At 64.6% G+C, this 55,167-nt stretch carries 61 protein-coding genes (2 of these 61 running past the window's edge); 41 read left to right on the top strand and 20 right to left on the bottom strand.

Annotated features, from left to right (window positions below; genetic code table 11):
- From A1351_RS10470 to A1351_RS10450, 5 genes are all read left to right on the top strand, one after another.
- On the top strand, positions 1 to 159 hold the 3' portion of the coding sequence (locus A1351_RS10470; RefSeq protein ID WP_018264521.1) for a DUF1150 domain-containing protein. Its footprint begins 111 nt before the window's first position; only the last 159 of its 270 coding nucleotides appear in the window; the start codon falls outside the window, past its left edge; its stop codon occupies positions 157 to 159.
- A gap of 86 nt (positions 160 to 245) precedes the next feature.
- Positions 246 to 515, top strand: coding sequence for a hypothetical protein (locus A1351_RS10465; protein WP_134188029.1), 270 nt, complete (start codon positions 246 to 248; stop codon positions 513 to 515).
- A gap of 39 nt (positions 516 to 554) precedes the next feature.
- Positions 555 to 905 carry a hypothetical protein gene (locus A1351_RS10460; protein ID WP_024879054.1) on the top strand — a complete coding sequence of 117 codons (351 nt, stop codon included), beginning with the start codon at positions 555 to 557 and terminating at the stop codon, positions 903 to 905.
- A gap of 58 nt (positions 906 to 963) precedes the next feature.
- Positions 964 to 1,404, top strand: coding sequence for a Rieske (2Fe-2S) protein (locus A1351_RS10455; RefSeq protein ID WP_024879055.1), 441 nt, complete (start codon positions 964 to 966; stop codon positions 1,402 to 1,404).
- 91 nt (positions 1,405 to 1,495) lie between these two features.
- Positions 1,496 to 2,200 carry a glutamine amidotransferase gene (locus A1351_RS10450; protein WP_064032928.1) on the top strand — a complete coding sequence of 235 codons (705 nt, stop codon included), beginning with the start codon at positions 1,496 to 1,498 and terminating at the stop codon, positions 2,198 to 2,200.
- 102 nt (positions 2,201 to 2,302) lie between these two features.
- Here A1351_RS10450 and A1351_RS10445 read toward each other — a convergent pair whose 3' ends face one another.
- Complete coding sequence (locus A1351_RS10445) at positions 2,303 to 2,779, bottom strand: hypothetical protein (protein WP_024879057.1); 477 nt, start codon at positions 2,777 to 2,779, stop codon at positions 2,303 to 2,305.
- Between the two features lie 126 nt (positions 2,780 to 2,905).
- A complete protein-coding gene (locus tag A1351_RS10440) occupies positions 2,906 to 5,158 on the bottom strand; it encodes a transglycosylase domain-containing protein (protein ID WP_064032927.1) in 2,253 nt (750 codons plus the stop codon).
- A gap of 242 nt (positions 5,159 to 5,400) precedes the next feature.
- Between A1351_RS10440 and dnaN the strand changes: the two genes are divergently transcribed.
- A complete protein-coding gene (gene dnaN, locus A1351_RS10435) occupies positions 5,401 to 6,519 on the top strand; it encodes a DNA polymerase III subunit beta (RefSeq protein ID WP_064032926.1) in 1,119 nt (372 codons plus the stop codon).
- A 46-nt stretch (positions 6,520 to 6,565) separates the two neighbouring features.
- Here dnaN and A1351_RS10430 read toward each other — a convergent pair whose 3' ends face one another.
- Both A1351_RS10430 and A1351_RS10425 read right to left on the bottom strand, forming a co-directional pair.
- Complete coding sequence (locus tag A1351_RS10430) at positions 6,566 to 6,928, bottom strand: MmcQ/YjbR family DNA-binding protein (protein ID WP_024879060.1); 363 nt, start codon at positions 6,926 to 6,928, stop codon at positions 6,566 to 6,568.
- A gap of 25 nt (positions 6,929 to 6,953) precedes the next feature.
- Positions 6,954 to 7,751 carry a hypothetical protein gene (locus A1351_RS10425; protein WP_024879061.1) on the bottom strand — a complete coding sequence of 266 codons (798 nt, stop codon included), beginning with the start codon at positions 7,749 to 7,751 and terminating at the stop codon, positions 6,954 to 6,956.
- On the opposite strand from A1351_RS10425, the gene A1351_RS10420 reads away from it, so the two are divergent.
- The 9 genes from A1351_RS10420 (at position 7,750) to A1351_RS10380 (ending at position 16,360) form a co-directional block, all read left to right on the top strand.
- On the top strand, positions 7,750 to 9,204 hold the full coding sequence (locus A1351_RS10420; RefSeq protein WP_024879062.1) for a hypothetical protein: 1,455 nt from the start codon (positions 7,750 to 7,752) through the stop codon (positions 9,202 to 9,204). The two genes, A1351_RS10425 and A1351_RS10420, sit on opposite strands and share 2 nt — an antisense overlap.
- Positions 9,205 to 9,442: 238 nt before the next feature.
- Positions 9,443 to 10,870: a murein hydrolase activator EnvC gene (locus A1351_RS10415; RefSeq protein WP_245291629.1), complete on the top strand. Its 1,428-nt coding sequence runs from the start codon at positions 9,443 to 9,445 to the stop codon at positions 10,868 to 10,870.
- On the top strand, positions 10,867 to 12,219 hold the full coding sequence (locus tag A1351_RS10410; protein ID WP_024879064.1) for a S41 family peptidase: 1,353 nt from the start codon (positions 10,867 to 10,869) through the stop codon (positions 12,217 to 12,219). Before A1351_RS10415 ends, A1351_RS10410 begins: the two co-directional genes overlap by 4 nt.
- A 75-nt stretch (positions 12,220 to 12,294) precedes the next feature.
- Positions 12,295 to 13,068 (top strand): heme ABC transporter permease, encoded by a 774-nt coding sequence (locus A1351_RS10405; protein WP_064032925.1) that lies wholly within the window; start codon positions 12,295 to 12,297, stop codon positions 13,066 to 13,068.
- Positions 13,065 to 13,226 carry a heme exporter protein CcmD gene (gene ccmD / locus A1351_RS10400; RefSeq protein WP_026597999.1) on the top strand — a complete coding sequence of 54 codons (162 nt, stop codon included), beginning with the start codon at positions 13,065 to 13,067 and terminating at the stop codon, positions 13,224 to 13,226. Before A1351_RS10405 ends, ccmD begins: the two co-directional genes overlap by 4 nt.
- Entirely contained in the window at positions 13,223 to 13,840 is a 618-nt protein-coding gene (locus A1351_RS10395; RefSeq protein WP_024879067.1) for a DsbE family thiol:disulfide interchange protein, read from the top strand. Before ccmD ends, A1351_RS10395 begins: the two co-directional genes overlap by 4 nt.
- Positions 13,841 to 14,052: 212 nt before the next feature.
- Positions 14,053 to 15,474: a methyl-accepting chemotaxis protein gene (locus tag A1351_RS10390; RefSeq protein WP_064032924.1), complete on the top strand. Its 1,422-nt coding sequence runs from the start codon at positions 14,053 to 14,055 to the stop codon at positions 15,472 to 15,474.
- Between the two features lie 12 nt (positions 15,475 to 15,486).
- A complete protein-coding gene (locus A1351_RS10385) occupies positions 15,487 to 15,861 on the top strand; it encodes a hypothetical protein (RefSeq protein WP_245275709.1) in 375 nt (124 codons plus the stop codon).
- A 121-nt stretch (positions 15,862 to 15,982) separates the two neighbouring features.
- Positions 15,983 to 16,360: a hypothetical protein gene (locus A1351_RS10380; RefSeq protein ID WP_157096238.1), complete on the top strand. Its 378-nt coding sequence runs from the start codon at positions 15,983 to 15,985 to the stop codon at positions 16,358 to 16,360.
- Between the two features lie 15 nt (positions 16,361 to 16,375).
- Here A1351_RS10380 and A1351_RS10375 read toward each other — a convergent pair whose 3' ends face one another.
- From A1351_RS10375 to A1351_RS10320, 12 genes are all read right to left on the bottom strand, one after another.
- Positions 16,376 to 16,765 carry a hypothetical protein gene (locus A1351_RS10375; RefSeq protein WP_024879071.1) on the bottom strand — a complete coding sequence of 130 codons (390 nt, stop codon included), beginning with the start codon at positions 16,763 to 16,765 and terminating at the stop codon, positions 16,376 to 16,378.
- Positions 16,765 to 17,289 carry a chemotaxis protein CheD gene (locus A1351_RS10370; protein WP_371441474.1) on the bottom strand — a complete coding sequence of 175 codons (525 nt, stop codon included), beginning with the start codon at positions 17,287 to 17,289 and terminating at the stop codon, positions 16,765 to 16,767. The genes A1351_RS10375 and A1351_RS10370 overlap by 1 nt, the downstream gene beginning before the upstream one ends.
- Before the next feature lie 17 nt (positions 17,290 to 17,306).
- On the bottom strand, positions 17,307 to 17,696 hold the full coding sequence (locus tag A1351_RS10365; protein ID WP_018264542.1) for a response regulator: 390 nt from the start codon (positions 17,694 to 17,696) through the stop codon (positions 17,307 to 17,309).
- 17 nt (positions 17,697 to 17,713) lie between these two features.
- Entirely contained in the window at positions 17,714 to 18,772 is a 1,059-nt protein-coding gene (locus tag A1351_RS10360; protein ID WP_026598001.1) for a chemotaxis response regulator protein-glutamate methylesterase, read from the bottom strand.
- A gap of 1 nt (position 18,773) precedes the next feature.
- Positions 18,774 to 19,652, bottom strand: coding sequence for a protein-glutamate O-methyltransferase CheR (locus A1351_RS10355; RefSeq protein ID WP_024879074.1), 879 nt, complete (start codon positions 19,650 to 19,652; stop codon positions 18,774 to 18,776).
- Between the two features lie 71 nt (positions 19,653 to 19,723).
- A complete protein-coding gene (locus A1351_RS10350; RefSeq protein WP_036290258.1) occupies positions 19,724 to 21,880 on the bottom strand; it encodes a chemotaxis protein CheA in 2,157 nt (718 codons plus the stop codon).
- Between the two features lie 36 nt (positions 21,881 to 21,916).
- Positions 21,917 to 22,282, bottom strand: a complete 366-nt coding sequence (locus A1351_RS10345; protein ID WP_024879076.1) for a response regulator — start codon at positions 22,280 to 22,282, stop codon at positions 21,917 to 21,919.
- Positions 22,279 to 22,557: an STAS domain-containing protein gene (locus A1351_RS10340; RefSeq protein ID WP_024879077.1), complete on the bottom strand. Its 279-nt coding sequence runs from the start codon at positions 22,555 to 22,557 to the stop codon at positions 22,279 to 22,281. Before A1351_RS10340 ends, A1351_RS10345 begins: the two co-directional genes overlap by 4 nt.
- 43 nt (positions 22,558 to 22,600) lie before the next feature.
- Entirely contained in the window at positions 22,601 to 23,071 is a 471-nt protein-coding gene (locus A1351_RS10335; protein WP_024879078.1) for a chemotaxis protein CheW, read from the bottom strand.
- 2 nt (positions 23,072 to 23,073) lie between these two features.
- Positions 23,074 to 24,552: a methyl-accepting chemotaxis protein gene (locus A1351_RS10330; RefSeq protein ID WP_024879079.1), complete on the bottom strand. Its 1,479-nt coding sequence runs from the start codon at positions 24,550 to 24,552 to the stop codon at positions 23,074 to 23,076.
- A gap of 380 nt (positions 24,553 to 24,932) precedes the next feature.
- Positions 24,933 to 25,193, bottom strand: a complete 261-nt coding sequence (locus A1351_RS10325) for a hypothetical protein (protein WP_024879080.1) — start codon at positions 25,191 to 25,193, stop codon at positions 24,933 to 24,935.
- Between the two features lie 81 nt (positions 25,194 to 25,274).
- Positions 25,275 to 25,736 (bottom strand): hypothetical protein, encoded by a 462-nt coding sequence (locus A1351_RS10320; protein ID WP_064032922.1) that lies wholly within the window; start codon positions 25,734 to 25,736, stop codon positions 25,275 to 25,277.
- Between the two features lie 195 nt (positions 25,737 to 25,931).
- Between A1351_RS10320 and A1351_RS10315 the strand changes: the two genes are divergently transcribed.
- From A1351_RS10315 to A1351_RS10255, 13 genes are all read left to right on the top strand, one after another.
- Entirely contained in the window at positions 25,932 to 27,170 is a 1,239-nt protein-coding gene (locus A1351_RS10315) for a flagellar hook protein FlgE (protein ID WP_024879082.1), read from the top strand.
- 24 nt (positions 27,171 to 27,194) lie between these two features.
- On the top strand, positions 27,195 to 28,682 hold the full coding sequence (flgK, locus tag A1351_RS10310) for a flagellar hook-associated protein FlgK (RefSeq protein WP_024879083.1): 1,488 nt from the start codon (positions 27,195 to 27,197) through the stop codon (positions 28,680 to 28,682).
- Between the two features lie 15 nt (positions 28,683 to 28,697).
- Positions 28,698 to 29,747: a flagellar hook-associated family protein gene (locus A1351_RS10305; RefSeq protein ID WP_024879084.1), complete on the top strand. Its 1,050-nt coding sequence runs from the start codon at positions 28,698 to 28,700 to the stop codon at positions 29,745 to 29,747.
- Between the two features lie 27 nt (positions 29,748 to 29,774).
- A complete protein-coding gene (flaF, locus tag A1351_RS10300; protein WP_024879085.1) occupies positions 29,775 to 30,122 on the top strand; it encodes a flagellar biosynthesis regulator FlaF in 348 nt (115 codons plus the stop codon).
- A 7-nt stretch (positions 30,123 to 30,129) separates the two neighbouring features.
- Positions 30,130 to 30,540: a flagellar biosynthesis repressor FlbT gene (flbT, locus tag A1351_RS10295; RefSeq protein WP_024879086.1), complete on the top strand. Its 411-nt coding sequence runs from the start codon at positions 30,130 to 30,132 to the stop codon at positions 30,538 to 30,540.
- 12 nt (positions 30,541 to 30,552) lie between these two features.
- Positions 30,553 to 30,966 carry a flagellar hook assembly protein FlgD gene (gene flgD, locus A1351_RS10290; protein ID WP_064032921.1) on the top strand — a complete coding sequence of 138 codons (414 nt, stop codon included), beginning with the start codon at positions 30,553 to 30,555 and terminating at the stop codon, positions 30,964 to 30,966.
- The gene (gene fliQ, locus A1351_RS10285) at positions 30,963 to 31,229 is read left to right on the top strand and encodes a flagellar biosynthesis protein FliQ (RefSeq protein ID WP_024879088.1); all 267 of its coding nucleotides are present in this window, start codon (positions 30,963 to 30,965) and stop codon (positions 31,227 to 31,229) included. The genes flgD and fliQ overlap by 4 nt, the downstream gene beginning before the upstream one ends.
- A 53-nt stretch (positions 31,230 to 31,282) precedes the next feature.
- Complete coding sequence (gene flhA / locus A1351_RS10280) at positions 31,283 to 33,367, top strand: flagellar biosynthesis protein FlhA (protein WP_026598004.1); 2,085 nt, start codon at positions 31,283 to 31,285, stop codon at positions 33,365 to 33,367.
- The gene (locus A1351_RS10275; RefSeq protein WP_024879090.1) at positions 33,364 to 34,119 is read left to right on the top strand and encodes a flagellar biosynthetic protein FliR; all 756 of its coding nucleotides are present in this window, start codon (positions 33,364 to 33,366) and stop codon (positions 34,117 to 34,119) included. Before flhA ends, A1351_RS10275 begins: the two co-directional genes overlap by 4 nt.
- A 5-nt stretch (positions 34,120 to 34,124) precedes the next feature.
- Positions 34,125 to 34,517, top strand: a complete 393-nt coding sequence (locus A1351_RS10270) for a hypothetical protein (protein ID WP_245267235.1) — start codon at positions 34,125 to 34,127, stop codon at positions 34,515 to 34,517.
- 43 nt (positions 34,518 to 34,560) lie between these two features.
- Complete coding sequence (locus A1351_RS10265; protein ID WP_024879092.1) at positions 34,561 to 35,028, top strand: rod-binding protein; 468 nt, start codon at positions 34,561 to 34,563, stop codon at positions 35,026 to 35,028.
- Positions 35,029 to 35,113: 85 nt separating this feature from the next.
- Positions 35,114 to 35,497, top strand: a complete 384-nt coding sequence (locus tag A1351_RS10260) for a hypothetical protein (protein ID WP_064032920.1) — start codon at positions 35,114 to 35,116, stop codon at positions 35,495 to 35,497.
- Between the two features lie 16 nt (positions 35,498 to 35,513).
- Positions 35,514 to 35,981, top strand: a complete 468-nt coding sequence (locus A1351_RS10255) for a flagellar basal body-associated protein FliL (protein ID WP_245267236.1) — start codon at positions 35,514 to 35,516, stop codon at positions 35,979 to 35,981.
- 66 nt (positions 35,982 to 36,047) lie between these two features.
- Here the strand turns inward: A1351_RS10255 and A1351_RS10250 are convergent, their stop codons facing one another.
- Entirely contained in the window at positions 36,048 to 36,716 is a 669-nt protein-coding gene (locus A1351_RS10250; protein ID WP_024879095.1) for a response regulator transcription factor, read from the bottom strand.
- Between the two features lie 242 nt (positions 36,717 to 36,958).
- Here A1351_RS10250 and A1351_RS10245 point away from each other — a divergent pair, with 242 nt between their 5' ends.
- The 12 genes from A1351_RS10245 (at position 36,959) to A1351_RS10190 (ending at position 51,554) form a co-directional block, all read left to right on the top strand.
- Positions 36,959 to 37,510, top strand: a complete 552-nt coding sequence (locus tag A1351_RS10245; RefSeq protein WP_024879096.1) for a MotE family protein — start codon at positions 36,959 to 36,961, stop codon at positions 37,508 to 37,510.
- Positions 37,507 to 38,232: a flagellar basal body L-ring protein FlgH gene (gene flgH / locus A1351_RS10240; protein WP_024879097.1), complete on the top strand. Its 726-nt coding sequence runs from the start codon at positions 37,507 to 37,509 to the stop codon at positions 38,230 to 38,232. The genes A1351_RS10245 and flgH overlap by 4 nt, the downstream gene beginning before the upstream one ends.
- A gap of 19 nt (positions 38,233 to 38,251) precedes the next feature.
- Positions 38,252 to 38,854: a flagellar basal body-associated FliL family protein gene (locus tag A1351_RS10235; protein WP_024879098.1), complete on the top strand. Its 603-nt coding sequence runs from the start codon at positions 38,252 to 38,254 to the stop codon at positions 38,852 to 38,854.
- Complete coding sequence (gene fliP / locus A1351_RS10230) at positions 38,851 to 39,585, top strand: flagellar type III secretion system pore protein FliP (RefSeq protein ID WP_024879099.1); 735 nt, start codon at positions 38,851 to 38,853, stop codon at positions 39,583 to 39,585. Before A1351_RS10235 ends, fliP begins: the two co-directional genes overlap by 4 nt.
- A 261-nt stretch (positions 39,586 to 39,846) precedes the next feature.
- The gene (locus tag A1351_RS10225; protein ID WP_024879100.1) at positions 39,847 to 40,758 is read left to right on the top strand and encodes a flagellin; all 912 of its coding nucleotides are present in this window, start codon (positions 39,847 to 39,849) and stop codon (positions 40,756 to 40,758) included.
- 328 nt (positions 40,759 to 41,086) lie between these two features.
- Positions 41,087 to 41,998 (top strand): flagellin, encoded by a 912-nt coding sequence (locus A1351_RS10220; protein WP_024879101.1) that lies wholly within the window; start codon positions 41,087 to 41,089, stop codon positions 41,996 to 41,998.
- A 142-nt stretch (positions 41,999 to 42,140) separates the two neighbouring features.
- The gene (gene fliF / locus A1351_RS10215; protein ID WP_024879102.1) at positions 42,141 to 43,790 is read left to right on the top strand and encodes a flagellar basal-body MS-ring/collar protein FliF; all 1,650 of its coding nucleotides are present in this window, start codon (positions 42,141 to 42,143) and stop codon (positions 43,788 to 43,790) included.
- The gene (locus A1351_RS10210) at positions 43,790 to 44,440 is read left to right on the top strand and encodes a hypothetical protein (protein WP_064032919.1); all 651 of its coding nucleotides are present in this window, start codon (positions 43,790 to 43,792) and stop codon (positions 44,438 to 44,440) included. The genes fliF and A1351_RS10210 overlap by 1 nt, the downstream gene beginning before the upstream one ends.
- Positions 44,437 to 45,534: a flagellar motor protein MotB gene (locus A1351_RS10205; protein WP_064032918.1), complete on the top strand. Its 1,098-nt coding sequence runs from the start codon at positions 44,437 to 44,439 to the stop codon at positions 45,532 to 45,534. Before A1351_RS10210 ends, A1351_RS10205 begins: the two co-directional genes overlap by 4 nt.
- Positions 45,531 to 46,691, top strand: a complete 1,161-nt coding sequence (locus A1351_RS10200) for a hypothetical protein (RefSeq protein ID WP_064032917.1) — start codon at positions 45,531 to 45,533, stop codon at positions 46,689 to 46,691. Before A1351_RS10205 ends, A1351_RS10200 begins: the two co-directional genes overlap by 4 nt.
- 2,558 nt (positions 46,692 to 49,249) lie before the next feature.
- A complete protein-coding gene (locus tag A1351_RS25315; protein WP_198162327.1) occupies positions 49,250 to 51,013 on the top strand; it encodes a flagellar hook-length control protein FliK in 1,764 nt (587 codons plus the stop codon).
- Complete coding sequence (locus A1351_RS10190; protein ID WP_024879107.1) at positions 50,961 to 51,554, top strand: transglycosylase SLT domain-containing protein; 594 nt, start codon at positions 50,961 to 50,963, stop codon at positions 51,552 to 51,554. Before A1351_RS25315 ends, A1351_RS10190 begins: the two co-directional genes overlap by 53 nt.
- Before the next feature lie 13 nt (positions 51,555 to 51,567).
- Here A1351_RS10190 and A1351_RS10185 read toward each other — a convergent pair whose 3' ends face one another.
- On the bottom strand, positions 51,568 to 52,752 hold the full coding sequence (locus tag A1351_RS10185) for a hypothetical protein (RefSeq protein ID WP_024879108.1): 1,185 nt from the start codon (positions 52,750 to 52,752) through the stop codon (positions 51,568 to 51,570).
- Between the two features lie 218 nt (positions 52,753 to 52,970).
- Between A1351_RS10185 and A1351_RS10180 the strand changes: the two genes are divergently transcribed.
- Complete coding sequence (locus A1351_RS10180) at positions 52,971 to 53,519, top strand: hypothetical protein (RefSeq protein ID WP_024879109.1); 549 nt, start codon at positions 52,971 to 52,973, stop codon at positions 53,517 to 53,519.
- Here the strand turns inward: A1351_RS10180 and A1351_RS10175 are convergent, their stop codons facing one another.
- Both A1351_RS10175 and fliI read right to left on the bottom strand, forming a co-directional pair.
- On the bottom strand, positions 53,520 to 53,963 hold the full coding sequence (locus tag A1351_RS10175) for a hypothetical protein (RefSeq protein ID WP_064032915.1): 444 nt from the start codon (positions 53,961 to 53,963) through the stop codon (positions 53,520 to 53,522). It lies immediately after the preceding gene.
- 81 nt (positions 53,964 to 54,044) lie between these two features.
- Positions 54,045 to 55,167, bottom strand: the 3' portion of a protein-coding gene (gene fliI, locus A1351_RS10170; RefSeq protein ID WP_024879111.1) for a flagellar protein export ATPase FliI. The gene runs 212 nt beyond the window's last position; only the last 1,123 of its 1,335 coding nucleotides appear in the window; its start codon lies off the right edge, out of view; its stop codon occupies positions 54,045 to 54,047.

Below are 55,167 nucleotides of genomic sequence, written 5' to 3'. Positions count from 1 at the left end.
GTCAAGCGGCTCTATCCTCAGGCCCCGGCCATAGAGCCCGGCCTGACGCTTTTCGCGCTGCTCGGCGCGGACGGCACGCCGATCGTCCTCGCCGACACGGAAGAGGGCGCCCTCGCCAACGCCTGGCAGCAGCAGCTGCAGACCGTCAGCCTCCATTGAGGCTGACGGGTGGACGAAAATCCGCTAAGCTCTGCTCGTGACGCGCTGCGGCGCGGCTCCTATGGTCGAGGCCAATGGAGGTTTTCATGAGCGATTCGCTGTTGGATCGAAACAAGATCATGATCGAGCCACAGACAGACGAAAGCGCGAAAGCGGGCGCGGCCGGCGACGGGCTGGAGCGGCTTTTTCGGCCGATCGTCGATTTCATCCGCTCGATGGCCGATGGAGTCGAGTCGATAAGACCGCTCGAGGACGATATTCGGACGATGTCGGCCCAGGCGCAAAGACTGTCGAAATCGATGCAGGATTATGGCTCGGAGCTGCGCGGTTACGGAGCCTGGGCGAAAAAGTTCTAACGTTTTTTTCAGTCGGTTTATTTTACGGAGCGGGCCGCTTTGTTCGGAGGCACGAAGGATACTCTGGCGCAGCTCGCGGCGCGGCTGGCGGAACTCTATAAGGAAATCGTGACGACGACGGTGCAGTTCGACGAGTTGCGTCGATACACCAAGGAATCGCTCGACGAATTCAAGCGCCTGCTCGAGCGGCAGAGCGACAAGATCGACCGCATAGAACGTGAGCGGATCACGGCCGAGGCCGAGCTGACGGCGAGAATCAGATTTCTGGAGGGGCGGTTGGATGTGTTGAGCGAAAAAGCGCTCCATATCGCCGTGGCGGACATAGCCGCGGGCTATGTGAAGCGCGGAGGCGACGGAGAAGCCGTCAAGCGGCTCACCGACGGGAGCTGACGGCGCCGAGATTGCTTCGCTCTTCCGGACTTTGTAGCGATTCCGAGGAGGGAACGGTATGGAAGAGCCGACACGCGAAATCTTCGCCGTTTGCCATGTGAATGATGTCGCAAAACGCCGGGCCGTCGGCTATGTGCTGGCCCGCGTCAATGACGAGGGCAAGACTGTGCCTTTCCCGGTCGTCATCGTGCGGCACGTCGGCAAATATTATGGCTATGTCAACCGCTGCCCGCACCAGGGCAGCCGGCTGGATTTCGAGCCGAAATCCTTCCTGGACCCGACGCAGCGCTTCCTGCTCTGCGGCAAGCATGGCGCGCAATTCGACATTCCGACCGGCGTCTGCAACGACGGTCCCTGCGTCGGCGCGCAGCTCGAGAAGGTCGAGGTGGTCATAGATGATAGCGAGGTCTGCCTCGCCGGCGTCACCATCGCCGAGGAGGACGGCCTCGATCGCGAGGAGAACGACGTCTATCCGGAGGTGGTCATCACCGCGGACTAACGGTCCCGTCATCGTCTCCATTCTGGACCTTTCTGCTCGATCGGCGCCGGCCTAGACTGCGCCGATCCGCATTTCGTCCCGCGAGGAAACGATGAAGACCGCGCTCGCCATTCGCCATGTCGCATTCGAGGATCTCGGCAGTTTCGCCGAGCCGATCGCCGCGGCGGGCTATTCGATCCGCTATGTCGAGGCGGGGATGCAGCCGATCCCCGCCGAGGCGGCCGACGCCGATCTCGTCATCGTGCTCGGCGGGCCGATCGGCGTCTATCAAACCGAGGAATATCCGTTTCTGGCGGATGAGGCCGCTCTGCTACGCGCCCGGCTCGGGCGTGACGCGCCGACGCTCGGCATTTGTCTCGGCAGCCAGCTGATGGCGGCGGCGCTCGGCGCCCGCGTTTATCCGGGCGGCGCCGGCAAGGAGATCGGCTTCGCGCCGATAAGCCTGACGCAGGCTGGGCGCGACAGCGCGCTCGCCGCTCTGGTCGAGCCCGAGGCCGAAGTGCTGCATTGGCACGGCGACACTTTCGACCTGCCGGATGGCGCGGTTCTTCTGGCTTCTTCGGCGCTCTATGCGCATCAGGCCTTCGCCGTGGGGCGACGCGGCCTCGCTTTGCAGTTTCATCCAGAGGCGGAGAGGGACAGCCTCGAGCGCTGGTTCATCGGCCATACGGCCGAGCTTTCCGCCGCCGGCGTCTCCATCGCCGGCCTGCGCGCCGCCGCGGCAGCCAAAGCGCTGGGCCTTTCCGAGCGCAGCCGGCGCTTCATCGCGCATTGGCTCGCCGATATCGTCGAATAGCCGACAAAAAGGCGCGGTCCGCGGACGCCGGGAATGCGTCGGTGGACCGCGCGAGAGCGACGCCGTCGGGCCGAGACGACGTCGCTGCCTTTCAAGCAGAAATCAGCCGCGAACCGAGACCTTGCGGAACGGATTCTCGTGGTTCGTCAAGAAGGCGTGACCGAACTCGGTCTTGTTCCACTCGACGGACTCGGCCGGCAGGAATTTCAGCGCGGTGATGGTGATGGGGAAATCCTTGGTGGCGGAAACGCTCGCCAGCTTGATCTCCGTATTGCCGGGGCCGACCGAGAGATCGACGACGGCCGCGCCATCGGCCTTGGAAAGGCGCGCCCAGCCGGGCGTGCCGATGCCAGAGGCGACGACCGTGGCTTCGGCGAACAGCGGCGCGGCGGCGCCATCGGCGGCGTCCGGGCCGAAAGCGGGAGACTGGAACGTGAAGGTCGCCATCACCTCGCTGCGGGTGATCTTATGGTCCGGTCCGATCGGACGTCCCGTCGAATACAGAACCAATTTACCGCCATCGAGCGCCGCCTTGATATCGTCGAGCGTCGCCGAAGCGAAAGCCTCCGCCAGTCTCATATCGCTTTCTCCACTTTGCGAAATGCACGCCGCTTTTGCGACAAAAGCGACATGCGGGACAGGTTCTCATCCCGAGCGTCGCAATTGTCGTGCCGCGCGTCTCACAATTTCAGGAGATCATAAGTCTCAGCCGCCGAATAATTTCTCGAAAATGTTCTTCTCCTCCCGTGAAGGGCCGCGCCGGCGCGCCGGGGTCTGGTTCGGAATGTCGGCCGGCGGCAGCAGCGCCTCGACCCCATGGACCGAGCCGGTGACGCTGTCGTCCTCCTCATCGCGGGCCTGGCGGCGACGCGAGGGCTTTGGCGGCTCGGGCTCTGGATCGGAGGAGAAGAAATCGAGCAAGGGCGCGATCGGCGAGGCGCTCTCCGCCGTGGCGGGCGAGCGCCAGGAGCCGGAGGGCAGCGCCGCGACCGGCACGCCCTGGTGCGCGGCCTTCATGAAGCGGCTCCAGACCTCGACCGGCAGATTGCCGCCCGAGACCTTCTTCGTCGGCGAATTGTCGTCATTGCCGAGCCAGACGCCGGCGACCAGATGTGGCGTGTAACCGACAAACCAGGCGTCGCGGAAATCCTGGCTGGTGCCGGTCTTGCCGGCGGCGCGCCAGCCCGGCAGCTCCGCCTTGCGCGCCGTGCCGGTGGAGAGCGTCTCCTCCATCATCGTGTTCATCATCGCCACATATTGCGGCTCGATCACGCGGCCATTGCTGGAGCCCTTGCGGAAATAGAGCTGCTTGCCGCCGGCGGTGCGCACTTTGACGATGATATGCGGCTGCACGCCGACGCCGCCATTGGCGAAGGGCGCATAGGCCGTGACCAGCTCGAGCGGCGTCACCTCCGACGTGCCGAGCGATATGGAGGCGTTGGGCTGCAGCTCGGAAGCGACGCCGAGCCGATGCGCGGTCTTCACCACCGTTTTCGGCCCCACCTCGAGGCCGACGCGCACCGCCACTGTATTGAGCGACAGCGCCAGCGCCTTGGTGAGCGTGACCGGGCCGAAATATTCGTGGCTGTAATTCTCCGGCTGCCAGCCTTTCACATTGATCGGCCCGTCCTCGCGCACCGTGTCCGGCGTGAGGCCATGCTCGAGCCCGGCGAGATAGACGAAAGGCTTGAAGGCCGAACCCGGCTGCCGCTTGGCGGAAACGGCGCGGTCGAACTGGCTCTCGGCGTAATTGCGGCCGCCGACCAACGCGCGAATGGCGCCATTGGGATCGAGCGCCACCAGCGCGCCCTGGCTGACGCCGAATTTGTCGCCCTTCTTGTCCAGCTCCTCGGCGATCGATTTCTCGCCGACCTCCTGGAGCTTACGATCCAGCGTCGTCGTCACGACAATGTCCTGGTCGATGGCGCCGATCGTGTCGTCGAGCATGTCCATCACATAATCGGCCGCGTAATTTATGGAGCCCGCGCCGCGCTCCCGATGCGCGACGGCCGGGCGGCCGAGGGCGAGCTTGGCCATCGCCTCGGTGATATGGCCTTCCTGCGCCATCGCCGTCACCACCTGCGCCGCGCGCTCGGTCGCCCCTTCCGGATTGCGATCCGGCGCCAGCTTGCTCGGCGCCTTCATCAGGCCGGCGAGAACGGCCGCCTCGGCCAGCGTCACCTGGTTCGCGCCATGGCCGAAATAGCGCTGCGCCGCCGCCTCCACGCCATAGGCGCCGGAGCCGAAATAGACGCGGTTGAGGTAGAGCTCGAGAATCTGGTCCTTGGAATATTTATGCTCGAGCCAGAGGGCGAGGATCGCCTCCTGGATCTTGCGCGTGATGGTGCGCTCCTGGGTGAGGAACAAATTCTTGGCGAGCTGCTGGGTGAGCGTCGAGCCGCCCTGCATGCCGCCGCGGCCGGTGACATTGCGCGTCAGAGCGCGGGCGATGCCGATCGGATCGACGCCCCAATGCGAGTAGAAGCGCCGATCCTCTATGGCGACGAAGGCCTTGGGCAGATAGGGCGGCAGATCGCCGAGCCGCACCGCCGCCCCGCCCGTGTCGCCGCGATTGGCCAGCAATTCGCCGTTCGCCGCCAGAATGGCGATATTGGGCGGGCGCTTGGGCACCGCCAGAGTGTCGATCGGCGGCAGCTGCGCCGCATGATAGACAAAGACGCCGCCGACGCCGATCACGCCCCAGATGGAGAGCACGGCGCCCCAATAGACCAGCCCGCCGAGGCCGAAGCCACCGCCCCGCTTGGACTTTTTCGGCTTGGCGGCGCGCGGCGGCGGAGCGTCGCCCGGATCGTCCTCCGGCGGCTGCGCGCTTTTGCCCGATGCGCTCGTGCCTTTGCGTTTGGGTTTCGCCATGCGATCCTCTCGCGGGTCGGCGCGAAGCTCGCCGTTCCCGTCGCCGTCGAAACGCGGTTCGCGGCGTTGTTTCTCGCGCGCCATAGGGGTCCGCCGCCTCGGGTTTCCTCTGCGCCGCGGCGCCATGCGCGCGGTCGACGCCGACACTAGCTGTAATGCTGTCGATTTAAGGGCCGGTTAAGCAAAGAAGGCGGGGGCGCCACGCTTCGCCGCAATAGGAACTTATGCACAGAGCGCCGTCGATCCTCCTGCAGGTCTTGCGCTATCCGTCGCGGCTTGCGAAAATCCCGCCCTTGGTATGAAAAACGCGGCACGGATCGAGCGCAATGAAAGTCACCATCGAGAGAGCGGCGCTGCTGCGCGCCCTCGGCCATGTTCACCGTGTGGTGGAGCGGCGCACGACAATTCCGATCCTCGCCAATGTGCTCATCGACGCCACGGCGGGCACGCTGATGCTCAAGGCGACCGATCTCGATCTCGAGATCACCGAGAAGGTCCCCGCCGACGTCGGCCAGCCGAGCGCCACCACTCTGCCGGCCCATACTCTTTATGATATTGTCCGCAAGCTGCCGGAGGGCGCGCAGGTCTCGATCGAGGGAACCGGCGAGCAGGGCCAGCTCACGCTACGCTCGGGCCGCTCGCGCTTCAATCTGCAGAGCCTGCCGGAGAGCGATTTTCCCGATGTCACCTCGGGCGAGTTCACGCACAGCTTCTCGCTCGCGCCGGCGGACCTCAAGAAGCTGATTTTAAAGACGCAATTCGCCATCTCCAGCGAGGAGACGCGCTATTATCTCAACGGCATCTTCCTGCATTCGACGGAGGTGGACGGCCATCAGCTGCTGCGCGCCGTGGCGACGGACGGCCACCGTCTGGCGCGGGTCGAGCTGCCGGCGCCGGCCGGCTCGGCGGGAATGCCCGGCGTGATCCTGCCGCGCAAGGCGGTCGCCGAGGTGCTGCGCCTCGTCGAGGACGCCGAGGGCGCGGTGGCGATCGAGCTCTCCGCCAATAAGATGCGCTTCTCCTTCGGCGAGACCGTGCTGACGACCAAGCTCATCGACGGCACTTTCCCGGACTATGGCCGTGTCATTCCGGCCAATAACGACAAGCGCCTCACCGTCGAGCGCGGCGTGTTCCGCGAGGCGGTGGATCGCGTCTCCACCATTTCATCGGAGCGCGGCCGCGCGGTGAAGCTGGCGCTCTCGGAAGGAAAGCTGGTGCTTTCTGTCACCAATCCCGACCAGGGCTCGGCGGTGGAGGAGATCGAGGCCGATTACGACGGCCCGCCGATCGATATCGGCTTCAACTCCCGCTATCTGCTCGATATCGCCGATCAGCTCGACAGCGACACGGCGCTGTTCCGCCTCGCCGATCCCGGCTCGCCGACGCTGATCCAGGACCGCGACGGCGCGAGCGCGCTCTATGTGCTGATGCCGATGCGGGTGTGAGGTCCGCGCGGGCGGAGGGGAAGCGGCTCTCGACGGTTGCGAGATTTCAGGCGTTGTCCAGGCCGAGCTCGACGCGCTTCTTCCGTGGGAGCCCTCGCGAGACGATCGAATACGATTCGCGGATGTAGACGCGCAGCTCGGCGTCCGAGAGGCCCGGCTCCGCGAAATGCTGTATCCATTTCAAGCCGCGGGAGGCGAGATAGGGCGCGGGACGCAGGCCGGGTTGCTCCTTGAGCATCTCATAGGCGACGTCGCCGACCTTGAAGGTGAAGCGCGGCTGGCCTTCGTCCCAGCCGCCGATCGCGAAAACCTTCCCGCCGACCTTCCAGACATGCGAGCCGCCCCATTGCACCACATGGCTGGCCGCCGGCAATGCGCCGCAGAACGCGTTGTAATCGTCATATGTCATGTGCGCCGACTTTCTGGGGGCCTCGTCACTTCACCTCGAATTCCACCATCTCTATCGTCGTCGCGCCGGCGTTGCGCAGCGCGCGGGCGGGGCCGGCGTCGCGCCATTGGAAATCGCCCGGCTGCAAGGCCATGTTCTGCCCGGCGCCGGCGGCGTCCATCTCGATCAGCTCGCCGCCTTCCACCACGATCCGCACGCCGGCCGCGCTCTGCGTGAAGGCGGGTGTGGTCTCTCCCGGCTTCAGCGAGAGGCGCCAGCCGCGTAGGCGCTCATTGTCGATGATCTGCATAAAGCCGGCGGGACGCTCCGAGGGCGCACGGCCGAGCGGCGTCTTTTGCAAAAGTTCGAAGCCGACGATGCTCAGCGGCGCATCCCCGACATTTTCCGCTCTGTGAGTGAGGCTCTGTTTGGAAAAAGCCCCGAAGCCCACCGCGCCGCGGGGCCAACGGATCGACGTGGGCGCGGGGTCGCCCCAATTCTGGACGAGGGTCGGGCTCTCGCGCACCACCACATAGGCGAAATCGCGCGAATGCTCGTGATAGGGCGCGACGCGATGCGGCGGCAGCAGCACATTCAGCATGGCGACCGTCTCATTGCGGAAGGCCGGCACATGAAAGGGCGTCCGCTCCACGGGAAGGATTTGCCCCTGCGCCGCGCCGCCCGCATCGAGCGCCGCGGCCGGCGCGGCGGCGAGCGCCGCGACGAGCAGAAGGGAAAAAGAAAATGTCCGCGTCACGCGCGTCTCCTGATGAAAGCCCGAGCCTTGCCAAAGATAGGGCCGTGACGCAATCTCGCCGCGCAGGCCGGACCATGCGAGCGCCATGACATATCTCCTCACGCATTTCTGGGCCTGGGGCGTCTCGGCCTTCGCGGTCGGCGTTGCGACGGCGCTCTCTATAGCCCGGCGCTCCGAGCGTGGACCGGTCGCCGGCTGGCTGGTGTGGTTCGCCCTCGCTTTCGCCGCGGGCGCGCCGGTGGCGATGCTCGGGCTGCTGCCGGGACGCTCCGGCTTCTGGCTGGAGACGGCGCTGCTGCTGTTTCCCGCTTTTCTCCTCGGCGCGGTGGTCGGCGCGCTGATCGGGAGGCATTCGCTTCGGGATAATGAGGGCTGGGCGCTCGGTCTCATTCCTTTGGCGCTGATCTGGATCGCCGCCGGCTTTCTGGCCGGCCGCTCGATGGAGCAGGATTTGCGGCGCAAGGCGGCGAGCGCGATCGAGAAGATCGGCGGCGATCCCGCCTATCTCGACGTCGCCGGCCGCGATGTTCTGCTGCCGCGCAATGCGCCAAATCGCGCCGTGGCGGCGGAAGAGATCGCGCATATCCCCGGCGTGCGGGGAATCGCCGATGTGGACGCGCTCACCGGCGCGGCCGCCAAGAATTACGAGAACGCCGCCATTGCGCGGCGCGCGGCCCGAGAGGGCGAGCCGTCGCCGCTCGGGCCCGCGCCCGCGCCCAATGGCGTCGCCGGACCGGCGCAGAATGGCCAGCCGCGATCGTCCAATGGCGGCTCCGCCGTGGCGCCTAAGCCAACGCTCGAGCCGAAGGAGCAGGGGCGGGGAGGGGTGAAGCCCGCGCCTTCGACGCCATCCGCCGCCGCGCCGGAGCTGGCGCGGCCCTCCATATCCGCGCAGCCCTCCGAGCCTGCCGGCGCGGTGGAAGCCGGCAAGAAATATGAAGCCGGCAGAAAGGCGGAGACGGGCAAGCCTTCGGCGCCGGTCGAGCCGTCCGAATTCGCCAAGCCATCGGAGGTCGCCAACCCTTCGGAGGCCGCCAAGCCTTCGGAGGCCGCCAAGCCTTCGGAGGCCGCCAAGCCTTCGGATGGCGCCAAGCCTTCAGACCTTGCCAAGGCGCCCAATTTGCCGAAGCCGGCGGCAGGGGAGGAGCCGAGCGCCGCGGTTCCGGCCAGCGGCGAGCTGGACCTTCCCACTTGCCAGAAGGCGCTGAGCGCCGCTCTCGCCAGCGAGCCGGTGCGCTTCGCCAAGCATGGCGCTGGCGTGCGGCGCGGCGCGACCGGGGCGCTGGACAAGGCGGTCGGCCTGCTGCAGCGCTGCCCGCAGACCGAGGTCGATGTGCGCGTGCGGGCCGAGGGCGGCGATCGCGCCGCGCGGGAGAAGGCGCGCGACCGCGCCGCTCGCGTCGTCGATTATCTCAGCCGCATGGGCGTCGAGCGCGGGCGTCTCTCCGTCGCCGGCGAGAGCGGCAAGCCGGTCGCCAAGGGCGCGCCGGAGGGCGAAAGCGGGAGCGGCGTCGATTTCCTGCTGTCGCCGCGCCGATAGCGCTTTCCGATCGAACGGAATCGTTCGATCGATCAGAATTCGCTTCCAACGAAAGAATATAGAGCGCTATCCGATCCAATTGGGGATCGGATAGCGCTCTAGGCGCCGCCTTCGCCGCAATGTGGACGCTATTGAATAGCCAAACTGCAGCGAGATTCGCACGCCGGCTTCCGGCGGGCGCAAAGAGTTGCGGGCGGAGCGGACGCCGTTCATGAGGCATGAGGCGAGCGGCGGGTTTATGCGACGGAGAGCGGAGCGTTGGGAGTCGGGCGCCTGCTTTCCCGCCGTCTATCTTCCCGCCCTTTGTCTCGCGCTGACGGCCGTCGCAAATCCCGCGCGGGCGGAGCATCTTCGCGGCGCCATAGCGACGACGACGTTGAAGCCGACTCCGGTCGTCGAGACGCGAGACGCCGCCGATAATCCGGACTCCCCCGATATTTCGGGAAAACGCTCGGAGCTGCGCAGCCTCGAGGAGACGATCACCGTCTCCGCCGAGAGCCGCCGCAAGATCGAGACGGAAATCGAGACGCTGCGCGCCGACCGCGCCAAATTCAACGCCGCGCTGGTCGATGCGGTTCAGCGGGTCGGCGTGCTGGAGAAGCGCGTCGAGGATGTGAGCGCCAAGCTCGAGGCCTCGGTGCGGAGCGAGCGGGCGCTGGTCAAATCGCTCGCCAGCCGCCGCGCGCTGATCGGCGAGGTGCTGCTCGTGCTGCAGCGCATGGGGCGCAAGCCGCCGCCGGCGCTGCTGGCCAAGCCCGAGGATATTCTGGAGAGCATTCGCGCCGCCATGCTGCTCGGCTCCGTGCTGCCGCAGATGCGCGCCGAGGTGGAGACGCTCAAGACCGATCTCTCCGATCTCATCGCGCTACGCGGGCGCATAGAGGCGGAGAGGACGAGCCTCATCGCCGAGCTCGAGCATTTGAAGGAGGAGCGCGTCCGTCTCTCCGCTCTGGTGGAGACGCGGCAGAAGGCGCTGATGCTGGCGCAGAGCGCGCTGGATTTCGAGGCCGAGCGGGCGCGTAATCTGGCCTCCAAGGCGACGAGTCTGAAAGAGCTGGTCGCCCGCATGGAGAGCGAGGTGGAGGCGGCCAAGCGCGCGGCGGAAGCGGCGCGGCGGGCCGACGCCGAGCGCGCCGCGGCCGACGCCGCAATGTCGCTGGACAGTCGCGCCAAGGCGCTGGCGGCGCCGTTCAAGGACCCCGCCCGTCTCGCTCCAGCCGTCGCCTTCGCCGATCTGAAAGGTCGATTGGCGCTGCCTTCGGCGGGGAGCGTCGTCAAGCGCTTCGGCGCCTCGGACGGCCAGGGCGCGACCGAGAAGGGCGTGTCCATAGCGGCGCGTGAAAACGCGATCGTGGCCGCGCCCTGCGACGGCTGGGTGGTTTTCGCGGGGCGCTACCGATCCTATGGTCAACTCTTGATCATCAACGCCGGCGGCGGCTATTATGTCACCTTGGCTGGAATGGACCAGATCTCCGTCGCCGTCGGGCAATTCGTCCTCGCCGGCGAGCCGGTGGCGAACATGGGCGGCGGCGCCGTCAGGACTGCGGCGGCCATTGCTATCGGCGCGAAACAGCCCATTCTCTATGTAGAGTTTCGCAAGGACGGAACGTCCATCGATCCGGGCCCATGGTGGGCGAAGCCGGAACTTCAGAAGGTTGGCGGATGATGCGCAAGGCCTCATTGATCATAACGGGAATCGTCATCGGGGCGGGATGCGCCACGCTCGGACAGAATGCGCGCGTGTTGATCGGCTCCCCGGCCTTCGCCGCCGCCGCCGATACGTACAAAAATCTGAGCCTCTTCGGCGATGTCTTCGACAAGGTGCGCGCCGATTATGTCGAGAGGCCCGACGAGCAGAAGCTCGTCGAATCGGCGATCAACGGCATGCTCACCTCGCTCGATCCGCATTCGAGCTACCTCGACGCCAAGGGCTTCAAGGACATGCGGACGCAGACCGAGGGCAAGTTCGGCGGCCTCGGCATAGAGGTGACGCAGGAGGACGGCCTGGTGAAGGTCGTGACGCCGATCGACGACACGCCCGCGTCCAAGGCGGGCGTCATGTCCGGCGATCTCATCTTCGCCATCGACGACGACAATGTGCAGGGCCTCTCCCTCAATCAGGCCGTCGACAAGATGCGCGGCCAGATCAACACGCCGGTGAAGCTCACCATCCTGCGCGGCAAGGACAAGGAGAAGATCGAGGTCAAGCTCACGCGGGCCGAGATCCATATCAAATCCGTGCGCTCGCATAAGGAGGACGAGGATATCGGCTATATCCGCATCTCCCAGTTCAACGAGGAGACCTCGGACGGGCTGCGCACCGCGATCCACAAGTTCCAGCAGGACATGCCGGGCGACAAGCTCAAGGGCTATATCGTCGATCTGCGCAATAATCCGGGCGGATTGCTCGACCAGTCGATCCAGGTGGTCAACAGCTTCATCGACCATGGCGAGATTGTCTCGACGCGCGGCCGCACGGCCGATGAGACGCAGCGCTACAATGCGCGGGCGGCCGGCGACATCTCGCGCGGCAAGCCGGTGGTCGTGCTCATCAATGGCGGCTCGGCCTCGGCGTCGGAGATCGTCGCCGGCGCGCTGCAGGACCATAAGCGCGCGACCATTCTCGGCACGCGGTCCTTCGGCAAGGGCTCGGTGCAGACCATTATTCCGCTCGGCGGCAATAATGGCGCGCTGCGCCTGACCACGGCGCGTTACTACACGCCGTCCGGCCGCTCGATCCAGGCCAAGGGCATCGATCCGGACATCACGCTGCTGCAGGACGTGCCGGACGAGCTGAAGGGCAAGGACGACACCAAGGGCGAGGCCTCGCTCAAGGGCCATCTGAAGAATGGCGAGGACGAGAAGAGCGGCTCGCAGGCCTATGTGCCGCCGGACGCGAAGAAGGACAAGCAGCTGATCGCGGCGGTCGAGATTCTGCACGGCAAGTTCAAGCCGCAGAGCGCCGCCGAGCAGTCGAAGCCGTCCGATTCGTCGAAGCCCAAGGCTTCTAACTGATCGACTTCCAACTGATCGACTGGGCGGAGAGGGCGTTTCCCTCTCCGCCCGTCGCGTTTCGTTCGGCAGGCCGTCATGATCGCGTTCTCGTCCTTAGCCAATCCCGCCGTGTTCCTGCGGCTGACGCAGCGCGTCCTGCCCTGGCTGGGCGCCGCGAGCGCGCTGCTTCTGGGGCTCGGCCTCTATCTCGTCTTCTTCGTCTCGCCGGCCGATTATCAGCAGGGCGAGACGGTCAAGATCATGTATATCCATGTGCCGGCCGCCTGGCTCGCCATGTTCGCCTATATGGTCATGACCTCAGCCTCGCTCGGCGTGCTGGTCTGGCGCCATCCGCTGGCCGACGCCGCGCAGAAGACCGCCGCGACGCTGGGCGCCGCCTTCACCTTCATCTGCCTCGTGACCGGCTCGCTGTGGGGCAAGCCCATGTGGGGGACCTATTGGGTGTGGGACGCGCGTCTCACCTCCATGCTGATCCTCTTCCTGCTCTATCTCGGCCTGATCGCGCTGCGCCAGACGATGGAAGACTCCCCGCGCGGGGCGCGCATAGCGGCGATCATGACTCTGGTCGGCTTCGTCGATATTCCGATCATCAAATTCTCGGTCGACTGGTGGAACACGCTGCATCAGCCGGCCTCTGTGTTCCGCGCCGGCGGGCCGACCATCGCCGGCGCCATGCTGTGGCCGCTGCTGATCATGGCGCTCGGCGCGACGGCGCTGTTCCTCGCGCTGCATCTGATGGCGATCCGCAATGAGATTTTGCGCCGCCGCGTCGCGCGGCTGGCGCTGCAGGTCGCCGCCGCCGGCGAAGAGGGCGGCGCTTCTGGACAATTGCTGGAGCCGGCGCAATGACCGACGAGCATTGGGGCTATATTCTGCTGGCCTATGGCCTGACCGCCGCCACCATCCTCATCATGGCCTTTCGCATTCTGCTGGAGCATAGACGCCTCGCCGCCGAGCTCGCGCGGCTCGAGAAGAACGGTTCCGGCGAGAGAGGGGAGGCGCTATGAGCGCCGAGGAGTCCGCGCCGCGCAGCCGGCTGGCGCTGTTCCTGCCGCTCGCCGTCTTCGCGGCGCTCGCCGGTCTCTTTCTCGTGCGGCTGTTCTCGGGCGACGCCTCGCGCCTCCCTTCGGCGCTCATCGGCAAGCAGGCGCCGCAATTTACGCTTCCCGCTTTGCCGGGGCTCGCGGGCGTCGGCGGCCTTTCCGGCGACGATCTGCGCAAGGGCCGCGTCAGCGTCGTCAATGTCTTCGCCTCCTGGTGCTCGCCCTGCCGGGCGGAGCATGCGCAATTGCTCGCCCTCGCCAAGGATCCAGCGCTCGCGCAAAAGGGCGTCGCGCTCGTCGGCCTCGCCTATAAGGACGAGCCGGCCAATTCGCTGCGCTTCCTCGCCGAGGTCGGCAATCCCTTCGTGGCGGTCGGCGTCGATCTTCCCGGACGCGTCGCGATCGACTTCGGCGTCTACGGCGTGCCGGAGACTTTCATCATCCGTGGCGACGGCGCCATCGCCTATAAGTTCGTCGGGCCTTTGACCCGGCAGGCTCTGGAAGAGACTTTGCTTCCCGAGATCGAGAAGGCGCTCGCCAATACGCGCGCCGCAGCGCTCGCCGACGCGCAGAAGTAGGTTTCTATTAACCTTAACTTAACGTCGGCTGAGCCATTTTAGCTTCTGGCGGCGGTTCAGGATTCTCAGTCGTCCGGGCCTCGTCGCGCGGGGCGGGCGGTCGATCGGCCGCGTCTGCGCGCGCTTCCGGCGCGTCGCGAATTATTGCTTGCGGATAGGCGCAAATTAAAAGGGTGATCGGCTTGCGCGCTATTGTTCCGACGGGGTTGCGAATGCGGTCGGCCGTGCTGCTGTCCATCATCGCCGCCATCGCATTCGCGCAGGCCGTCGTGAGCTGGCTTCTGTTCGCCGGCGGCCTGGACACGGCGCGCGATCCGAGATTGGCGGCGCTCTTCGTCGGGCCGGTCCTCATCGCGCTTCTCTGCATTCTCGGCGCCGTGGCCGTGCGCACGCGCATCGTCCGGCCGCTCGTCGCCGTGACCGAGGCGGTCCGCCACCTCGCCGATGGCGACACTTCCTATCGGCTCGAGATCGAAGACTGTTCCGAGAGCGTGCGGCGCCTCGCCGACGCTTTTGTGAATCTTCGGCAGGTCATCCTCGCGCATCGCGCCGATGAGCATCTGATCGCCGAGGCCAACGCCACTCAGGCGCGCATCGTCCAGCTGCTCGGCGACGGTCTGGCCAAGGTCGCCGAGAAGGATCTGACCTATCGGCTGACCGACGAGGTTCCCGGCTCCTATCGCCGGCTGCAGACGGATTTCAACACCGCCGTCAGCCAATTGTCGGAAGCGATCGGCGAGATGGCCGATAGCACGCGGCTGCTGGGCTCCGGCATGCAGGAGACCGTCGCCGCGGCCGATGATCTGTCGCGGCGCACGGAGAGCCAGGCCTCCAATCTCGAGGAGACGGCGGCCGCGCTCGCGCAGATCACCGAGACGGTCACACGGACGGCCGAGGACGCCGGCAATGCGCGGCAGATCGTCTCCAATATGAGCTCGGAGGCGCAGGCGAGCGGCGGCATCGTGCGGCAGGCCATCGGCGCCATGGGCGATATCGAGCAATCGTCGAAGAAGATCGCGCAGATCATCGGCGTCATCGACTCGATCGCGACGCAGACGAATCTTCTTGCGCTGAATGCGGGGGTGGAAGCGGCCCGCGCCGGCGAGGCGGGACGCGGCTTCGCCGTGGTGGCGGCGGAGATTCGCGATCTCGCGCGCCGCAGCGCCAAGGCCGCCAAGGAGATCGACACATTGATCTCGGTCTCCAACGCGCAGATCGGCCGCGGCGTCTCGCTCGTCGGCGATACGGGCGAAGCCTTGTCGCATATCGTCGAGGAGATCGCCCGCGTCAATGGCGTGGTGGCGGAGATCGCCGATCGCGCGCGCCAGCAGGCCGCGGCGCTGAACGAGGTGAATGGCACCGTCCGCCAGATGGATATGATCACGCAGCAGAACGCTGCAATGGCGGAGCAGACCACCGCCGTCAGCCATGGGCTGAGCGAGAAGACGCGGCGGCTGATCGAGCTGGTCTCGCGCTTCCGCATCGCCCGCGATCTCGACGCCGCCGCGCGCGCGGCCGGGCCGCGCCTCGTCGCCTCGGGCGGCGAAAGCTTCTACGAGCCGCGCCGTGTCGGAGCGCCCGACCGGCGGCTCGGCGCGAGCGACCGTCGCAGCAGAGCCTGGACGGATTTTTGAACGCGCATGACAATGAGAGCGAAGCAATTCACCCGCATCCTTCCGCGCCGCGCCGTCTTGGCGCTGGCGGCCGCGCTCGGCCTTTCGGCCTGCGCCAAGACAACATGGGACATAGAGCCCGCGCCGGTCGATCCTGCGCTCTTCGTCGGGACCGATTGCGCGCATCTCGTGGCGCGGCGCGCCCGCATCTCGCAGGCGCTGATCTTCGCCGGCTCGGCGCAGGACCAGCTCGCCGCGGACGATCGCATGCGCACGCTCGGCGTTCCGACGCCGATGGGCACGCCCTTCGGCGACGATCGCGAGCCGCAGATCGCGCGGCTCAAAGGCGAGCTGCACGCCGTCAACGCGCAGATGGACGCGCAGCGCTGCGGGCCGGACTTCCGATGACGCAAGACGCGAATCGGCGGCGTCGCCGCAACGACGGGTTGTCCCGTGGATTGATTATGGTGGGGCCTTGCTATAGGGCTCGAAGAGAGCGGCTGTCGCAGGTCAGCGTTTGGAGGTCGCCGTGACGCGTGTCGATCCACCGTCCTCGCCGGGCGGTGACGCAGGGTCGCCGTCCCAGGGCGGACTTGGACCTATTTCTATCGCCGAATGCCGCGAGCTCACGCCGCAGCTGCGTCGTGATTTGGAGACGCTCGATTACGAGCTGCGCGGCGCCGCCAATCGCTTGCTGGCCGAGGTGGACGACGCCAAGGGAGACGCGGCGACCTTCCTGCGCGCGGCGACGACCGTGCTGCTGTCCGTCGCCGCAGGGCTGATGGAGACGGCCTCCGAACGCGCGCATGAGCCCGTCGACGTCGCCGCGTTCAGGAACGCCGCCGAGGATGCGGCGCAATGGGCGAAGAGCCGCAAGCTGCGCGATCTGCTCGCCGACGATGAGTGAGCGCGCGATCGGCGCTCAGAAGAATTCCAGCTCGCCGGCGGGGTGATCCGTTCGCCCGTCGTCGTCATGATCGCCGAGGCGCGCCGCCAGCTCCGCGAGCTTGACGCTGCGCGCCGCCGCGCCGCCGCAGACCTGCCAATCCGCCGGCGCCAGCTCTGCGAGCGCGCAGACGAAATCCGATAGTCCCGAGAGCGTCTGCTCGATCGAGTCGATCGCCTGCGCCGAGTGGATGAGCTCGTGCTTCTCCTCCACATTGCTCCATTCGACGCCGTCGACCAGGCAATGAAGGCGGTCCGTCTCCTTGGCCGCGTTGCGCAGCTCTGCGGCCAGCCGCGAGAGGACCTCGACCAGCGGTTGGGATCGCTCATGCGCGCCGCAGGGCGAGGTCGTCTTCGGCTCCGTCATCAGAACAGCTCCAGTGAGCCCGCGGCCGGCAGCTTCGGCATGACGACCGGCGCCGGAGCGGCGTGCGGCGTCGGACCGGAGAGAAGGCTCTGCCGCGCGCGTCCGGACACGGGCTCGTATTCGACGCGCCGCCCTCTGTCGCCGCCGAGATGCTCGGCGACGAGGCGAATGCCTTCGTTCCTCAGAAAGCGCTTCGCGAATTCGGCGTTGCGCGCGCCAATGTCCGAGAGGCCTTCCATCATGCGCGCGCCGCCGAACAGCTTCCCTTCGAGACGGTCGCGGCGCGCGCCTTTCTTCAGTAGGCCGTTGACGAGCAGCTCCATGAGATGCACGCCGTAACGCTCGGCCTCGCCATTGCGCGACGAGGTGAAGTCGCCGGGCAGCAGGAAGTGGTTCATCCCTCCGACGCCGGCGCCGGCGTCGCGGAGGCAAGCGGCGACACAGGAGCCGAGCACCGTCGCGAGGACGGTGGTGGGATCGTCGACCACCCGATACTCGCCTTGGATGATGTGGACTCGTTTCATGGCTGCGTTCATTTGCGTCACGCGATTTTGCCGATGATCGCTTCGAGCGCTTTTTTGAGAGCCGGAACGGTGAAGGGCTTGGTGAGGAAGTTATTGACGCCGAGCTTCACCGCATTCTCGAGCAGCGCCTTGTCGGCGCGTCCCGTGAGCATGATGAAGGGGACTTTCTTGGTCGGATTGTAATTGCGGATCGCCTTCAGCAGGCCGAGCCCGTCGAGCTTGGGCATGTTGAAGTCGGAAATGACGAGATGCGCGGGAGTGGCCATCATGAATTGCAGGGCCTGCTCGCCGTCGCCGGCAAAAAAAATGTTGCGAACGCCGAGTTCCTCGAGACCGTCGCGAATGAGCATCCGGCTCGTGCTCGTGTCGTCCACGATCAAGACTCTCAACTGGTCGGCGATGGACATGGAATTCCCCCGTACTGTTACTGGTTCGTCGAAGTGAGGATATGGGCGGCGATGCGCTGCAGCGTGAGCTGCTTGCCGACGCCGCCGATCTCGAAGGCCGCTTTCGGCATGCCGTAGACGAGCGAGCTCGCTTCGTCCTGGCCGATCGTCTCCGCGCCGATCTTGCGCATGGCCAGCAGGCCTTGCGCGCCATCGCGGCCCATGCCGGTGAGGATCACGCCGAGCGCGTTGCGACCCGCGCTCTGTGCGACCGAATTGAACAGGACATCCACCGACGGACGATGCCCGTTCACCGCTTCCGCATTGGTGAGGCGGCAACGGTATCCGCCGGCGCTTTTCACCACCTCGAGATGCGCGGCGCCGCCGGGCGCGAGATAGACGCGGCCGGGCAGGATCGGCGCGCCATCCGTGGCCTCGGCGACCTGCGGCTTGCACATGCGGTCGAGCCGCGCGGCGAAGCTCGCCGTGAACACCGGCGGCATGTGCTGGGTGACGATGGTCGGCGGACAATTTTCCGGAAAATGCGAGAGAATGGTGAGCAGCGCCTCGACGCCTCCGGTGGAGGAGCCGATGGCGACGAGACGTCCGTCCGGCGCATAGCGCGACGTGGCTGTCGGCGCCTCGCGTCGCGCCGCCGCGGCGGGCTCGACGCGGATCGGCTCGCCGCGCAGCGGCTCGTGGCGGCCGATGGGCGAGGCGGCGATCGCCTTGATCTTCGCGGGCAGCTCGTCGAAAGAGCGCGGATCCTTGGACGACGGCTTGGCGACGCAATCGAAGGCGCCGATCTCGAGCGCCTTGATCGTCGTCGAGGCGCCGCGCTCCGTCATGGTCGAGACCATGATCACGCGCGTCGGACGCAGCCGCATGATCTTCTCGAGAAATTCGAGGCCGTTCATATTGGGCATCTCGACGTCGAGCGTCACCACATCGGGATCGAGCGTCTTGATGGCCTGGCGCGCCTCCAGCGGATCGGCGGCCTCGCCGACGACCGAGATGGCGGGATCACGACAGAGGGTCGCTGCGATGAGGCCGCGCATGGTTGCGGAATCGTCGACGATCAGCACACGAACAGGCATCTTACGAAATTCCTCTGGAACGAAGCCGATAAGTGGTGACGCCGTCATATTCGAAGGCGGATGTGGCCGCGCCGGACACGCGCTCGGAATGGCCGATGTAGAGACGCCCCTCCGGATTGAGGAGAGGAACGAAGCGGCTCCATATGTTCTCTTGCGTCTTCTCCTCGAAATAGATCACCACGTTTCGGCAGAAGATCGCATCGAAGCGGCCGCTCATCGGCCAATGGCCGATGAGATTGAGCTCGCGGAAGGAGACGAGCGAAGCGAGCTCCTCCGTCACGCCCCATTCGTCGCGGCCGCCGCCGAGCGGCGTGAACCAGCGGCTGCGCAGATGCGGCGGCACCGCTTCCATGATCTCGCGGCCATAGACCCCATTGGCGCCAGCGGCGACCATGTTCGGATCGATATCGGTGGCGAGAACCTTGACGTCGAGATCGGCCGCGTCCGGCATGACGGAGAGGATCGACATGGCGATCGAATAGGGCTCCTGGCCGTTAGAGCAGGCCGCCGACCAGATGCGCAGCCGAGCGCCCTTGCGCACGGCGGCGGCGTGCTTGGCCAGCACATTCTCCTCGAGATGCTTGAAGTGATGCGGCTCGCGGAAGAAGCGCGTCACATTTGTGGTGAGCGCCGCCATCATCTTCTGCCGCTCATCGACGCCATCCGCGCTGACGATGAGCGCGCAATAGTCGCGGAAGCTCTCGAGGCCGAGGCTGCGCAGCCGCTTGGCCAGACGCGAATAGACGAGCGTGGCTTTCGAGTCCGGAAGATAGATGCCGGCGTCCTCATGCAGGATCGAGGCGATGCGCCGGAAATCATCCTGCGTCAGCAGAAATTCCCCAGGGACGAGCGGAGCCGTGGCGAGGTGGCGGGTTTTCATTCGGCTGCTTGCGATTCTATCTGGAGTGGCGCCCCACGCGAGGCGGGGCGCGATGTTGGCGTCGAGGCGGCCTATTCCGCCGCCGCCGGCATTTCCGCGACGATCATATCGGCGCGTGGCCGCGCGACGATCGCATCGACGTCGAGAATGAGAGCGACGCGGCCGTCGCCGAGGATCGTCGCGGCGGCGATGCCATGCACATGGCCGTAATTGGTCTCGAGGCTCTTGATGACGACCTGGCGCTGACCCTGGATCGCATCGACGAGCAGCGCGCATTTGGCGCCGCTCTCGGACTCGACGAGAAGCGCGACTTGCGACGTCGGCTCGATCGGCTCGTCGCGATAGAGCAGCACGGCCCCGACATCGATCAGCGGCGTGAAAGTGTTGCGCGTGGCGATCACGCGCGAGCCGGTGCCGAGCTCGTGCACGCTCTCCTTCTTGGGCTGCAGCGTCTCGATGATCGCCGTCAGCGGAATGACCAGCGTCTGTCCGCCGACAGTGACGACCATGCCGTCGAGAACCGCGAGGGTGAGCGGCAGGCTCATCGAGAAGGTGGAGCCGCGGCCGGGAACGGAGGAGATGGAGATGCGGCCGCCGAGCGCCTGAATCGCGCGCTTGACCACATCCATGCCGACGCCGCGCCCGGAGATGTTGGAGACGGAGGAGGCGGTGGAGAAGCCGGGCAGGAAGATGAGATTGTCGATCTCATCGTCGGTGAGATTGGCTTCCGCCGGTATGAGCCCCTTGGAGACCGCGATCTGCCGCACGCGCGCGCGATTGATGCCCGCGCCGTCGTCGGCGACCTCTATGACGATACGCCCCGAGCGATGCGTCGCCGAAAGTCGCAGCGAGCCTTCCTCCGGCTTGCCGGCGGCGATCCTGTCTTCCGCCTTCTCGATGCCGTGATCGACGGCGTTGCGGATCATATGGGTGAGCGGATCGGTCAGGCGCTCGATGACGGTCTTGTCGACCTCGGTCGTCTCGCCGTCCATGACGAGGCGCACGGCTTTTCCGGTCATCGACGCGACCTCGCGCACCGTGCGCGACATGCGTTGGAACACCGGCTTCACCGGCTGCGCGCGAATCGCCATCACGCTGTCTTGAATGTCGCGCGTCAGCTGCTCGAGCTCGTCGAGGCCGATCACGACAGAGGAGGCGCGCGAGAGGCCAGCCTCCGAAACGCGCTGCGACAGCATCGCCTGATTGATGACCAGCTCGCCGACGAGATTGATGAGGCGATCGACGCGATCGAGATCGACGCGGATCGTCGCCTGCACGGAGCCAGAGCCTTCGCCCTTCGCCGATTCCGCCTTAGCTGCGGCAGGATGCTCGTCGCTCGGCGCGGCGAAGGACGCCGGCGCGGGATCGATGGCGACGCTCGTCTGCTTGGGCTCCGCGACGGCGACGGGCGCCTCGGGCGCCTCATGTGGCTCGAGCGACTCCTGCAGAGCCTCGAGCAGCTTGCCGACATCGGCCGTCTCGACCGATAGCTCGCAATCCCATTCGACGAACTCGAACACCTCGCGCACCTCCGCTTCGGAAGCGGTCGTCGTCAGACGAATCGTCCAGCACAGATAGGCGCCTTCCGGATCGAGCTCCGTCAGCTGCGGGATCTCCGATATGTCGCATTCGACGCTCATCTCGCCGAGGCTGCCGAGCTCGCGCAGCAGGCGCAGCGACTCGTTGGCCTTGGCGTAGAGCCCTGCGCTCGGCTTGAACCGAACGATGAAATCCTGCGTCGCCGGCGCCTCCGGCTCGCCGATGTCGAAGATCGAATCGAGCGAGATGCAGACAGGCTGGAAATCGAGCGCCTCGACGCTGACCTTGCCATCATCGTCGCCATGTCGCGGGGCGCCGCCGAGCAGAGCGCTGAGCTCGTCCGCGATGACCTTCACCGCGCCGGCGTCGGCGCTGCCGTCTTCACGCGCGGCGCGAACGAGATCGGCGAGCACGTCGGAAGCGCGCAGCAGCGTCTTGGTGACGGCCGGCGTCGCGGCGAGCTTGGCGGATCTTATGAGATCGAGCGTGGTCTCGAAGACATGGACGAATTCCACGAGCTCGTCGAAGCCGAATGCGCCCGCGCCCCCCTTGATCGAGTGAACGGCGCGAAACACGGCGTTGACGGTCTCGAGGTCGTCGTCTCCATCCTCCATTCGGAGCAGCCCGCTCTCCAGCTCGACGAGCTGCTCCTCACATTCTTGAAAGAATGTCTGCTTGATGGCGGCCATCGGATCCACGGGCGATCTCCCTTGCAACGCTACGCTTTACACAGCCACGCGGCGAATCGCGTCCACGAGCTTCACGGGATTGAACGGCTTGACGATCCAGCCCGTGGCGCCGGCGCGGCGCGCGCGGTCCTTCTTCTCGCCGTCGCTCTCTGTCGTCAGCACCAGAATCGGCACGCCGCGATGCTTCTCGTGCCGGCGCACGCCTTCGATGAAGCCGAAGCCATCCATGCGCGGCATGTTGATGTCGGTGACGATCACATCGGGCGTCGCCTTCTCGAGCACTTCCAGCCCATGCACTCCGTCTTCGGCCTGCACGACGCTGAAGCCGGCGTCGGACAGTGCGAGCATCAGCATCTCGCGCATGGTTCGGGAATCGTCGACGGTCAGAATAGTCTTGCTCATTTCGTGCTTTCCTGTTCGGAAATATCGGTGAAGGGAATGCCGAGCGTCTCCAGGGCGTCGAGGAGAGGCTCGGACGGATGGACGACATTCAGGGGCAATCCATCCGCCGTCCAGGTCGCATGCGCGGACAGCAGGACTTGGATGCATTGCGCGCCGACCTTGGCGACGCTCGAGGCGTCGATCATCAGCGGATTGCCGCGCGCTTGCAGAAGCTCCGTGGCGAGCGGAGAGGCCGCGCGAATGTCGAGGATCTCGGGTAGGCTGACAGTGACCATCGGCTCGTCTCTATGTCGTTGCGGGGGAGGGCGAGGCTATGGCTCAAGCCGCGTCGAGAACCGGCTCCGGCAGCAGATTCTGGATGGTCAGCACGCTGATCATCTCGTCGCCCGCGGCGACGACTCCCTTCACGAATGTCCGCGCGATCTCGGAGGCGACCTCCGGCGTCGGCTGAATCGCGTCCTGCGTCAGCGTCAAAATATTCGACACCGCATCGACGAGGAGGCCGACGACCTGTCCGGCCGATTGCACGACGATGACCGCATGACGCGCCGTCGGCTCGCTCTGCATCAGTCCGAGACGCGTGGCGAGATCGATGACCGGCAGCACGGCGCCGCGCAGATTGATGACGCCGCGCACGAAAGTCGGCGCATGCGGCAATGGCGTCGCCGGCGTCCAGCCGCGAATTTCGCGCACCGCCATTATGTCGATGCAGAATGTCTGGGCGCCGATGTGAAAGGCGATGAACTCTTTCGCCTCACTCGTCGCCACGCGGGAAATCGTCTCGGCCATGATCAGAACTCCTCCCAGCCTTCCTCGACCTGCGCAGGCTGCTCTTTCGGAAGCGCGCCGCCACGCATCGTGACGCGCCGCGGCTGCGGCGGCGCTTTGTTCGTCGAAAGCGGCTTTTGCCGCTTGGGCGCGAAAGCCGCGGCCTCGCCACGCTCGCCGAGATCGAAGGCGGCGACGGATGTGGCCAACCGCTCGATGTCGCTCTTCAAGCCATGGCTCGCGGCGGTCGTCTCCTCGACCATTGCGGCGTTCTGCTGCGTGAACTGATCCATTTGCGCGACGGCCGTGTTGACCTCGGCGAGGCCGGTCGCCTGCTCGCGCGCGCCATTGGCGATCTCGACCACCACCTTGTTCGCCTCGACCACCTGGTCGACGATGCGACCGAGCGACTTGCCGGTCTGCGCGACCAGCGCCACGCCATCCTCGACTTGCGAGGAGGATGTCGAGATGAGGCTTTTGATCTCGCGCGCGGCTTCCGCCGAGCGCTGCGCGAGCGCGCGCACCTCGGAGGCGACGACGGCGAAGCCGCGTCCCGCCTCACCCGCGCGCGCGGCCTCGACTCCTGCATTGAGCGCGAGAAGATTGGTCTGAAAGGCGATCTCGTCGATCACGCCGATGATCTGCCCGATTTGGCGCGAGGAGGTCTCGATGCGCCCCATCGCCTCGATCGCATTGCGCACGATCTCGCTGCTGCGCGTCGCGTCGGCCTGCGCCTCTGAGACGACGCCGGCCGCGCGCTGCGCGCCATCCGACGTCTTGTGAACTGTCGAGGTGATCTCCTCGAGCGCCGCGGACGTCTGCTCGAGGCTCGCCGCCTGCTGCTCCGTGCGCTGCGCCAGCGCATCCGCCGCTCCCGCGATCTCGCCGGTCCGTGAGGTGAGGCCGTCGATATGGCCGAGCATATCCGCGAAGGCGCCGCGCAGCTTGTCGAGCGCGACATTGTAGCAATGCCGAATCTTCTCGTAATCGGACGAGAAAGGATCGTTCAGCCTGTGCTTCAGATTTCCGGCCGCGAGCCGCTCCAGCCCTTCCGTGAAGGACTTCATGAAGAATTCGTGCGCCTCGACATAGCCGCGCGACTCGGCGTCCTGCGATGCGCGGCGCTGGGCCGCCGCGCGCTGCTCCGCGCTCGCGGCGTCGGCGCGACGACGGACATCGCTCTGCAATGTGGCGCGAAGATTTTCCAGCGCGTCGAAGACGGCGCTCAGCTCGCCGCTCTTGCCGCTTTTCACCACCGGAGTCTCGAGATCGCCATTGCGAATGCGATCGAGCGTCGCGACGAGAGACGTCGCCGGGCGAGACACGCGGCTCGAGATTACGCGATAGGCGGCGATCGCGCCGATGAGCGAGACGCTCGCTCCGGCGGCTCCCCATAATGGATCGAAGGAGGCTCCGCCTTGCAGCAGATGCGGACCGAGGGATAGGAGCGGTCCGACCGCGATCCCGATGACGGGCGCAAGAAGTGTCGCGTATGTTTTCACCGCTCTGCCCCCGCTGCTGATGTAACGAAGATCGGGTTCCGCCACGGCGGACGACCTCGCGATCACTGAGGCAGGCGAAAGGACGCGAGGTCCCGTCACGCGCGCAGGGCTCTCGCGCAGAGAGCGGCGTCGCGTTGGTTCGACTGATCGTGCGGAAGGAGGCGCCCCCACGGGGACATGCCGGATCGCCGGCATATCGAGGCAGCTTCATGCTTTTGACCGACGTTTGAACGGTCAACCCGATATGCTTCGAGCCTAGCGATGGGCGGTTAAATCTTCATTAGCGGGCAATAGAGGCGCCCGCCGCGGGCGGACGCCGTGATTCGAGACAATGGACACGCCGCTGCGCCGAAGAATAGGCGCATCGCTCCACGCCTGGATCAGGCCACGCGATGCGCGGGAATATAAGGCGTGACGCGCGGGGAAGAGGCCCCAATGTCGCTCTTGTGACGATTGTCGAGCGCCGACACTGTCGGCTTGTGCATGGGAGACTCGCTCGCTTGACCGTTGGAGCTGTCATAGATGCTCGACAGCTCGCCGATGAACCGCTCCATGGCCTTCAACGCCTGATACTCGGGAATCTGCGTGAGCTGTTCGATCATCTGCTCGCGAAGCTGCTTCAATTCATTGATCGGGTGCATTGTGGGGTCTCCCAGGAACGGCGGGTCGTTAAGAATTTAGTAATCAAATCTGGTGCGAGCCTTGCGCCGATCCCGCGCTACTCATTGAAGTGAATAGTACGGGCCGCTCATCCGCAGGAGCAATTTCTCATTGTGCGGCCAGCGGCCCTTCATTCGACAGCCGGCGTCGACGCCATTCTGCCATATCACATTGGCGGACAGCAGAGCCCCTTGCTGATCGTCGTAGAGAATGATGGAGCGCGGCAGCGGCACACGCTGCGCGAGGCGCAGCCTGATGCCGCCGCCAGTCTTGTTCTTATAGAGAAACTCCGTCAGGAAGCGCTCGCCGCCGTCGAGGATCTTGCCGGACTGCAAATGCACCGGACGCCGCGCCTCTCGACGACGCTCGATGAACGACGGCGGCTCCTCCACGACGACAGAATAAGTGACCACGCCCTCGCGCGGAAGCATGCGCGACGTGACCGAGCGAAGCCAGGCGCCCGCGCCCATGTCCCGCGCCTTCATGCCGTTCAAAAGCGGCTTGATCGCATCTCGTCTCGTCAACTCCAACGCCCCTCTATCGATCGCGCCGAACATTTCGAGAAGTCGAGCCTCTCGTCGGCGTGTCAAAGATAGGAGCGCGATATTATTTCAAGGTTAACCGTTTTCACCGAAAGCTTCATTCGCGCGCAGTCGACAGCCTCACGCAAGCCTGGAGACTTCTAATCCCGGCGTCTCACGGATATGAAGGAATGACAGATGACGGCGAGCGCGCTTTTCAACACGTCGGTTATGGGCATGTCGGCGCAGACCACGGCGCTCAGCGCGGTCGCGGAGAACATCTCGAACTCGAACACGGTCGGCTATAAAGAGGCGACCACGCAATTCCAGACTCTGTTGACGAGCTATCAGGGCGGCAATAACGCCGACGGCGGCGTCAGCGCGAGCAACGTCATCGAAGTCACCAAATCCGGTAGCACGCTCACCACGACGTCGGCGACCGATCTCGCCATTCAGGGTGACGGATTTTTTGTCGTCAGCGACGCGGCCGGCAACACTTATCTGACGCGCGCCGGTTCGTTCCTTCCCGACTCGCAAGGTCGACTCGTCAACACGGCCGGCTATTATCTCATGGGCTACAGCTCATCGGCCGCCTCCGCGCCGACGGATCCGTCCGAACTCAGCACCGTCACCATTCCCTATGGCAAGGAGATCGGCACGGCTTCGACGGAGGGCTCGCTGACCGCCAATCTTCCCTCCACCGCCGACGTGATCGCGGCGGCCGACCTGCCGTCCGCGAATTCCTCGACGTCGACCTACACCGACAAGACCTCCGTCACCGCCTATGACAATCTCGGCAATGCGGTGACGCTGGACGTCTATTTCTCCAAGACGTCTTCCAACAATTGGGAAATGTCGGTTTACAACGCCGCGGATGCGACGAGTGGCGGCTTCCCATATTCGTCTGGCCCGCTCACCACTCAGTCGCTCACCTTCTCCGCCACCGACGGCAGCATAAGCAGCGGCTCCAGCGCTTCGATCGCCGTGCCCGATGGCTCCACGCTCGCGCTCGATCTCAGCGGGTTGACGCAGCTCGGCTCTTCCTTCTCCGTCTCCAATCCGACGATCAACGGCAATGCGGCATCGCAGGTCAGCAGCGTCAGCATCGCGAAGGACGGCACGCTCAGCTATGTGCTCGGCAATGGACAGTCGGTGTCCGCCTATAAGATTCCGCTCGGCACGGTCGCGAGCCCGAGCAATCTGCAGGCGCTCTCCGGCAACACATTCGCCGTCACCAAGGAATCCGGCGCGGCCTATCTCGGCGACGCCAATTCCGGAAGCATGGGCGCGATCGCATCCGATCAGCTCGAGGGCTCGACGGTCGATCTCGCGACGCAATTGTCGAACATGATCGTCGCCCAGCGCTCCTTCAGCGCGAACAGCCAGGTCTTCCAGGTCGCGTCGGAAGTGATGCAAGTGCTGAACAATCTGAAGTAAACGACACAAAGATAGGCGGTCGCCATGTCACTCACGAATGCCGGAGCGATCGCCAATCAATCGCTCGGAACGATCGCCGCGCAAATAAATGTCGTATCACGCAACATAGCCGGAGTGAATGTCTCCGGCTATGCGACCAAGACGGCGCTCGTTTCCACGAGCTCCAATGGCGGAACGCAGATCGATGGCGTCGCGCGCGCCACCAACGCCGCGCTCGTTCAGAATTCCCTGCAGGCGACCGCGACGCAAGCCTCGGCGGCGGCGCTGTCTTCTGGTTTCGACCAGATCGATCAGGCGCTCGGGCTATCCTCCGGCACAGCGTCCGACACGAGCACAAATCGCTCGCCGGCGTCCCTGCTCTCGGCGCTGAAAAGCGCGTTGCAGAGCTATAGTGCGTCGCCTTCGAGCACGACGGTCGCGCAAAACGTGCTTTCGAGCGCCAAGGCGGTGGCGCAGGCGCTCAACACGGCGGATTCGACCGTGCAGCAATTGCGCACGCAGGCCGATGGCGAGATCGCATCCTCTGTCGCGAATATCAACTCGATCCTGTCGCAATTTCAGCAGGTGAACGCCGAAGTCGTCGCCGGAACGCAGGTCGGGCGCGACGTCTCATCCGCTCTCGACCAGCGCGAATCTCTTCTCAAATCGCTCTCGTCCGAGATTGGCGTGACCACGGTCACGCGCGCCAATAACGATATGGTGATCTACGCCGACGGCGGCGCCACGCTCTTCGAGACGACGGCGCGATCGGTGACCTTTCAGGCGACCGGCGCCTACGCGGCCTCGACTACCGGAAACGCGGTCTATGTGGATGGCGTGCCAGTGACCGGCGCCTCCGCCTCCATGGCGATTCAGTCCGGCAAGCTGCAAGGCCTCACGCAGCTTCGTGACGTCGTCGCGCCGCAATATCAAAATCAGCTCGATGAAACCGCACGCGGACTGATCACTGCTTTCGCGGAAAGCGATCAATCCGGATTTGGAACGACGGCGCCGGGATTGTTCACCTATTCCGGCGCAACATCAGTGCCGGGGGCGAGCGTCGTGCCCGGTCTCGCCGGCCAGATCATCGTCAATCCCAACGCCGATCCGAGCCAGGGCGGCGATCTCACTCGGCTGCGCGACGGCGGCATTTCTGATCCGACCAACTCCGCCTATCTCTATAATACGACTGGTGCCGCGGGCTTTACGGATCGCATAAACCAGCTCGTCGACTCTTTCTCGACAGCGCAGAGCTTCGATCCCTCCGCAGGCCTCGGCTCCAGCCTGTCTCTCACAGACTATGCGACATCCTCGCTCGGTTGGTTCGAGGCCCAGCGTCAACAGGCGACGGATACCGAATCCTATCAGTCGACGCTGCTGTCGCAGACGACCGACGCGCTCTCCAGCGCCACCGGCGTCAATCTCGACGAGCAAATGTCGAAAATGCTCGATCTCGAAAACTCCTATCAAGCGTCGGCAAAGCTCATCTCGGCCATAGACGCCATGTATACCGCGCTCTTCCAGGCGCTCTGACGAACGGACGGACAAATGGTCTCGATCACCTCGACCCAATCGCTCACCAATGCGCTGCGACGGTCTGTCCTCGACGTTCAGACGCAATTGTCGAAGACTCAGGCGGAAGTCTCGACCGGACGCCTCGCCGATATCGGGCTCGGCCTCGGCGCCGCGATACAGCAGGATTATTCCTACGGCTTTCACGCCGATGATCTCGCCGCGCTGACAGCGAGCAATAATGTCATCACGACTCGTCTCAGCGCGACGGATACGGCGCTGAGCTCGATAGCCAGCACGGCTCAGAACTTTCTGCAGACGCTGGTCAGCGCGCAATCGGGCGCCGGCAGCGATCCCGGCGCCATCAAGGGCTATGCCGAGACTGGACTGAAATCGCTGATCTCCGCGCTCGACACCAGCGTCGACGGCGTGCAGATTTTCGGCGGCGTCAACACCGCCGTCGCGCCGCTCGCTGACTACTTCTCCACTACTCCGTCGACCGCGAAGCAGTCGGTCGATCAGGCGTTCTTCGGCGCCTTCGGGGTCGCGCAAGGCGACGCCGGCGCGAGCGCCATCACAGATCAGCAGATGGCGACCTTCCTCTCGGGCTCATTCGCCGATCTGTTCTCTTCGTCCGGGTGGAGCAGCAATTGGTCTAGCGCGACCGATGAGACGGCGACGAACAGAATCTCCTTGTCGCAGACTTCCGAGACCTCTGTGTCCGCAAATGAGACATCGCTGCGTCAGCTCGCACAGGCTTACACAATGGTCGCCGATCTCGGCGTCGAATCTTTGAGCAGCTCCGCATATCAACAGATTCTCAAGACTGCATCTGCCACAATGTCTGACGCTATATCGGGGTTGACCAATCTGCGAGCGACAGTCGGCGTGATGCAGAAGGGCGTCTCGGATGCGAATGAATCGCTTTCGGCGCAGAGTGACATGATCAAGACGCAGATCGGCTCGCTCGAAAACGTCGACCCATATGAAGCGTCGACGCGGCTGAACAACCTGACCACTCAGCTCGAGACGTCGTACACGCTGACCGGAAAGATTCAGCAGCTGACGCTGTCGAAATATATCTGAGCGCACGAATGACCCGAAGAGAATCGCATGTATCGTAATGTCTATGCTCAGACGGTCGAAGACTCCCCCGCTGTGGCCCGCGGCCGAGAGCGCGCCGTGCTCGAGAGGGCGATCCGGCTGCTCGCGGTGGCCAAGGTCAAAGGGGTTCGAAGCAGCGAGTCGTTCGAGGCGACCGGGAACATGCGCCGAATATGGACCGTGTTCATCGAGGACCTCGGCAGCGACGGAAACGCGCTTCCCGAAGCGTTGCGAGCTTCGCTCATCTCGATCGGCCTGTGGATTCTTCGTGAGCTCGAGGCGATCGACTGCGGCAGGTCGGACAATTTCGACGGCGTCATCGAGATCAATCAGATGATCGCCGATGGACTGAGCTGAGGGCGGCATGAATATTTCGTTACGGCGGGGCGAGAAGCTCTATCTCAACGGCGCGGTGATCCGCGCCGACCGAAAAGTCTGCATCGAACTGCTCAACGACGTGACGTTCCTGCTCGAGAATCACGTCATGCAGGCGAAAGACGCGACGTCGCCTTTGCGACAGCTCTACTTCGTCGTGCAGCTGATGCTGATGTCGCCGAACGACACAGCGGCGGCATCGGACATGTGCCGCGGCATGCTGGCCTCGCTCAACACCGCCTTTCCCGATCCGCGAATTCTCAATGGGCTGGCGTTGGCTGCGAAATATGTCGAGGACAAGCGAATGTTCGATGCGTTGAAGACGATTCGTACGCTGTTCCCATTCGAGTCCGAAATACTGGCGCCGAGCGCGGCGCAGGACAGCGGCAAAGCAGCCTGAGGAGGCGATACAGTGACTGTGACCTCGACGACCTCCGTCACCAATGCGACCTCGAGCACGAGCTCGACGTCGTCTTCCAGCAGCTCGACGCAGACGCTCGGCTACGACCAGTTTCTGACGCTTCTCGTCACCGAGATGAAGTACCAGGATCCGACAAAGCCGATGGATCCGACCGAGACGGTTTCCCAGCTCGCCTCGTTTTCGTCGGTCGAGCAAGCGGTCAAGACGAACACGACGCTGACCTCGATCCTGAATTCCAATCTGCTCACGCAAGCCAGCTCGTTCATCGGCAAGACAGTGTCGTCTTCCGACGGCTCGACCTCCGGCGTCGTCGCCTCGGTCTCGACATCGAGTTCCGGCGTGACTGCGACGCTCACTGACGGCAAGACCATCTCTCTCGGGTCGGGCGTCACGGTGAGCGAATGAACGAGGCGGACGCGCTCGAGATCATGCAGCGCGCGATCTTCACCGTGCTCATTGTCTCGAGCCCGGTGGTCGGCGCCGCAATGGCGGTCGGCATCGTCATCGCGCTGCTTCAGGCCCTCACGCAGGTTCAGGAAATGACCTTGACCTTCGTGCCGAAGATCATCGTGATCTTCGTCGCGCTCGGGCTCTCTGCGCCGTTTCTCGGCGCGCAGATTCAAGCGTTCACTGATTATGCGTATTCGCGTATCGAAAAGGGATTCTGAAGGCGGCAGCGCCCGCGACGTCGCGGGGTGCGAGGAGCCGCTGGGAGCGAGAGATGACCGACGTCGCATTGGCTGGGGGCGCGCCCGAGGGACGCGTGAAGGACGTCGGATTCGCTCTGGCGATCATTTTCATCCTCTGCATTTTCTTTCTGCCGATTCCACCCTTCCTCATCGACATCGGCCTCGCATTCTCTATCGCGCTCGCCGTGCTGATATTGATGGTGTCGCTCTGGATCCAGAAACCGCTCGAATTTTCGGCCTTTCCGACGATTCTCCTCGTTGCGACGATATTGCGTCTCTCGCTCAACATAGCGACGACCCGCCTCATTCTCGGACATGGCGCGGAGGGAACCGCCGCGGCAGGCTATATCATCGCCGGCTTTTCCAAATTGGTGATGAGCGGCGACTTCGTCATCGGTCTGACGGTCTTCGCTATCATCGTAACGGTTAATTTTTTGGTCATCACCAAGGGCGCGACGCGTATCGCCGAAGTTGGCGCGCGTTTCACGCTCGACTCGATTCCCGGCAAGCAGATGGCGATCGACGCCGATCTCTCGGCCGGGCTGATCGACGAGAAGCAGGCGCAGCTGCGCCGCCGTGAGCTGGAAGAGGAGAGCTCCTTCTTCGGCTCCATGGACGGCGCGTCGAAATTCGTGCGAGGCGACGCAATCGCGGGCCTCGTGATCCTCGCGGTCAATATTTTCGGCGGCATCGTCATCGGCGTCACGCGCCATGGCATGCCTTTGTCGAACGCCGCCGATGTGTTCACCAAGCTCTCGGTGGGCGAAGGTCTCGTCTCGCAAATTCCCGCGCTCATCGTGTCGCTGGCTGCAGGCCTTCTGGTGTCGAAGGGCGGCACACGGGGCTCGACAGAGCAAAACATCGTTCGGCAGCTCGGCAATTACCCGAAGGCGCTCTATGTCGCCTCGTCTCTGCTGTTCGTGCTGGCGATGATGCCGGGTCTGCCGCTCACTCCGTTCATGATGCTCGGCGGCGCCATGGCGTTCGTCGCCTATTCCACGCCGAAGCAGGCGGCAAAGCTCCGCGCCAGCGAGCAAGCCAAGAAGGCCGAGGACGACAGGCGCGCGCAGGCGGAAGCCAAGGATTCGATCCGGGAATATTTGAAGACGCCGGGCGTCGAGCTTTGTCTCGGCAAGCAGCTGTCCGCCCGTCTCCTGATGTCGCAGGACGAGCTCGCGCATCGCGTCGGCAAGATGCGGCGCAATTTCGCTCGTCAGTATGGATTTGTGATTCCGGAGATCAAGCTCACCGACGATCTCGCGCTGAAGCAGAAGAGCTATCAGATCAAGATCCACGGCACAGTCGTCACCACGCAGGAATTGCAGCTCGGGCAGCATCTCATCATCGTCGGGCAGGGCCGCCAGCCCGATCTTCCGGGCGATGAGACGGTCGATCCCGCCTTCGGTCTCAAGTCGTTCTGGATTCCCGATGCGCTCGTCGCCGAGGCGCGGCGCGAGGGATTCGAGCCCGTCGATCCGATTTCCGTGCTGCTCACGCATCTTTCGGAAGTGCTGCGCAATAATCTCTCCCAGCTCTTGTCCTATCGCGACGCGCGCATGCTGCTCGATCGTCTCGAGCCCGAATATCGCAAGCTCATCGACGAGATGGTGCCGAATCTCATCTCCAATTCCGGCCTCCATTCCGTGCTCAAGCTGCTGCTCGCCGAACGTGTGTCGATCCGCAATCTCGATCTCGTTCTCGAGGCGGTCAGCGAGGTGGTTCCCTATGCGCGACGCGCCGAGCCGATCGTGGAGCATGTGCGGACGCGGCTGGCGCCACAAATTTGCGGCGAGATTGCAGTGAACGGGACGCTCGGCGTGCTGCGGCTCGGCGCGCGTTGGGACCTGTTCTTCCATGAGAGTCTCCGCCGTGACGCCAAGGGCGAGATCGTCGAGTTCAACGCCGATCCTTCGCTCATCGAGCAGTTTGGCCAGGAGGCGGGGACTGCGATTCGCGAGCGCATAGAGCGCGGCGATGTATTTGCGGTGGTGACGACGCCAGAAGCGCGGCCTTATGTAAAAATGATCGTCGGCCGTCTCTTTTCGGCGCTTCCCATTCTTTCGCATCTCGAGATCGCTCGCGGCGTCGAGATCAAATCGCTCGGGACGATTTCGTGACGGCGGGGCTGACGAGCGTCGTCACGACGCTCTTCGTGCTGTTCTGCAGGATCGGCGGCTGCATCATGACGATACCTGGCTTCGCGAGCCAACGGGTGCCGGTGCGCGCGCGGCTGTTTATCGCCATCGGATTGACGGTCGCTTTGGCGCCGGCGCTCGCGGATGTCGTCACGCCAGTGGTGGCGAACGCTACGCCGGGCGGCGTGCTCTTCGTCGTAATCGGGGAGCTTGTCATCGGCGTGCTCATCGGCTCGATGGCGCGTCTTTTCTTCTTCGCGCTGGAGACGATGACGACAGCGGCGGCGATGACGACCGGGCTCGGAAATATATTGGGGTCGGCTGTGGAGGAGGCGGAGCCGCTTCCCGCCATGAGCTCGTTCATCATGCTCGGCGCGACGACTTTGGTCTTCGTGCTCGATCAGCATTGGGAGATGATTCGCGGCCTCTTCGCATCCTATTCCGCGATTCCTGTAAGGGATGGAATGCCCGCGGACGGAATGTTGCGGGAATATTCGAATGTGCTGTCCCAATCGTTTCTGCTCGCGCTGCGCATCAGCAGTCCGTTTCTTTTGTTCGGCTTCATCGTCAATCTCGCCTTCGGCTTTCTCAATCGCATGACGCCGTCGGTCCCCGTCTATTTTGTTTCGACTCCGCTGCTGATCGGGCTCGGCATCTATTGGTTCTATGTGATGGCCGATGATTTCTTCACGGCTTTTTCCTCGGCGTTCGGCGCTTGGCTCTTGTCGGGATAATGGCGATGAATTGGAAAAATCAGCGGCGGATTCTCGCAGTCCATGAGCAATTGCATCGCATCGAGGTGGGGCGCCTGTCTCAGCTCGAGCGAAGGGCGCGCGAATTGAAGGAGGAGGAGACGCGAATCGTCGAATGTCTCGACGGAAATCGCAATTTGATCACGCTCTTTCCGGAAGTGGTGCTGCAAAGGCTGAAAGCCAATATTCGCCAGCAGCAGGAGCTTCGCAAGGAGGTCGATCGGCAGACGAATGTGACCTTGGAGCAGGCCAAGCGCGTGAAGCAGGCGGAACGCCTCGTCGCCGACGCTCAGATGGAGCGGGACCGCGCGATGGAGCTGGAGGCGTTGCGCGAGGTGATCGAGCATTGCACGACGCCGCGCGACTTCAGCGCGCCGTAAGTCTGCTCATGTAGAAAATTCGCTGTCGAAGGATTGGAGACCGATGTCGATCTTTCCCGCTACCGATCTCGTCACCGAAGTCGCCAGGGCCGCGGATCCTGTGCGTCGCAATGCGGCGGTCACGCGCCTCAGCGAAGTTTCTAACGCTACGCCGAGCAATGTCGATGGCTTTGCGGCCGTAGTCGCGGACAATGGCAAGGCGTCGCCCTCCGCGAAGCTCGCTGTCGCGGCGCCTGTGGTCTGGGATGGGACGGCAGCCGCGACGCGGGCGCCAATTCGGCCTGGCGAGGCGACGCAAAAGTTCGAGGCCTTCATCATTCAATCGTCACTGGAGACGATGCTTCCGAAATCGGAAAACGGCTATTTCGGTCATGGGACCGCGGGCGATGTGTGGCGCTCGATGATCGCCGAGCAGATCGGCGATCAGATCGCGAAAGCGGGCGGCCTGGGGCTGCGCAAGCTGCTCGATCACAATTTGTCTTCGAGCAATGAGCGCACAAAGACGTCGTGAGGTCGTCGGCGTTATCCGCGACTGTGATTGGAACCGGTTCGAATGGATATGGGACATGGCTGCGCATCGATATAGCGATGAGAGAATGAGTGGAACGCCGTTCCGGAGCGATCATGCACAGGAGGCGCGGCGTGCGGCTTTCGTCGGCTGCGTCGATCGATTGACGCGGCTGATCGAGCGCGAGACCGAGGCGCTGCGATCACGCGCCAATGTGGACTTCGAGGATTTCAACGCGCGCAAGACTCATGCGCTGCTCGAATTTTCGCGCGCCTCGCGGGCCTATGCGGCGCCGCGTTCGTCCGCGATCGAAGCGAAGGTCGAACTATTGCGCGCCACTCTGGTCGAAAATGGAAAGCTGCTGGAACGGCGCCTTCGCGCGATGCGAGAGATTGCCGGCATCATGATCTGCACGATCGAGATGGCGGAGTCCGACGGAACCTATTCCACGAGAGCATCGGTGGAACGTTGATTTTGGAGCCCTATCGATGATGCGCATGGTTTTGATCGGGATCTGGGCCTGCGTGGTGACGTTGGGCTCGACCTTCGGCGCGTCCTATTGGAAATCGCATCGCAGCGCGCCGGGGGAAGCGGCGCAGCATGCGGAAAAGCTCGAGGTGAAGAAGGTCAAGCCGATCACCGTTCCGATCATCTCGGACGGGACGCTGAAGGGCTATATTTCGGCGGAATTCGCTTATGTCGTCGAGGCGTCCAACAAGGGAGGCCATGGCGGCGGCGGCGCGCCGGTCGATGCGGACAGCTATGTGATGGATGAGGCGTTTCGTCGGCTCTATGCCGACAACAACCTCGATTTTCGGCGAATCGAAAAATACGATCTCAATTCGCTGACGAAGGAGCTCACCAAGAGCATCAACGAGAGGCTGGGCGGCGAGCTCGTGCGCGAGACATTGGTCAAGAGCTTCGCCTTCGTCCCGAAGGACGATATCCCACACTGAAAAAAGGCCGGCCGGCGTAACGCCGGCCAGAGCCTTTCTCTCAATTATCGAAGCTTAGAACGCTTTTCAGCCGACCATCATATAGCCGAGGAAGCGTTGCGAATCGATCGGGTCATAGCCGAGGCGCGCACGCAGCTTCTTACGCAGCTTGCTCACATGGCTCTCGACGACATTCTCCTCGACCACATCGTCGAAGAGACCGTAGACCGCGTTGAAGATTTGCGACTTGGTCAGACGGCGCCCGCGATTCATCACGAAATATTCGAGAATCCTGCGCTCGCGTCGCGGCAGGTTGAAGGGCTCTCCGCGCACCAGTGGATCGCGGCCGTCGAAGAACACCTGCATCGGCCCGACCACCGCATGATCGCGACGTGTCTCCGCACGGCGACGAATAGCGTAGACGCGCGCGAGAATCTCTTTCACGTGAATCGGCTTGCGGACGACGTCGTCGACGCCGGCCGTGAACAGCCCGAGCGTCTGCTCGAGAGACGGCGCCTCGTTCATCGCGATGACGGGCGCCTGAGACCGCTTGCGAATGAGCTTCGGCAGCTCTTCGCGCTCCGGGCACTCCCCGATCAAAAAGGCCTCCACGGCGAGCATATCCGTCTCGACCGCGGAGTCGACCCAATCGATGAACTGCCCGGAACAGAACCCCGCCGAGGAGATTCCCTCCTGGCCGAAGTGGCGCGCATACCCACTCGTCACCAGTTCACGCTCATCGACGATTATGAACATTGCCGTCCCCTTGACATCTGTCTCGCCCTGGCAATCTGCGCGAATCACTATACGGACTACTTAGCCGCATCGATTCCGCGGCGTCAACGAAATAGTAACCAAATAAAGTAATGCTTTCTTTACCAGCCTGTGTCCGCGGTGTTCGCCGCGCGCTGCGTCTCGAGCAAGCCACACGCAAGGCGGATCGGTCAGCCTATGGTTCGTCGAACATAGACGTCGAGCCAGACCCCGGGCCAGATCCAATGTCAAATTTGCGAAAGGCGCTTCCGCTCGTCGCCGCGGCGGCGTTCGTCTCATGCGCCTTCGCCGTCGGAGCGGAGCAGAAGAAGGCGGAGCCTGTCGCCAAGGAGGAGCCTCCGCGGGCGCGAGAGGCGCGCGCCGCGCCGCCGCCTCCCGATGCGCGCCAATATTGCGCCGATATAGCCGCCGCCGCCGGCGCCGCTCGCAATGCGCGGCAGGAGAAGGAGCTGCTGGATATCGAGCAGCGAATCGCCAAGCGCACCGCGGAGCTCGAAGCCAAGCGCGCGGAGCTGCAGGATGTGCTCGATCGCTACGACACGCTGCTGAAGCAGACCGACGAACGGCTCGTCTCTATCTATGGACGCATGCGGCCGGAAGCCGCCGCCGCGCAATTCGCGAATATGGAGGAGGACATGGCGGCGGCCATGCTCATGCGGCTGCAGCCAAAGCAGTCCAGCGCGATTCTCAACGAGATGGAGGCCTCCCGCGCCGTCGTGCTGACCAAGAAGGTCGCCGCTCTGTCGAGCCTCGTCGGCGGCGGAAAGAAGCAATGAAGCGGCTTGCTATAGCGATCGGCTCGGCGCTGGCGCTCGCCGGATGCGCCACGGACCCGCGCGACATCGGGCGCGAGCCACATATGAGTCCCGTCGGCAGCGGATTGTCCGCTTATGACGATCAGCTGCCGACCGGCTCGACGCGTCCGCCGGCGCTCGGGCCGCAGATGCGGCTGGACGAGAACAGGGTCAATCTCTATCGCGATGTGCGCGCGATGACCGTCGGCGATGTCGTCACCGTGAACATATCTATGGACGACAAGGCGGTGCTCGGCAATTCGACCGATCGCTCGCGCGATTCGAAGGTCAAGACGACCTGGTCGTTTCTGTTCGATTTCCTCGCTGGCGCGTCATCCGCTCCGCCGGAGCGCAAATGGACAGGCACGGTCAATAATGATCTGCAGTCGAGCAGCTCGACGCAGGGGCAGGGGTCGATCAACCGCTCGGAGCAGATTCGGCTTTCGGTCGCCGCCGTCGTCACCGCGGTTCTGCCCAATGGCAATCTCATGCTGCGCGGGTCGCAGGAGATCCGCGTGAATTACGAGCTGCGCGTGCTGACGATCGCCGGCATCGCGCGGCCGCGCGACATCGGCAAGGACAATATGATCTCCTACGACAAGATCGCCGAGGCGCGCGTCTCCTATGGCGGACGTGGGCGATTGACGGAGGTGCAGCAGCCCGCATGGGGCCAGCAGGCCTACGACATATTCGCGCCGTTCTGAGATAGGAAGGGGAAGGAACGTGGCCGCGCCGTCTGGCACCACCACCGCCGCCGAAACGCATTCGTCGTCCTCCGGTCAGCTGGCGCTCGCGCTCATCGTCGCGACGGTTCTCGGCGCCGGAGGCGGGGGCTTCCTCGGCTTCACGCTGACCGGCGATCCGTCCACGGCCGCCAAACCCGCCGAGCCGGCGCCGGCCGAGAGCGCGGCGCCGAAAAAAAGCGCGGAGTCCGCCGATAAGGGGCATGGCGCGCAGGGACATGGCGGGCAGGCGCATGGCGGACATGGCGCCGCCGCGCCGAACGAAGGCGCGAAGGATGCGCCGCAGGCGAAGATGAAGCTCAAGGAGCTCGCGCCGATCGTCACCAATCTCGCCCTGCCGGAGACCGGATGGGTGCGCCTTCAGGCGTCGATCGTCTATGATTCCCAAGCCGTGCCGCAGCCGGACATATTGATCTCGCAAGTGACCGCGGACATCGTCGCCTTTCTGCGGACGATGACGCTTTCCTCGCTCGAGGGCTCGGACGGGCTGCGGCGCCTGCACGAGGATCTGACGGATCGGGCGGCGACACGTTCGGAAGGTCACATTCAGGAGGTCATCATTCAAGCCCTGGTCGTTCAATGAAGCGCGCAGCCGCGATCCTTCTCCTCCTCCTCCTTGCGCCGACCGCCGCTCTGGCGCAGGGGTTCGACCTCAACGCACTGCTGCCCGCAGGAGGCGGCGCGGCTAGTGGCAGGATCGTGCAGATCCTCGTCCTGTTGACGGTCCTCTCCATCGCGCCGGGCCTGCTCATCATGGTGACGAGCTTCACCCGCTTCGCCATAGCGCTGTCGTTTCTGCGCAGCGGCTTGGGGCTGCAGAGCACGCCGGCCAATCTCGTGCTCATCAGCCTCGCTTTGTTCATGACCTTCTATGTGATGGCGCCGACTTTCGACGCGGCCTGGAAGGACGGGCTGAAGCCGTTGATGGACAATAAGATCACCGAGGTGGAGGCGTTCGACAAAATCTCGCAGCCGTTCCGCAAGTTCATGATCGCCAATGTGCGCGACAAGGACATCAAGCTGTTCGAGAATTTGACCAAGGACAAAGGGACGACCGGAGATTACGAGAAGCTCGGTCTCCAGGTTCTCGCCCCCGCCTTCATGATCTCCGAGCTGCGTCGCGGCTTCGAGATCGGCTTTCTCATCGTGCTGCCCTTTCTCGTCATCGACATGGTCGTCGCGGTGATCACAATGTCGATGGGCATGATGATGCTGCCCCCGACCGCGATCTCCTTGCCGATCAAAGTGCTGTTCTTCATCCTCATCGATGGGTGGAATCTCCTCGTCGGCAGCCTCATCCGCTCCTACGGCTGAACCAGCGTCCCAGGGAGCGCCAAGCCGGCAGCGCGGCTCCAAATCCCTGTTAGCCCTTCATTAATCGCATTTTCCGCGATTTGTGGCGATCCTGCGCCCTACGTGTAATATCCGATTGTCCGGCGCGGCTATGCGAGACCGCAGGCGCGCCGTCGACAGAGTTCTTCGGATAGGGCAGGGCGCCCAAGGCATGATGCCGCTTCCGTCGAGCCGGTGAGTTTCCGGGATGTCGCGTTCACCTCATCCAAGGATCGACGAGTCATGACCAGCATTTTGACCAACGCCTCCGCCATCACCGCTCTGCAATCGCTGCGCTCGGTCCAGTCGTCTCTCGCTTCCACGCAGAAGGAGATTTCGACGGGCCTGAAGATTTCTTCGGCCACTGACAACGCCTCGACCTGGTCGATCGCTCAGACGATGAAATCCGATCAGGGCGTTCTCTCGACGATCAGCGACTCGCTGTCGGTCAGCTCCTCTGTGCTCAACGTCGCTACGGCCGCGGTGACCAACGCCATTTCGGTCGTCAACAACATCAAATCCGCCGTCGCGCAGGCCGCTCAGCCCGGCGCGGATCTGGCCAAGATCGGCACGAGCCTCACCGGTCTCAGCGATCAGCTCAAGAGCATTGTCAGCTCGGCGAATTTCAATGGCTTGAATCTGCTCGACGGCTCGCGCAGCACCTTCAACTCCATCGCCTCCTATAGCGACGGCACCGGCACTTCGGCCTCGGCGCTGAACACGATCAACCTGTCGGTCTCCGCCCTGATCGGCGGCGGCGGCGCTTCTCCGGCGGTCGCGGCCGGCGCGGGCATATTGGAGGCCGCTCAGGCCACCGGCGCCACCGCCGCGACGAATTTCACGAGCCTGTCGTCCTCCGACGTCGCTTCGAGCTCGACGATCACCGACACTCTGTCGAACGCCGACAAGGTGATCGCGGATCTGACGCAATATGCGTCGAAGATCGGCGCGACGCAGACCAGCGTCAATGGACAGGCCGCCTTCGTCAAGACGCTGAACGAAGGTCTGACGGCGGGCGTCAGCTCGCTGGTCGACGCCGACATGAACGAAGCTTCGACCCGCCTGCAGGCCTTGCAGACGCAGCAGCAGCTCGGCGTCCAGTCGCTGTCGATCGCCAATCAGAACAGCCAGATCATCCTGCGCCTGTTCCAGTAATACGCCACTCTCCAAACCCGAAAAGAAGCCGCGCCCTTCGGGGCGCGGCTTTTTTTGTCGCGCGTGCGCGGCGGACGCTTTGCCCGTTTAGACCTTTATTAAGGTTATCTAGTTAGGTTAACCACCGTGCAGGCTGTGCTGTAACCGTCGAGACCGGAACGGTTTCGACGGGTCGTCGAGTGGATTGGCTCCCGCGATGTGGCGCTCCGCCGATGATTGCTTCGGATAGGGCTCCCGAGCCCAAAGGCATGATGCCGTTTCCGTCGAGCCGGTGAAATTCCGGGATGCCTTTCGTCACTAGTTTCACCCCAAAAGGGATCGATGAGTCATGTCCAGCATTCTCACTAACCCCTCGGCTATCACGGCCCTTCAGTCGCTGCGGGCGACGCAGCAGGCGCTTGCGAGCACCCAGAAGGAAGTTTCGACCGGCCTCAAGATTTCGAGCGCCACCGACAACGCCTCGACCTGGTCGATCGCCGAGACGATGAAGTCCGATCAAGGCGTGCTGTCGACGATCGGCGATTCGATGACGGTGAGCTCATCGCTCCTCAACATCGCCCAGACCGCCGTCACAAATGCGATCTCGGTGCTCAACAATATCAAATCGGCGGTCGCGCAGGCGGCGCAGCCCGGCGCAGACACGGCGAAGATCGGCACGAGCCTGACCGGCCTCAGCAATCAGCTGAAGAGCATCGTCGCCTCGGCGAGCTTCAACGGCCTCAACATTCTGGACGGCTCGCAGTCTTCCTTCGCCTTTATCGCCTCTTACACGGATGGCGGCGGCTCGACGGCTTCGGCGCTCAACACGATCAATCTTACGGCGACCGCGCTGATCGGCGGCGGCGGCGCGTCGCCTGCGGTTGCGGCCGGCTCGGGCATTTTGGAAGCTGCGCAGGGAACGGGCGCGACCGCGGCGACCGATTTCACCAATCTGTCGACGACGGACGTCTCCTCGAGCTCGGTCATCACCGATTCGCTGACCAACGCCGACAAGGCGATCTCCGATCTCACCAAATATGCGGCGCAGATCGGCGCGACGCAGACGACGATCACCGGTCAGGCCGCCTTCGTCAAGACGCTGAACGAAGCCCTCACCAATGGCGTCAGCTCGCTCGTCGACGCCGATATGAACGAGGCGTCGACACGCCTGCAGGCTCTGCAGACCCAGCAGCAGCTCGGCGTCCAGTCGCTGTCGATCGCCAACCAGAACAGCCAGATCATCCTCAAGCTGTTCCAGTGACGATTTCGACGATCCGAGCAAGGGTCTCGCCGCCGACGGCGAGGCCCTTCCTCGTCTGAGCCGAGACGATCGGCAAAGTTCGCGCAAGCCACCGCCTGCACATTGGGGAACCGCATCGCGTCAACCCGATGAAACGCCCCCGATGGATCGCCTTATTCAGCTGCGAGACAATCTGCTCGGACTTGGTCCCCGCAAGCTTGCCGCACTCGCTATGATCTTTGTCCTCGTCCTGGCGGTGACCGGGGTCGCGGCCTATTATCTCTCACGTCCGAATTTCGAGGTGCTCTACGCCGGCCTCGATCGAGAGGATGTGAGCCGCATCGGCGCCGCGTTGAAATCGAACGGGACTCCATTCGATATCAATCCCGAGGGCAACGCCGTCTCGGTCCACTACGGCCAGACCGCGCAAGCGCGCATGATGCTCGCCGAAAGAGGCCTGCCTCAGAGCGCCAACGCCGGCTACGAGCTGTTCGACAAGGTCGGCTCGCTCGGCCTCACCTCCTTCATGCAGGAGGTGACGCGCATACGCGCGCTGGAAGGCGAGCTGGCGCGAACCATTCAGCTGATTCGCGGCGTGAAGGCCGCACGCGTGCATATCGTGCTCGCCGACGAAGGCTCGTTCCGCCGCGCCAAGCAGCCGCCCTCCGCCTCCGTCGTCATTCGCACGGAGAGCCCCGACGACTCCAAAGCGGCACATGCGATCCGCCATCTCGTCGCCGCATCCATTCCCGGCATGACGGTCGATCAAGTCACAGTGCTCAATACCGACGGCATGCTGCTCACGACCTCCGAAGGCGATGAGAATGACGCCGTGCCCGGCAAGACGCTGACGCTCGAGCGCACCGTCGCCAAGGATATTCAGGACAATATCCGCCGTACCCTCACGCCCTATCTGCGCTTGTCGAATTTCCAGGTGAGCGTGCGAACGCGGATAAACACGGATCGCAAGCAGACCAATGAGACGATCTTCGATCCCGAGTCGCGGGTCGAGAGATCGGTGCGCGTCGTCAAGGAGAATTCGACGTCGCAGAACAACAGCACCACCGGATCCACCGGCTCGGACCGCAATATTCCGCAGGACAATAAGCCGTCCGCATCCGAGGGCAAGCAGTCCAACGACGAGAACAAGAAGAACGAGGAGCTCACCAATTTCGAGCTCTCGTCCAAGACGATCACCACGGTCAGCGGCGGCTATACGGTCGAGAACATCTCCATCGCCGTTCTGGTCAATCGCGCCAGCCTCGGCGGTCCCGGCAAGGATGCGCCGAAGCCCGATGCGGTCGAGCGGCAGATCAAGGAGATCGAGCAATTGGTTTCGACGGCCGCGGGCCTGCACAAGGAGCGCGGCGATACAGTGAAGGTTTCGGCTGTCGAATTCATGCCCAATGAAAACGATATGGGTCCGGTCGAGGCGCCGGGCTGGGCCGACGCGCTCACGCATCAGCTCGGCTCGGTCATCAATGCTCTGGCGCTGATCGCCGTCACTGTGATGCTCGTCATCTTCGGCCTGCGTCCCGCGACCCGTGCGCTGCTCGCGGAGACTCCGAGCGCGGCGCTCGCCGAGAATGCCTCGCCGATGCTCGACCTCGATGGAGGCATAGAGCTGCCCTTCACTCCGCTCGAGGCGCCAGAATTCACAATGGCGGCGGCGATCGATACGGGGCTGATCGAGGATATCGCCGATCAGGAGACGTTCACCCAGCAGAAGCGGCTCGAGCAGCTGATCGAGGCCGATGAGATGCAGGCCGTGGCGATTCTGAAGCAATGGATGTATGCGGAGGGACGCGTTTGATGGCGCGCTCGGTCGCCTTCTATCTTCCTTGTTTCGACGAGCAGCCGAAAATCCTCGCGCCCGAGCCGTCCCCGCTCGCCATCGAATTCGACGAGCCGGAGCCGGCGATCGATCTCCCAGAGCCCGAGCCGGAAGATATCCGACCCGTTCTCACCGATGAGCTGCGCGAGCAATTGCTCGAGGAAGGGCGCGCCGCCGCCAGGGCCGAATGCGACGAGATGATCGCGCGCGAGCGCGCGGCCGTCGCGCAGCGGCTAGAGGAGGAGCGGCGTCGCTGGTCGCGCGAAGAAGGCGAGCGGCTCGGTCGTGAATTTCGCGACTCGCTCGGCCGCTACTCCGCGCGCATCGGCGAAGACGTCGAGCGCATTCTCGAGCCCTTCGTGGTGCGAGAGATCAGAGAGAAGATGCTCGTCGCCCTCATGGACACTCTGCGCATTCTCATCGCCGATCGGGAAAATCCGGTGATTCATCTCAGCGGACCCGTGGATCTGCTCGAGGCGGTCTGCGCCAAGCTCAATGGCGAGGATATCGCCACGAAGATCGAGGATGTCGGCGGCGTCGACGTGCGTGCGCGTCTCGACGCCACGACGATCGAGACCCGCCTCGGCGAATGGATGGCGCAGCTGCGCGAAGGGGATGACGCCGCATGAGCGATCACGAGGAAAGCGAGATCATCTTCATTCGCAAGAAGCATGGCGATGAAGAGGAAGCGCATCATGGCGGCGTCTGGAAGCTCGCCTTCGCCGACTTCATGACAGCTATGATGGCCTTCTTTCTGGTGATGTGGCTCATCAATTCCACATCGAAGGAGACCAAGGCGGCGATCGTTCAATATTTCAATCCCGTGCAGCTCATCGACTCCAACCCCGCGCATAAGGGGCTGCGTGATCCTGCCGAAGCGGGGCAGGGAAAGAGCCAGCAACCCAGCGCGGCGCCGGACAAGGGCGCGCCGGCCTCGGCGCCGCCGGCTTCCGCGGAGAAGGACAGCCCACAGCGCGAGGCCGCGCTCCTTTACGACCCGATGTCGACTCTCGACGAGATCGACAAAAAATCGGCGCAGCCTTCGTCCTTCGGCGACCCCTTCGATCGCAGCGCCCATGGCGTCGGCTATGTGGACGAGCGTATCGAGGACAGCGGCTCGCCGGACAAATCGCCGACGGCCGAGCCGCTGGAAGCTCCGCGCGCAAAGCCCGCGCCATCGACGTCGCAGAGCAAATCTGCGGCGCAGCCTCCGCGCGGGGCGGCTTCGGCGCAAGGGGAGGACAAGAAGGGCGACGCAACGGCCGCCAGTGTGAAGGCCGCAGTGGAGAAGGTCGTGAAAGCCGAGCTCGCCGCATTGCGCGCGGCTCCGCATGTCGAGGTTGCGGAGACGTCCGAAGGGCTGCTCATCAGCCTCACGGACGACGCCGCATTCTCGATGTTCGCCGTCGGCTCCGTCGAGCCGCGGCCGCAGGCCGTCCGCATCATCGGCCAAATCGGCCAGCTCCTCGCCAAGCAGAGCGGCGAGATCGAGCTGCGCGGACACACGGACGGTCGATCTTATAAATCGGCGACCTATGACAATTGGCGTCTCTCTTCCGATCGCGCCAACATGGCCTATTACATGCTCGTGCGCGGCGGGCTTCCCGAGAAGCGCGTGGTGAAGATCGCCGGCTATGCCGATCGTCGGCCGAAGACTCCCAAAGAGCCGCTCGCGGCGGTCAATCGCCGCATCGAAATCTTGCTGCGCAGGAGCGATCGGTGAGGATATTCGCGCGAGCCGTCATTCTCGCCGCTGGCCTGAGCTTCGGTCCGGCATATTGCGCCGAAGCGGGCGAGCTCACCGAGCAGGTGCGCGCGCTCAACACTTTGCAAGGGTCGATGGTGCAGGGCGCGGCCGGCGCCCGTGGCGCGATTCCTGCGCAGATCGAGCGCATAGAGCAGGTCGTCGCTTCGCTCGAAGCCGACGCCTGGAAGGAAAAGAGCAATTCTGTCGCCGCAGCGATCTTCCTGTTCTGCGGCGGCCCATCCCGCTCGATCCGCAAAATTCTCGACGCCCATCTCGTCCCCGATGCCGAAACGCCGCTCGTCGCCGGCGCCGTCGCCTATGCGGAAGGCCATAATGACGAGGCCGCCAAGCTGCTGGCGCCGATCGATGCGCGAACGCAGTCCGACACGCTCGCCGCGCATCTCGCATTGATCCAAGGCGGATTGCTGATCGGCTCCGATAGAGCGAAGGCGCGCGAGCTGTTCGATCTCGCGCGTTTGCTGATGCCGAGCTCCCTTGTCGAGGAGGCCGCCCTGCGACGCGAGATGTCGATCGTCGATGTGACGCAGGATCCCACAAAATTTCTCGTGCTCGGCCGTCGCTATGGCTCGCAATACGCAAGATCGCCTTTCTCCCGCAATTATTGGGACGAAATGCGCGCCGCGACGCTGCGCGCGGCCGCCAATGGCGACAATTCCCGCTTGAGCGAATTCCGCGGTCTGCTGAAAGGCGCCTCGCCAGGATTGCGTTTCGAGACGCATATGGGCGTCGCGCGGCAAGCGATTCTGAGCGGCCGTGTCGCCCTGGCGACGACGGAGACGCAATATGCAGGGCCTCTCGCAGACACGCCCGCCGCCCGCGCGCGCGTAGAGCTCTATCGCGCTGCGATCGCCGGGCTCACTGGTGAGTTCGAGACGGCGGAAGCGGAGTTCCAAAAAATCGATCCGAGAATTCTGCCTTCGGCCGATGTCGAAGTTCGCAACATCGTGACCGCCGCGATCAGCCGTCTTCAGGGCGTGACCGACGGCGTCTCTTCCGCCGCGGCGACCACGCCGGCCCAAGAGGCGACGCGTCCCGATTCGACGGTCGAGCGCTCTGCGCAGCAGGCGTTGAGCGACGCCGACGCGCTGCTGCAGCGGGCGACACGCAGATGACTCTCGACGCTCTTTTTCCCAATCTTCAGACCGCACGTCTTCTTGCTCGTCAGACCGACGCGGCTTCGTCCGGGCAGCGTGATTCTGACGGCGCGGACGCCGATCAATTCGCTTCGCTGCTCTCCGATCTCGACGATCGAAGCACTGTCTCTGCGCGCCTCCCTGCCGCGGAAGCGATGGCAGATCATAGGGTGTCGGATTCCGAGGAAGCTGCGGCCGCTGAGGCGACGAGCAATGCGGCGCCGCAGATGCTGGCTTTCGTCGCGGTCCCGGCATTCGACATGAGCTGGCGGCCCGCTGTCGATGCGCAATCGGCGCCGGCTCCATCCGATGGCGCATCCATCGATGAGACAGCGGTGCCGATGCGCGAGGAAGCGGGTGGATCACGAGCGGATAGTGGCGCGAACGAGGTTGCGCGCCGTTTCTCCGCGCCCATGTCTTCACCGCGACCGAGCACGATCGAGTCCGGCAGGCGTATCGCGGACAGCGCTGGTCCTGACGCTTCGCCGCCGGCACGGACGTCGGATGCGGCGCCCTCGTTGCAGCAGGCCGACAAAATCGATCAGGCCGTCGAGCCGCGCGTCTGGTCTTCCGGCGTTGTGTCGACGATCCCATCGACAACTGGCGCTTCCAGCGGACTCTCCGACATGGCTTCTCAGTCGACGCCAGCGGCGTCCGCGCAAGCCTCCGTGGAGCGGCAGAGCGAAGCTCCGCTTGCATCCGCATCGCGGCCCGCCTCTTCTTTGCGCTCCGACTCGACAGCCGGGCGGAGCGTCATCGCTTCGGCGGCCAATGTCATGATGTCGCGCAATCTCAGCGGCCGCGCATCAGACGACGAAAAAGCTGTTGTCGCCACGACGCCCGATCCACGCAGCGCTCCGGTTGCGGCTGTCTCGTCGGGGCTAGCGCCCGCCGCGGCCGCGCCGCAGCGAGACTCGTCCATGGTTGGTGCGACGAATTCGCAAACGCCGCCGATCGAAGCGCCTCCGTCGGTCCAATCTGCCGCGCGAGAGGCCACCGGGCCGCAACCGGTCGCTGCTTCGGCAGTCGCGACTTTGGTCGCCGAACCTCTGCGCGTGGAAGCCTCCTCGCGTGCGAATTTCGTCCACGTCGATGCGATTGTTTCGGCGCCGTCCACGGGCGAGGTGAGCGCAGAGCAAGGAACCGACAATCGTGTGTCGGCGCGCCTCATCGGTATCGATTCAGAGGTCCCGGATTCATCGGCGCCGACAGAAACTATCGACATTCGACGTGCGAGCCGGCCGGTATCGGGCGATAAGATGTCCGCCACTTCGCTCGGCGCGTCGATCGCTCAGCTAGGCGTATCACCCACAGCGACGCCGCAAGCGACATCCGTAAGATTTGCTTCGCCGAACGACTCGCCGTCATTTTCGACGCCCATCGTGATGCTCGGGGCCGGGCGCTCATCGGCAATAGAAGCGCCTGCCGTGTCGGAGCTCGCCGCTTCCGCGCCCGTCCCGAATGACATTTCGGCGTCGCTCGACGAGATTGAGGCGACGACGCAGAGACAGCCGCTTCCGGCCTCCGCATCGCCGTCCGCGGAAACGTCGTTCGCGCCGCGAGCCGCCGCCGTGGATGCGCGCCTGGATTCCGTCGCATCGTATGATCTGGATCGTGCTCCCGTGCGGTCGGCGTCGTCTGCGCTCGAGATGCAGACGCAGACCCAGTCACTCGCGCGAAGCTCGGACGAGAGCGCTCTGGAGGCGCCGATCGCTCGCACGAGCGCATTCGCGCCGTTCGATTTGCGTGCTCCCGCGCGTCCATCAGCTCCCGCGTCTTCGCAAACCAATGCGCCAACTCCAACGGCGGACCCCGCTGCAACGCTTTCCTCGGCGCAAATCGATTCGGCTAGAGGCGAGAACGCTTACGCGCCATCCGTGTCATCGAGCCCCGCCTCGGCGCCTCGCGCGGCGCAGACATCCTCGGATGACAGCGCTCTTGCAGCCGCTGATCGATCTTCGGTCGCGCAGGGACGGCGCGCCGCGGTTGCGCTCTCGTCTGTCGATTTGCAGGGAGACGCTTTCGCAGCGGCTGCTCCGCGTTCACCAGATGTCGCGATCGAGGAGAGATCGTCCGACTCTCCAGAATCGACGCCTTCAGTCGCCTCCAATTTTGGCGCTCGGTCGTTCGCGCCCTTCGAGCTTCGCGGCGATGTGGCGCCGTCGGCTTCCGATCTCCTTCGGCAGGCTCGATCGACGAGCGTTTCTTCGCAATCCGAGCTCGCGCCCTCGACGTTCTATGCGGCTCCTGCTCCTGATATGCGCGGGAGTCCGTCCGACGATCTCGGCGGCGTCTCAGTCGCGCAAGCAGACAAAACGAGTGTCGTCGCTCCGTCGGCGCGCATCGAGATCGGTCCCTCGGCCTCAGCTGTTTCGCCATACGAAACGCCAACGACGTTGACGCCGTTCGATCCGCGTGACCCCGTGGTTGAAGCTGTTCCGACTTCGACGCGCGCTTATACGCGCGCTGCTTCGCCCAGCACGGAAATCGCCGCCGACATCGGCGCACGCTCTACCTCGGACAGCGCCGAGCCGACTGTGCAGGACACATCAACGCGCGCGGCGGCGTTCCAATCGCGCGCCTATGGCGAGGTGACGACCGCGGACGCTTCCGCCCGTCGGCAGGCGACGTCTTTCGAAACCTCTGATCGTAGCCGAAGCGATGTTCCTGCGACATTGGTCGATGTCGATGATCGGCGCTCGGACTGGATGGGGACGACGAGCGCCACATCGACGCGCGCGTCCAGTTTCACCGGCGGAACGTTGGATCGAAGCGCGCAAGTCGACCGAACCGCTCGCGCCGCGACCGAGGCGCCGGTTGCGGATACGTCGAGCCCGTCGCTGTCGATGCTGCAGCAGGATGCGGCGACCGCCGACACGGCCGCGTCGCAGCGAAATGTCGCGACCGCAGCTACCACACCCGATTCGCAGATTTCGAGCGAAAGGCGCCGTTCGACGCCTGCCGCGGACGTCGCTCGGTCCGTCGCCGCCGCATCGCGCGCCGCGCCATCCCCTGCTGCGAGCGCCGCAGACCCCAGCGTTCCGCAGCAGGTTGTGCGGCGATCGTCGGATGCCGGCGCCTCGCAGTCCGCGCCGACTCCCGCCTCGAGCGCGCCTGCCGATCGTGGGCGAGCGCGAGATCTTTCTTTCATAGAGTCGATCGACGATCGCGCGCCCGCATCGGCGCTGGCGGATCACATCCAGAGCGATGATCGAGCGCCGGCCGCATCGACAGGCGCGGCGCAGATCCAATCCTCTTCGGCTCCCGCCAGTGGCGATGCGCCGCGCGCGGCCATCGTTGCGTCGGGCGCCGCGCCGACCGCATCCGCGCCACAGCGCGATCGTATGAGCGCCGTTCGGTCGAGCGATCGAATCTCGGCCAATGATCGGCGCGCGAGCGCATCGACCGTGGCGGAGTCCGTCGATCCCACCACTGTCGCAACTTCATTCGGCGATGCGCGCAGCGTGGAAGCCGCTTCATCCAGCGGCGACGGAAGTTCGGATCGCCGCCCCGCGGCGGCGACCGCCGATCGGCCGGCGCCGTCCGTCGAAATGAGAGCCGCGACATTCGACGCGCGTGACAATGTGGCGACGCCGACGACAGCGTCTGCTGTGACGGGCGATGCGCCGAATGTCTCCGCAGCGCCGAGCGCGGCGACGGTCGATGACGGAGCAGGCGCCGCTGCGCCGGAGCCGATCGGAACGCTCGCCATTCTCGCGCCTGCGACACAATTGCCGACGGCTTTCGCCGAGCTGCTCGCGCCGCAAGCGCGCAGCCTGATCGCTTCTGCTTCTCTGGCGCCTTCGGCTACGGTAACGGCGGCGCCCGCCGCGAACGTCGGCGAAGCGCAGCGGCAGAACGTTGCGCCCAAAATTCTGACCATAGAGCTCGAGCCTGCGGCGCTCGGCGCGGTCACTGTGAAGATGAAGCTGGCGCATTCGGGAATAGACATGCGCATCAGCGTCGAATCGACCGAGGCGCTGCACCGGCTCGATGCGACGCGCGAGAAGCTCGTCGAGGCGATGCAGTCGTCCGGCTGCACCATCGACTCCTGCACCATTCAGATCGGCCAGAGCGTCGCCGACGCCGCCAATGCGCAAGCCGCGTTCGATAATGGCGGCGCCTTTGCGCAATCGGGCGGAGCCGGACGCGAGGAGCAGAGCGTCGGTCGACAGGGAGCGGGCTATGGGGGATCGGGCGGTGAGCGCAGGCAAGGCGCGGGCGCGGAGAATGGCGAGCGGGGGCCGAATGGCGAGCCTCGCCGCGTCGCTGATCGCCGTGGCGGCGACGTCTATCTGTGAGGCGCACGCCGAGGGCCGGCCGACATCGAGCAATATTTGCGAAAGGGAGATGATCCGCGCCTCCAATGAGAATGCGGTTCCTCTCGCAGTGCTCTATGCGGTGGCGCTCACCGAGACCGGGCAAAAGGGCGCGCTCAACGCTTTCGCGATGAATGTCGAGGGGCGGGCGGTGTTCAGCGCCGATTTCCGCGAGGCAATGATGCGATTTCTCGCGGCGAAGCGTTCCGGCGCCGTGCTCATCGATATCGGCTGCATGCAGGTCAATCATCACTATCACGGCGCGCGCTTCGCCAGCGTCGAGGCGATGTTCGATCCGCGCGCAAACGTCGATTATGCGGCGCGCTTTCTCAAGGATCTTCACAAGCGGGAAGGGACATGGACCTCCGCCGTCGCGCGCTATCACGCAGGGCCGAAGAATGCGCCGGCGCAGAAGAGCTATGTGTGCGCGGTGATCGCCAATATGATCGCCAGCGGCTTCGGCGCCTGGACCGACGCCTCGCGCGATTTCTGCCGCCCGCGGCGTGAGGCCGCGTCGCGCTGAGCGGGGCCGGCGCTCAGCGTCGCTCGCCCTCGACCGCGGCGCGATGCAGATAGGACGCGAAAGCGTCGAATATCTTGCGCATCTGCGGCGGCTTGTAAGGGAACACGTCTACGGGGTCCATGTCGTGGACCAGCAGCGTGTGATCGACCTTGAAGACGACCAGCTCGCCGCTCTCCGTCTCTGCGCAATCCACGCCGAAATAGGTGAGGCCGACGCATTCGACCAGCGCCTCGAAGGCGCCGGAATGGCGCGTCACGAAGTCGGTGTCGAAGGTCGCGAAGAAATGCTCCTCCTCGCGCCGGCGCCGCAGGTCTGCTTCCATTCGCGCATCGACATAGGAGCCGTTCCAGCCTTCGGAGACCGCGAGATGGCAGGCGTAGGGGCGCCGGTCGATAAACAGCAGGCGAATTTTTCGATAGAGACCGTCCTGTCCACGGCAATCCACGAATGGCGACACGAGATAGGCCCGGTCCGAGCGCTTCCCGAGATAGAGGCCGAGGCCGAGCGCCGTGTCGACTTTCTCGGCGCCGCGCTCATTGCGCTGCTCGATCGCGCGGATGACGATCGGAAAGCTTCCGTCGGCCTCGCTCGCCTCCGCGACGTCGCGCAGCTCGTTGTGCAGCATGCGACGCAGATTTGGCGTGCGCAGCCCGGCTTCCGTCAGATTGGCGGCGAGTTCGATCGGCTCCAGCATGGAGACGCGGCCGGGAAGGTTGACGACCGGCGTCGGCCAATAGGCGAGCAGATCCTCGAGCTCGGCGAGCAGGCGACGATTGAGGGTCGTCGCCGCGATCGCGACAAAGGCGAGATCATGATCCGGCAGGACGGTGGGCAGCTCGCGGCCGGGCATCACATAGACCATCGTCAAGGCGATGTCGGAGCCTTCCAGCAGAAATTCGAGCGGCGTGTTGGCGCCTATGTCGGCGGCGGCGACGAATGCGAGAACGCGCAATCTCGGATTGGCGCCGCAGCAGGTGCTGCGGAACACGCGCTGCTTGCTCAGCGCCATGGCCTGCCGCTTCAATCCGGTCGCGAGATTGCCCTCGAGCTGATCGATGACCGCGAGATCCATCAGCGCGCCGGCGTGGTTCGGGTCGCGCTCGCACATGCCGAGCAGGCGGCCGGCGACACGGCTCAGATCGACGCCGGCGAAAGCCAGCCGCGTCAGCTTGGCGAGGCCGATCGGCAGCGCATTCATGGGATCCGACGATTGCTCGATACGCATAAATTCACCGTCTGTCCGCTCCGATCGCTCAACGGAACTCGGCGCATCCTTCGCCATCGACGCGCCTCGCGTCCGATGCGATAGCTAACGATCCAAGATTTCCCGAAGCTTGTCGAAATTTCGAAGCTCGATTCAACTTTGCTCGATTTTGAGCTATCCATTTCTAGTTCATCGATTCGAGGAACGATCGCATGGTTGACGCTCCGACATATCGCTCCGATGGCCCGCGCCGCGCGTCGCCGCTCGGCAAGCCGAAGGTCGCGCCGCCGCATCTCTTCGCGGAGCGCCGCACGCCGCCGACGCGCCCGACGCGCGATATCGGCGAGCTCGCCTTGCGCACTGTCGGGGTCGCTCTCGCGGTCGTGTCGACGGCCTTCGCCGGCTATATGATTTCGGATGCGGAGCGGCGGCCGCAATTCGCCGGTCTCGAGCATCTCGCCATCTACAGCCGCCCCACGGTCATCGCCTCCAAGCGCATTCAGACGCAGATCGCCGATCAGCGCGGCAAGGTCGACTTCACGCCCGTCGGCTCGATCGGCGAGCCGCAATCGGAGGCGGGCGTTCCCGGATTCACGCTGCTCAGCGTGCGATCGGGAGTCGCTCTGCTGCAGACCCCGAATGCGATCATCAAAGTATCGCCGGGCGATCTCGTGGAGGGGCTCGGCCGCGTCACCGCGCTGGAGCGTCGCGGCGAGAAATGGGCGCTGGTCTCCAGCGCCGGAGTCGTCATCGGCGAGTGATCAGCGCCGCGCGGCGCGCGCATTGGCTCGCGCGACGGCCTGATCGATCTGCGCGTTGAACTCCGCGAGCAGGCGCTCCGCTTGCCGCGCGCGCGATTTCTCCTGCCGATCCGGGTGGCAGGCCCAGGCGAGCCGCCGCCGTAGCGCGCCGAGCTTCGCAATCGAGCCTTCGGCGCGCAAGAGCTCGACGAGAACCTCCTCACGCTCCGGCAGCCGCGCGGCTTTCGGCTGCGGCGGCGCGGGCGGAGGCTCCTGCGGTATTGCGGGATCGGCTCCATAAGCGCGGGATATTCGCGCCGCGCGATCTTCCTGCGATAGCGGCGATGGCGCCGCCTTCTCGCGCAGCAGCGTTCCCATCGGCGGGGGACGCACAGGCCCGGCGTCTCGCTCCGTGGGGCGGGGCGTTTTTTCCAGGCTATCGAGGATCGTCGCGAAATTCGTCATGGTCCCGAGCCGCAAGCAGGGCCGGGATCATGACCGCGAAGGAGTGAAAGATTGGTTGATCGGGCGAGCGCGCAGCGCCGTTCAGCCGTGCGTCGCGTGCTGCAGCCTGTCGGCCACCTCGCGGAAGGGGTCGACGCTCGGCGGCGATTGCGGCGACTGCGTCAGCGCCTCATAGAGCTTGGGAACGAGCTGCACGGCCTGGTCCAGCTCCATGTCGGCGCCGCGCTGATAGCCACCGAGCATGCGCAGATCGCGCGTGTCCTCATAGCGCGACACGAGCGCGCGCAGCTTCTGGATGAGATGCCGTTGCTCCGGCTTCCAGGCGTGATGCGCGAGGCGCGAGATCGAGGCCTTGAGATCGATCGCCGGATAGCGCCCTTGCTCGGCGATGGCGCGGTCGAGCACGATATGGCCGTCCAGCGTGCCGCGCACGCAATCGGCGATCGGATCATTGTGATTGTCGCCGTCGACCAGCACGGAATAGACGCCGGTGATCGATCCGCGCCCTTCCTCGCCGGGGCCGGCGCGCTCGAGCAGGCGCGGAATATCGGCGAATATGCTCGGCGTGTAGCCATGCGCGACCGGCGGCTCGCCAGCGGCCAAGGCCACCTCGCGCGAGGCATGCGCGAAGCGGGTCACCGAATCGACGATCAGCAGGACGTTGCGGCCGATGTCGCGAAAATATTCAGCTATGGTGGTCGCGGTCAGCGGCGCGAGACGCCGCATCATCGGGCTCTCGTCGCCGGTGGCGACGACGACGATCGATTCGCTCGCCTGTCCGGCCAGCACCTCGTCCAGAAATTCCCGTACCTCGCGACCGCGCTCGCCGACGAGGCAGATCACCACCGTGTCGAAGCCCGGCGCCCGCGCCAGCATGGCCAGCAAGGTGGATTTGCCGACGCCGGAGCCGGCGAAAATGCCAATTCGCTGGCCGGCGCAGATCGGCGTGAAGCAATCGACGGCTTTGACGCCGGTGCGCACGGGCACGCTCACACGGCCGCGGCGCATCGCCTTTGGCGCGGAGGCGTCGACGTCGAAGGCGGTGTCGCCGTCGGAGAGCGCGCCGCGCTCGTCGATGGGGTGCGCAAAAGCGTCGAGAACGCGCCCCGCCCAATCGGGGCTGGGCGCGACCGCGATCGGCCCCGTGCGATAGGCCGGCGAGTTGAGGCCGATGCGCACGCGATTGTCGAAGGATTTGACGATC

This window comes from Methylosinus sp. R-45379 (genome assembly GCF_001644125.1).
Taxonomy (GTDB): domain Bacteria; phylum Pseudomonadota; class Alphaproteobacteria; order Rhizobiales; family Beijerinckiaceae; genus Methylosinus.
The sequence above is the reverse complement of the archived record's forward strand: the minus strand, read 5'-3'. Positions and strand labels throughout refer to the sequence as shown.

Bases quoted from the DNA above. Each gene is read 5' to 3' on its own strand.
- A1351_RS10465 (WP_134188029.1), top strand. From the start codon at position 246: ATGAGCGATTCGCTGTTGGATCGAAACAAGATCATGATCGAGCCACAG.
- A1351_RS10455 (WP_024879055.1), top strand. From the start codon at position 964: ATGGAAGAGCCGACACGCGAAATCTTCGCCGTTTGCCATGTGAATGAT.
- A1351_RS10450 (WP_064032928.1), top strand. From the start codon at position 1,496: ATGAAGACCGCGCTCGCCATTCGCCATGTCGCATTCGAGGATCTCGGC.
- A1351_RS10445 (WP_024879057.1), bottom strand. From the start codon at position 2,779: ATGAGACTGGCGGAGGCTTTCGCTTCGGCGACGCTCGACGATATCAAG.
- A1351_RS10440 (WP_064032927.1), bottom strand. From the start codon at position 5,158: ATGGCGCGCGAGAAACAACGCCGCGAACCGCGTTTCGACGGCGACGGG.
- dnaN (WP_064032926.1), top strand. From the start codon at position 5,401: ATGAAAGTCACCATCGAGAGAGCGGCGCTGCTGCGCGCCCTCGGCCAT.
- A1351_RS10430 (WP_024879060.1), bottom strand. From the start codon at position 6,928: ATGACATATGACGATTACAACGCGTTCTGCGGCGCATTGCCGGCGGCC.
- A1351_RS10420 (WP_024879062.1), top strand. From the start codon at position 7,750: ATGACATATCTCCTCACGCATTTCTGGGCCTGGGGCGTCTCGGCCTTC.
- A1351_RS10425 (WP_024879061.1), bottom strand. From the start codon at position 7,751: ATGGCGCTCGCATGGTCCGGCCTGCGCGGCGAGATTGCGTCACGGCCC.
- A1351_RS10415 (WP_245291629.1), top strand. From the start codon at position 9,443: ATGCGACGGAGAGCGGAGCGTTGGGAGTCGGGCGCCTGCTTTCCCGCC.
- A1351_RS10410 (WP_024879064.1), top strand. From the start codon at position 10,867: ATGATGCGCAAGGCCTCATTGATCATAACGGGAATCGTCATCGGGGCG.
- A1351_RS10405 (WP_064032925.1), top strand. From the start codon at position 12,295: ATGATCGCGTTCTCGTCCTTAGCCAATCCCGCCGTGTTCCTGCGGCTG.
- ccmD (WP_026597999.1), top strand. From the start codon at position 13,065: ATGACCGACGAGCATTGGGGCTATATTCTGCTGGCCTATGGCCTGACC.
- A1351_RS10395 (WP_024879067.1), top strand. From the start codon at position 13,223: ATGAGCGCCGAGGAGTCCGCGCCGCGCAGCCGGCTGGCGCTGTTCCTG.
- A1351_RS10390 (WP_064032924.1), top strand. From the start codon at position 14,053: ATGCGGTCGGCCGTGCTGCTGTCCATCATCGCCGCCATCGCATTCGCG.
- A1351_RS10385 (WP_245275709.1), top strand. From the start codon at position 15,487: ATGAGAGCGAAGCAATTCACCCGCATCCTTCCGCGCCGCGCCGTCTTG.
- A1351_RS10375 (WP_024879071.1), bottom strand. From the start codon at position 16,765: ATGACGGAGCCGAAGACGACCTCGCCCTGCGGCGCGCATGAGCGATCC.
- A1351_RS10370 (WP_371441474.1), bottom strand. From the start codon at position 17,289: ATGAAACGAGTCCACATCATCCAAGGCGAGTATCGGGTGGTCGACGAT.
- A1351_RS10365 (WP_018264542.1), bottom strand. From the start codon at position 17,696: ATGTCCATCGCCGACCAGTTGAGAGTCTTGATCGTGGACGACACGAGC.
- A1351_RS10360 (WP_026598001.1), bottom strand. From the start codon at position 18,772: ATGCCTGTTCGTGTGCTGATCGTCGACGATTCCGCAACCATGCGCGGC.
- A1351_RS10355 (WP_024879074.1), bottom strand. From the start codon at position 19,652: ATGAAAACCCGCCACCTCGCCACGGCTCCGCTCGTCCCTGGGGAATTT.
- A1351_RS10350 (WP_036290258.1), bottom strand. From the start codon at position 21,880: ATGGCCGCCATCAAGCAGACATTCTTTCAAGAATGTGAGGAGCAGCTC.
- A1351_RS10345 (WP_024879076.1), bottom strand. From the start codon at position 22,282: ATGAGCAAGACTATTCTGACCGTCGACGATTCCCGAACCATGCGCGAG.
- A1351_RS10340 (WP_024879077.1), bottom strand. From the start codon at position 22,557: ATGGTCACTGTCAGCCTACCCGAGATCCTCGACATTCGCGCGGCCTCT.
- A1351_RS10335 (WP_024879078.1), bottom strand. From the start codon at position 23,071: ATGGCCGAGACGATTTCCCGCGTGGCGACGAGTGAGGCGAAAGAGTTC.
- A1351_RS10325 (WP_024879080.1), bottom strand. From the start codon at position 25,193: ATGCACCCGATCAATGAATTGAAGCAGCTTCGCGAGCAGATGATCGAA.
- A1351_RS10315 (WP_024879082.1), top strand. From the start codon at position 25,932: ATGACGGCGAGCGCGCTTTTCAACACGTCGGTTATGGGCATGTCGGCG.
- flgK (WP_024879083.1), top strand. From the start codon at position 27,195: ATGTCACTCACGAATGCCGGAGCGATCGCCAATCAATCGCTCGGAACG.
- A1351_RS10305 (WP_024879084.1), top strand. From the start codon at position 28,698: ATGGTCTCGATCACCTCGACCCAATCGCTCACCAATGCGCTGCGACGG.
- flaF (WP_024879085.1), top strand. From the start codon at position 29,775: ATGTATCGTAATGTCTATGCTCAGACGGTCGAAGACTCCCCCGCTGTG.
- flbT (WP_024879086.1), top strand. From the start codon at position 30,130: ATGAATATTTCGTTACGGCGGGGCGAGAAGCTCTATCTCAACGGCGCG.
- fliQ (WP_024879088.1), top strand. From the start codon at position 30,963: ATGAACGAGGCGGACGCGCTCGAGATCATGCAGCGCGCGATCTTCACC.
- flhA (WP_026598004.1), top strand. From the start codon at position 31,283: ATGACCGACGTCGCATTGGCTGGGGGCGCGCCCGAGGGACGCGTGAAG.
- A1351_RS10270 (WP_245267235.1), top strand. From the start codon at position 34,125: ATGAATTGGAAAAATCAGCGGCGGATTCTCGCAGTCCATGAGCAATTG.
- A1351_RS10265 (WP_024879092.1), top strand. From the start codon at position 34,561: ATGTCGATCTTTCCCGCTACCGATCTCGTCACCGAAGTCGCCAGGGCC.
- A1351_RS10260 (WP_064032920.1), top strand. From the start codon at position 35,114: ATGAGTGGAACGCCGTTCCGGAGCGATCATGCACAGGAGGCGCGGCGT.
- A1351_RS10255 (WP_245267236.1), top strand. From the start codon at position 35,514: ATGATGCGCATGGTTTTGATCGGGATCTGGGCCTGCGTGGTGACGTTG.
- A1351_RS10250 (WP_024879095.1), bottom strand. From the start codon at position 36,716: ATGTTCATAATCGTCGATGAGCGTGAACTGGTGACGAGTGGGTATGCG.
- A1351_RS10245 (WP_024879096.1), top strand. From the start codon at position 36,959: ATGTCAAATTTGCGAAAGGCGCTTCCGCTCGTCGCCGCGGCGGCGTTC.
- flgH (WP_024879097.1), top strand. From the start codon at position 37,507: ATGAAGCGGCTTGCTATAGCGATCGGCTCGGCGCTGGCGCTCGCCGGA.
- fliP (WP_024879099.1), top strand. From the start codon at position 38,851: ATGAAGCGCGCAGCCGCGATCCTTCTCCTCCTCCTCCTTGCGCCGACC.
- A1351_RS10225 (WP_024879100.1), top strand. From the start codon at position 39,847: ATGACCAGCATTTTGACCAACGCCTCCGCCATCACCGCTCTGCAATCG.
- A1351_RS10220 (WP_024879101.1), top strand. From the start codon at position 41,087: ATGTCCAGCATTCTCACTAACCCCTCGGCTATCACGGCCCTTCAGTCG.
- fliF (WP_024879102.1), top strand. From the start codon at position 42,141: ATGGATCGCCTTATTCAGCTGCGAGACAATCTGCTCGGACTTGGTCCC.
- A1351_RS10210 (WP_064032919.1), top strand. From the start codon at position 43,790: ATGGCGCGCTCGGTCGCCTTCTATCTTCCTTGTTTCGACGAGCAGCCG.
- A1351_RS10205 (WP_064032918.1), top strand. From the start codon at position 44,437: ATGAGCGATCACGAGGAAAGCGAGATCATCTTCATTCGCAAGAAGCAT.
- A1351_RS10190 (WP_024879107.1), top strand. From the start codon at position 50,961: ATGGCGAGCCTCGCCGCGTCGCTGATCGCCGTGGCGGCGACGTCTATC.
- A1351_RS10185 (WP_024879108.1), bottom strand. From the start codon at position 52,752: ATGAATGCGCTGCCGATCGGCCTCGCCAAGCTGACGCGGCTGGCTTTC.
- A1351_RS10180 (WP_024879109.1), top strand. From the start codon at position 52,971: ATGGTTGACGCTCCGACATATCGCTCCGATGGCCCGCGCCGCGCGTCG.
- A1351_RS10175 (WP_064032915.1), bottom strand. From the start codon at position 53,963: ATGACGAATTTCGCGACGATCCTCGATAGCCTGGAAAAAACGCCCCGC.